Genomic DNA, 56,247 nt, shown 5'->3' with positions numbered 1-56,247 from the left:
GTGACGTCGTCGCCGACGTCGAGGAGGCCGTCGGAGTCGCACATCTCGGCCATGCCCTCCGCCTCGGCGTCCGCCTGCGGCATCTCCACCCAGCGCGGCCTGCCAGGCGGTCGAGGTGGCTCTGGACGAGTGATGCGAGTGCGGGCCCCTGTTCGTAGCCGAGCGGCGCGAGTTCCGGGGGCAGGACGTAGCCGTCGGGCATCCGTGCGTACGTCTGTTCCATGAGCGTGCGGTAGGCGTCGGTGAGCAGGCCCGGCCAGTCGCCGGTCAAGGGCGGCCGCATGCGGGACTCGGCAGCGAGGGCCGCGTGATGGGCCGCCGCTTCCTCGATGGCGTCGGCGGCCGTCCAGTCGATGATCGGCTTCCGGCACGGCTGCCAGGGGGCGAGCCAGGGGCTCGGGGTCTCGTGCAGGATCTCGGTGGCGATTTCCTGGGCGATCAGCGGGGAGGTGTGCAGGCCGTCGCGGTGCGTGCCGGTGGCCACCCACAGGCCGGGGCGCCCGGGGTTCCCCAGGAGCGGGTGTCCATCGAGTCCCACGGGGCGGTTGCCGTGGTGGACGCGGCTGACTCTGGCGCCGGTCAGACCGTGGTGGAGCTGGCCGAGCCCCGCGTCGAGGAGGAAGCGCAGGGCGCCGGCGGTGGGAGCGTCGCCGGGGTGGAGGGCCGGTGCGGCGGAGGCGCCGAGGTACCAGGTGCCGTCGGCCTGCGGGACGGCGTGGAGCCCGCACGCGTACGCGCGGTTCGGTGTGCGTAACACCACCGGAGGAGCAGGCCCGGTCGGGCGGAGGGCGACGGCGGTGCCTTCGGCCGCGACCACCGGCAGGACGGCCAGTTCGGGGTCGATGCGGTCCAGGAGGGCGCTGGACCACGCGCCGGCCGCCACGACGACCCGGCCCGCCCTGAACGTGCCCTCGCGGGTGGCGAGTTCGTACGCGGTGCCGTGGGCGCGCAGCCGGCCGGCCCCGGCGCGGCGCACGTTCGGCAGCGCCCGGAGCGCCGTGTCCAGGGTCCGCAGCCAGCGGCGTGCGTCCAGGAAGCGTTCCTGCGGCAGGAACACGGCCCGCAGCGCCCGGTCGTTGTCCAGCGGCCGGTACGCCGGTACATCGGAGACGGCGCTGTCCTCGACGGCCAATCCGTGGCGGGCACCGGCCGCGCGCATGGCTTCCAGCGCCGCCTCGTCGAGTGGTCCGGAGGCCGCGTTGAGCAGGATGTACGTTCCCGTGCCGTACCCGTCCGGGGGCGCCGCCGTCCCGGCCCGGTCCCGTACGGCCCGGCGCCAGGCCGGCCAGCGCGCGGCGGCCTCCACGGCCATCCCGAGGCGCAGTTCGCCGTGCCGGGTCCGCACGCCGGCCGCCGTCACCTCGCCCAGCACCCCGAGCATCGCCCCGGCCGCCTGCGAGGCTCCGGGGCCGCGCCGCCCCGACAGCACGATCCGCAGCCCGGGCTCGGCGCACGCCAGCGCGTACGCGATCGACCCGCCCAGCACCCCCGCGCCCACGACCACGACGTCGACGTCCGTCACAGAGCCCCTCTCGCGCGCATCGCCTCACAGGCTTCCCCCGGCAGGCGGGTCACACCTGCCGCAAGATCTCGGCCCCGTGGTCCGGCGGGCCCGCGGAGCGAATGGCGCGGCCGCGCGGGAACCTTGAGGAGTAGGCGCCCAGGACCACGTCCCGGGGGCGGACACCGGTGGCGATCGACACGCCCTGGAGTCGGGAGCAGCGCAGCATCGGGTAGTTGGCCTCACCGAACACTCCTCCGGTGTACCCGGTGCCTCCATGGGACGGCAGCCATGGCAGCAGCGAGACGTGGGAGTCGTTGACCTTCAGCAGCCCGCCGTTGAAGGTACGCGCGACGAAGCGCTCGATGACGGCGGGGTCGGTGGCCCACAAGGAGTTCCGCAAGCCGTACGGGTTGCTCGTGACGTAGGCGATCGCCTCGTGCAGGAGGGACGTGTCGTCTGCCGGGCGGGGCACGATGACGGGGAGCAGGGGGAAGAACGTCTCCTCGCGTACCGCCTCGATGTCCCGGGCGCCGGCACACCCGTCGATCCGCAGGACGGTGGGTTCGAGGAACATCCCCGTGTCGGACGGCAGGCCGTCGACTTCCAGGCGGCGCCCGCCGAACTCGACGCGCGCCCCCTTGGCCACCGCGTCGCGCAGGTAGGCGAAGAAGCGTTCACCACGCAGCACCGGCGTGAGGAGGACGTCGGGGCGGTCTGGGGGCCCGGGCCGGATACCCGCGGCCTGCTTGCGCAGGTGGGTGAGGAGTTCGCCCGCGATCGCCGGGTGGGCGATGACCTGGTTGGGGACCATGCAGATCTGGCCCGAACCGAAGAAGCACTCGGACAGCGCTTGGGCGGCCAACTCGACGTCGGCGTCCCGCCACACCACGACGCAGTCGTTGCCCGCCAGCTCCAGAACGGGCTTCTTGCCGTGGGCCACGCACTCGCGTTCCAGTTCCAGCCCGCGTTCCACTCCACCGGTGTAGAAGATGTCCGCGACGTGCGGGCTCTCCAGCCAGGACCGCAGGGTCGGGCCCGGCCGGGCACAGTACGCGTTCAGCGTTCCGGCAGGCGCACCCAGCTCCTCCAGCACCGGCACCACGAACTCGCGCAGCGCGTGCATGACGCCCAGGGGCGCGCTGCGCGGGGCCCGCACGACCACGGTGTTCCCGGCCATCAGCGCGGACACGGCGAACATCGTGCTCGCCGCCGGTGTGTTCTGCGGTGGGTTGACGCACACCACGCCGTCCGGGTTGCGCCTCAGGGTCATGCTCCGTCCCCGGAGCCGGGCCTCCTGGTGCATCTGCGCCGCACACCAGTCCAGTGACTCGGGGGCATAGACGTCCAGCAGGCCGCAGACCTGCCACTCGGCGAGAGCACGGGGCTGGCCTTCGGACACCAGCACATCGATGAACGCGGCGTGGCCGCGGCGGATCCGCTCCCGGATGCCCGCGCCCAGCCGCATGCGCCGCTCCAACGGTACGGCCGACCACGCGGCAAACGCCGTGGCAGCGGCCTCGGTGGCGGCCTGGACGGTGCTCTCGCCCGCCACGGCACACCGTCCCACGACGAAGTCCGCCGCCTGCGCGGGGTCGGCGCGGCCCTGTTCCAGGTGCCGTTTGAGGGTGAGGCTGCGGAAGACGTCCTGCAGGATCGACGTGGTCGTCACCGTGTACACATGCCGGTCGGCGTCGACATCGCGACCACCGACGTACGAGGGGTACGTCGGCACCGGGCAGTGGTGGCGCGGATCGCTGGGTTCGTACGGCACAGGGCCTCCACGGGTCAGCCGGTGCGGCCGGAGGACGGGGACGGGGCCGGGTCCCACCAGACCGGGAAAAGAGCCGGGCCATCGGGCAGACGCAGCTCGGGGCCCCGGCGGGTGAAGCCGAGCCGCCGGTAGAGCCGCAGGCTTTCGCCGCTGGTGGCCTCCAGGTAGACGGGGGTCCCGGCGGTGTCCGCGAGCGCGGACGCGACCAGCGCGCTGCCGATGCCCCGCCCCTGGTGGCCGCTGCGCGCGGCGACCAGGGGAACGTACAGGTGCGCCGGACCGCCAGGGTGATGGGCCGCCAGCAACCGCGCGCAGGTCAGCAGACGGTCGGCGAACTCCTCGCCCAGGCCCGCCAGGCCCCGTGCCGACGCCGCGTCGGTGTCATCGGCGTCGTCGGCTCCGTGCACGTGCACGTCGTCACGGGCGGGAGTGTGGACCGCGAGGAGCGCGCCGAGGCCGTCTCCGGCCAGGTACACGCGCCCGTTGACGGCCGCCTCCCGGGTGAAGGCGCGGAAGACGGAGGGAAGAAGCTCCCGGCGCCGGATGCCGTCGGGGATCATCCACCGGCATACCGGGTCGTCGAAGAAGGCGTCGCAGAGCACGGCCACCACGTCGTCCTCGTCGGCCGCGGTGGCGCGCCGCACCGCCGCACCGCTCCGGGCGTCACCCAACGGACGTCCTGGGCTCGAAGCTCACCATCAGCGACTCGGGCCCGCACACACCGATCGGATTGCGCCACACGACCGGTGCGGTCAGCCGGGGTGCCCGCAGGCGGCTCGGCAGCACGGTCAGGATCTCGGTGATCTCCGTCCGCACCGTGGCCGCGCCCAGGCAGTAGTGCGGGCCGGCACCGAACGACAGCAGGGGAGGGCGCCGCAGGGTGATGTCGAAGACATCGGGATCGTCGAAGGCGCGCGGGTCGCGCTGGGCGGCGTGCACGCACAGCATGACGAAGGACTCGGCCGGCATCCGCAGGCCGTCGAACTCGACGTCCTCCAGGGCGAACCGGAAGATCGCCGGGGCTGCCGGGCACCAGCGCACCACCTCGTCGGTGGCCTGCTCCGTGAGCTCCGGCCGCTCGGCGAGCAGCTCCCACTGGTCGGGGTGCTCGGTGAAGGTGAACAGCATCTGCCCGAGCTGATTGCGGGTGGTGTCGTGGGCGGCGAAGAAGAGCCCCACGATGAGGTCGCGCAGTTCCGTGCGGTCCATGCCCTCGCCGTCGTACCCCCTCATCAGCAAGGAGATCAGGTCCTCACCCGACCGCGCGGCGGCCTGACGGGAGATGAGGTGATCGGCGTAGGCGCGCAGTCCGGCCAGGGACCGCTCGACGCGGCCCAGCGCGTCCTGCCGGTGGCCGACGCTGTAGACCAGCCCGATGTCGGTGCTCCACCGGGGCTCGTAGTCGTCCAGGGGCACGCCGAGGATCGCCGACATCACCGAGACGGCCATCGGGTCGGCGAAGGTCTCCCCGAACTCGACCGGTCCGGCGCCGGCCACGCGGCCGGCCAGCCGCTCGGCGGTCGCCCGCATGGTCACCCGCCACCGTTGCAGCGCCTCGGGACTGAACGCCTGCATCACCAAGGCCCGCTGGCGCCGGTGGTCCTCACCGCGCAGGTGAAGCAGCAGGGTGTCGAACCAGTCGTGGACCGTGCCGTGCGTGACACCGTTGAGTCGCAGAAAACGCCGGCCGCTCTGGGCCAGGCGCCGGTCCCGCAGCAAGCGCTGCACCTGCGCGTGCCGCAGCACCATGACGCCGTAGGGGGTACCGGCGTACCAGTGCGCCTCGCGCGCGGCCGCGACCTCGGGAGCGGTGAACATGAATCCGGGATCGGCGACGTCCAGGAACGCCGCCCGGCCGTCCAGCACTGTGGTCGTAGTCTCGGTCACGTGCATCACCCTGCGCCCCTGTCACGGGCACCGCATCGGGAGGATGACCGATCCGCCACGGCCGCCGAGCCGGCCACCGTGGGCAGCAAAAGCGCCCGCCGACTGAGCCGGCGGGCGATTCCTGGTCCGGTGTCGCGGCGGAGGCTAGATGCGTCCGAGGGCCTTGTTGATCGGCGCGTCGGCGTTGGGGTCGGTGTAGTACTGGTGCCAGGCGCGGACGTACTCCTGGCGGGAGACGCGGCCGTCGCCGTCCGCGTCCAGGACCCGGAGGGCGTTGTCGATCTCCGGTGACGGAACTCCGAACGCTGCCAGCATGCGCCGCAGCTCGTCGACGGAGAGCGCACCGTCACGGTCGCTGTCGGCGGCGTTGAACTCGGCCTCGCTGGCGTGGTCGAGCACCCTGACGAAGTCCGGAGTGGCGAACGCCGCGGTGTACTCCTCCTCCGTCACAGCGCCGTCACCGTTGGAGTCCGCCTCCGCCTGGAGATGCGCCCAGACCTGGGCGTAGGACTCCAGCATATTGCGGAACTGGGGGGAGCTCGGCTGGATGTTCAGTGTCGCGGCCAGACGGTGGGCCATCTGGTCGAAGTCTTCCTTGGTGATGGCGCCATCGTGGTCGATGTCGAAGTTGTTGAAGATCTTCTTGGCCTTGTTGTCGATGACCGTCGCAACCATGATCCTCTTCCTTTCGTTGTGCGGGCACAGAGAGGCGGCAGAGCGCGCCCCGACCCGCGGGGTGTCCCTAGAGAAGGGGAAGCGCAGGGGCGCCCGCAGTCAATCGATCATTGCGCCACTCGTACCAACCGAAGCCCGGCTATCACCCGTTCCGACCAGCGAACGCGCCGTCGCCCTGACGCGGCGTGACGGTCCGGCCGCCCTGGTCGGCGGTCCGGGTTCTCGGTCCGGGCACGGGTTCGAGAAGGGAACGAAGAATGCCGGACGTTTCAGTGCTGGGCAGCGGCACCATGGGCGGTGCCCTCGCGCGCGTTCTGGGCGCGGCGGGGCTCGAGGTCGCGGTGTGGAACCGGACGGCGGACCGGGCACGCGCCCTCGGCGGGGACGGAGTGCGTCCGGTGGAGAGGCTCGCCGACGCTGTGCGCTGTGCGCCCGTCGTCCTCGTGTGCCTCATCGACTACGCCGCCACCCGCCAGGTGCTGGCACCTGTCGCCGGTGACACGCGGGACCGGGTCGTCGTACAGATGTCGACCGGCACCCCGGCCGAGGCCCGCGCGATGGAGGCGTGGCTGCGTCCGCCGGGCTGCCGCTACCTGGACGCGGCGATCATGGCGTACCCGGGCCACCTGGGGACCGATCACGCGCGGGTGCTCTACAGCGGCCCCGGCGAGCACTACGCGGCCATCGGCCACGTGGCGCGTGCGCTGGGCGGCACGGCCGCGTTCCTGGGAGACGACATCGCCCTCGCCAACGCGCACGACGCGGCGCTGCTGACCTTCCTGTACGCCGCGACCTGCGGCTTCCTCGAAGGGGCCGCCATCGCGTCCGCGGCCGGGCTTCCCCTGGACGGGTACGCCGACGGCGTCGTGGAGCTGTTCCCGGCGCTGGAACACACCGTCCGCGGGTCCGTACCGCTGATCGCGGCCGGGCGGTACGACGTCGACGAGGCATCGCTCGCGGTGCACTCGGGGGCGCTGCGGCATCTGGCGGCGGCAGCACAGGAGGCGGGCGTGACCGATCCGGTCGCGGCGGTGCTGGGCGAGCGGGTGGGACGGCGGATGGCGGTGGGCACGGCGCGGGAGCACATCGCCGCCGTCTTCGAGGAGCTGCGCGGGCGCTGACACGCCGTCTTCGAGGAGCTGCGCGGGCGCCGACGGCGGTCCGCGCCCCCGTGGGTGGTGCATCGGTGGAACTCCCGATGTCCGGGCGCGGGCACGCTGCGATGGTGGGCGGTGCCGCACGGAGCCGTACGAAAGGGGCACCGATGACCTCGGTCAGTCTGGCCGGTCCATCGATCGCCGACCGCCACCGCGCTTGTCTGAGCAAGGGGCGTGCCTCGCTGGGGCAGATGTTCGGCGCGGATGTCGAGGTCGCCACCGACGGGGCCTGGATCACCACGGACACAGGGCACCGCATCCTCAACTGCGGGGGCTACGGGGTGTTCCTGCTCGGCGCCCGCCACCCCGTCGTCATCGACGCGGTGGCGCGGCAGCTCGCCTCCCATCCGATGGCCACCCGGCTGCTGCTGGAACCCGAGGTGGTCGAAGCGGCGGAAGCACTGGTGTCGGTGGCCCCCGCCGGTCTGGAGAAGGTGCATTTCGCGGGCTCCGGGGCCGAGGCGGTCGAAGCCGCTATCAAGATGGCCCGCACGTGCGGCAAGCGATGGCTGGTGTCGATGCGCGGCGGCTACCACGGAAAGACGATGGGCGCGCTCAGCGTCACCGGGAACGACGTGTACCGCGAGCCGTTCCAGCCGCTGCTGCCGCAGGTGTCGCAGGTCCCTTACGGCGACATCGACGCGCTGGCCGCGGAGTTGGCCGCGCACCGGGACGAGGCGTGCGTCGTGGTGGAACCCGTCCAGGGCGAGGCGGGAGTGGTCATCCCGCCGCCCGGCTACCTGCGGAACGTGGCGCAGCTGTGCCGGGAACACCGCGCGTTCCTCGTCCTGGACGAGATCCAGACGGGCATGGGCCGCCTGGGCGCCTGGTGGGGCGCGGACCTCGCGGGCGTCACCCCCGACGCGCTGCTCGTCGGCAAGGGCTTGAGCGGGGGAGTCGTGCCGGTCTCGGCCGTCGTGGCGACCCGTGAGGCGTTCCAGGCGTTCGACCGCGACCCCTTCCTGCACACCTCTACCTTCTCCGGAAACCCTCTGGCGATGGCCGCCGTACAGGGCGCCATCCGTGCGACCGAGCAGGACGACATCGTCGAGCGGGCCCGGGTGCTCGGTGCCCGGCTCCGTGACGACCTGGACCGGATCGCACGGCGGGCGCTGGGCGAACAGGTGGTGCAGGTACGCGGCGTCGGCCTGCTCATCGGCATCGAGCTGCACCGCCCCGGCCTGGTCGGTGACCTGTTGGTCGAGCTCATGGGGGCCGGGGTGCTGGCCAACCACTCGATGAACGCGTCGGGAGTCCTGCGGCTGACCCCGCCCGCGGTACTCGACGAACAGGACATCGCGTTCCTGTACGAGGCGTTCGAGCGTGCGGCCCGCGCCGCACTGGTCTGAGGAGCGCCGACGATGCGATCCATTCACTTTCACCTGAAGCTGCCCACCGGTGACGGTCCCGCGGCCTTCGACGCCGTCGTGGACTTCACCCGCTACCCGTCGCTCTCGCCGGACGTGCGTTCGGTGGTGACCCAGGAGGCGGCCACGCCGGGCGAACCGCGCACCAGCGACTGGGTGATGAACTTCCGCCGCGGCCTCATGAGCTGGACCGAGCGGGAACGCCTCGACCGCGACCGGCTGCGAGCAGAATTCGCCCAGCTGGACGGCGACTTCGAGGACTTCCGCGGAGTCTGGCAGCTCATCCCGGGCACCGGTGGTGTCGAGGTGATGCTCGACGTCACCTACGACTTCGGGGTCGAGAGCCTGGTCGGGATCATGGACCCGATCGCGGAGCGCGTGATCAAACGCTCGACCCTGCGCGTGCTCACCGGACTCTTCGGCGAGGTCGAGGTCCTGGCCGGCGGGGAGGCCCTCGTCGACTTTCCCGCCGCGGGCTCTCCCGCCCCCCTCTCCTCCCCATCCATCAGGAGCTGACATGACCGCAGTACCGACCGCGCTGTCCCACATCCTCTCGTCCAGGTTCGGCGTGCCCGAGGAAGAGATCACCGCCGATGCGACCCTGCGGGACCTCGACCTGGACTCCCTGGCCATCGCCGAGCTGACGCTGGTGGTGCGCGACGACCTGGGGGTGCCGTGCACCGATGACGAGATGCGCCCGCAGGACACCCTCGGGCAGCTGGTACAGCTGTTGCGCAGCAGGGGGCTCCCCGCGTGACGCGGCCTCCCGCGGAGCCCTTCCGTGCGGCGGTGACCGGTCTGGGGCTGGTCACTCCTGCCGGGGTGGGGGTGGACGAGAACTGGAAGCGGGTCCTGAGCGGTGTCCCGGCCGCGTCCGCCGATCCGGAGCTGGTGGGGCTGCCGGTGGACTTCAGCTGCCGGGTGCCGGCGGATTTCGATCCCGTCGCGGTCTTGGGGCGGCGTACGGCCTGGCGTCTGGGGCGGCACGTCCAGCTCGGGATGGTCGCGGCCCGTGAGGCGCTGGGTGACAGCGGCCTGGACCCGGGCAGCTGGGACGGCGCCCGCGTCGGCGTGGTCATGGGCAACTCCCTCGGCGGCACGACGACCTTCGAGCAGCAGTGCCTGACCTTGCGTGACAAGGGCGCCGCGGCGGTGTCGCCCGTGTTCATCTCGATGTGGGGCGCGAACATGGTCGCCGGACACATCGCGATCGACTGCGGCGCGGGCGGGCCCAACCTGGTGGTCACCACGGCGTGCGCGTCCGGTGGGACCGCTCTGGGGGTGGCCCGGGACCTCCTGCGCAACGGCACCTGCGACATCGTGCTGGCCGGCGGCACGGAAGCGGCGCTGAGCCGGACCATCGTCGCCGGCCTGACCAGCATGGGCGTCCTCTCCCGCCGCTCCGACGACCCGCCCGCGGCGTTCCGGCCGTTCGACGTCGACCGGGACGGGTTCGTGGCCGCCGAAGGCGCGGGAGTGCTGGTGCTCGAACGCGAGGCGGACGCCCGCGCACGCGGCGCCCGCGTACGTGCCCACATCAGCGGCTACGGCGGTTCCGCCGACGCCGTCCACCAGGCGGCCCCCGACCCCGACGGCGGTGGCTTCGAGCGGGCCCTGCGTACGGCGCTGTCGGACGCCGGGCTGTCCGGTGCCGACGTCGACCACGTCAACACCCACGGCACCGCCACCGAGCTGAACGACATCGGCGAGACGCGCGTGCTGCGCCGCGTACTCGGTCCGCGTCCGGCGGTGACCTCGACCAAGGGCGTCACCGGTCACTGCATCGCCGCCGCCGGCGCGATCGAGGCCGTGTACACCGTCCTCGCCATCGAGCACGGTCTGGTCCCGGCGGTCGCCAATCTGGAGCGGCTCGACCCGCGGATCGACGCGGACATCGTCCAGGGCTCGCCGCGCGCCATGCCCGTCGAGGTCGCCGTCAACGTCGCGTTCGGGCTGGCCGGTCAGAACGCCGTCGTCGTCCTCACCGCCGCATGACGCCCCCTCGCCCCTTCCGTGCGGCGGTGACCGGTCTGGGGCTGGTCACTCCTGCCGGGGTGGGGGTGGACGAGAACTGGAAGCGGGTCCTGAGCGGTGTCCCGACCGCGTCCGCCGATCCGGAGCTGGTGGGGCTGCCGGTGGACTTCAGCTGCCGGGTGCCGGCGGATTTCGACCCCGTCGCGGTCCTGGGGCGGCGTACGGCCTGGCGTCTGGGGCGGCACGTCCTCCTCGGGATGGTCGCGGCCCGGGAGGCGCTGGGTGACAGCGGCCTGGACCCGGACAGCTGGGACGGCGCCCGCGTCGGCGTGGTCATGGGCAACTCCCTCGGCGGCACAGCGGCATTCGAGGAGCAGCACCGGAACCTGCGTGAAAAGGGCGCGTCGAGCGTGTCCCCGCTGCTCCTCCCCTCGTACGGCGTCAACATGGCCGCCGGGTACATCGCGATCGACTGCGGCGCGCGGGGCCCGAATCTCGCTGTGAGCACCGCCTGCGCGTCGGGTTCGACGGCGGTCGGAGTGGCCCGGGACCTGCTGCGCAACGGCACCTGCGACATCGTGCTGGCCGGCGGCACGGAGGCCGCCGTCAGTCCTTCCATGATCGCCGGGCTCGCGGCCGCCGGCGCGCTGTCCCGCCGCTGCCACGATCCGGCCACCGCCTCGCGCCCGTTCGATGCCGGCCGGGACGGGTTCGTGGCCGGTGAGGGAGCGGGCGTGCTGGTGCTCGAACGGGAGGCGGACGCCCGGGCACGTGGCGCCCGGGTGCGCGGCTGCGTCAGCGGTTACGGGGCATCGGCCGACGCGCTGCACGACACCGCGCCCGACCCCGAGGGAGCGGGGGCACGGACCGCGGTGCGGGCGGCCCTGGCCGATGCGGGCCTGTCCGGCTCGGACATCGGCCACGTGAACGCCCACGGCACCGCGACCCGGCTGGGTGACGTCGCCGAGGCCCGCGCGATCCGCGGGGCGATCGGCCCGGCCGCCCTGGTCACCTCGACCAAAGGCGTCACCGGCCACTGCATGGGCGCCGCGGGCGCCATCGAGGCGGTGTTCACCGTCCTCGCGCTGGAGAGCGGTCTGGTACCGCCCACGGCGAACCTCGATCGCGCGGACCCGGAGATCGACTGCGATCTGGTGCGGGGCACCGCCCGGGCCGTCACCAGCGGCGCCGCGCTGAACAACTCCTTCGGTTTCGGCGGACAGAACGCGGTGCTCGTCCTCACCGCGGCGTGAGGTGGGAGGAAAAGTGACCACGGCGTACGTGTGGCACGAGCGCTACGGCTGGTACGACACGGGGAACTTCCATCCCCCCGGAGCGGGCGGCTCGCTGCCACCCCATTCGCACTACGACTCCCCTGAGCCCAGGACCCGCCTCGCCTCCCTGGTGGAGGCCAGCGGCCTCGCGCGGCACCTGGTGCGGATCACCCCCGGCGAGGCGACACGAGAGGACCTGCTGCGCGTGCACACCGCGGCCTACGTCGACCGCATCGCGCGGGCCAGCGCGGCGGGCGGCGGTGACGCCGGAGACGGCTGGACGCCCTTCGGGCCGGGCGCGTACGACATCGCCGCCCTGGCCGCCGGAGGCGCGATCGCCGCCACCGAAGCGGTGCTCACCGGACAGGCGCACAACGCCTATGCGCTGGTACGCCCGGCCGGCCACCACGCACTGCCCGACACCGGCATGGGCTGGTGCGTGTTCGCCAACATCGCCGTCGCCGTCGCCCGCGCCCGGGCGCGGCACGGCCTGGAGCGCGTCGCGGTCGTGGACTACGACGTGCACCACGGCAACGGCACGCAGGACATCTTCGCGAGTGATCCGGGCGTGCTGACGGTCTCGGTCCACCAGGACGGGCTGTTCCCGTTCGACTCCGGTCACCGGCACGAGCGCGGCGGCGGCACGGCCGCGGACACCGTGCTGAACGTGCCGCTCCCGGCCGGCAGCGGCAACGGCGCGTACGCGGCGGCGTTCAGCCGTGTCGTGGTGCCCGCGGTACGGGCGTTCGTACCCGATCTCATCATCGTGGCAAGCGGGTTCGACGCCTCGGCGGCGGATCCGCTGGGCCGCATGGGGGTGAGTGCGCGGGGATACCGCGACCTGGCCACGCAGTTGCTGGAGCTGGCGGAGGAGCTGTGCGGGGGGCGCCTGGTGATGTGCCATGAGGGGGGCTATTCACCCGTGTACGTACCGTATTGCGGGCTGGCCGTGCTGGAAGCGATGTCCGGGCACACGACGGACATCGTCGACCCGTACGCGGACTTCTACGACGCCCGCCCCTACCAGGAGCTGACACCCTGGCAGACGACGGCGATCGAGCAGGCCGCAGCACTGGTGGGGGACCGATGAGCGCCGACCACTACCGCGCGGCGGGATGGTGGCGGCCGGAACGGGTGGACGACCTCGTGCTGAGGCACGCCGACGCCCTGGCCGGCCGATGCGCGGTCGTCTGCGAGGAGCGGCGCCTCACGTACCGCGGGCTCACGGCGGCGGTGGACAGCGCCGCCGCACGCCTGCGCGGGCTGGGCCTCCGCGCCCCCGAGCCCGTGCTCGTACAACTCCCCAACACCATCGAGCTGCTGGTGCTCTCCCTCGCACTGATGCGAGCCGGTTGCCCGCCGGTCCTGGCCATGCCGACGCTGCGCGAACACGAGTTGCGTCCCGTGATCGCCACGCTGCGCCCGGCCGCGCTGGCAGTGCCCCGGCGTTCCCGGGCGTTCGACCACCCGGAGATGGCACGGCGCCTCATCAAGGAACACGACTGTCTCAGGACGCTGCTGGAGGGGGACGACCTGCGCGCACTGTGCGTCCCGGCGGACGGAGACCCGGCGCGCGTACACACCGCTCAGCCGCAGGACATCGCACTGCACCTGCTGTCCAGCGGCACGACCGGCCCGCCCAAAGGCATCCCGCGCACGCACGAGGCGTTCACCTCGGTGATCCGCGCCGCTTCCGAGGTGTCCGGCCTGGACCGCGACTCCGTCTATCTCGCGGCGATCCCCGTCACGCACAGTTTCGCCTTCGGGCACCCCGGCGTCCTCGGCACCCTCGCTCACGGCGGGCGGGTGGTGCTGGCCCGGGCCGCCGACGCCGCCCACTGCCTGGACCTCGTCGCACGCGAGCGGGTCACCCACTGCGCGCTGGTTCCCGGCCTTGCCGCCCAGTGGCTCACGGAACAGCGGGAGCACCCCCGCGACGTGACGAGCCTGCGCGTCCTCCAGATCGGCGGCGCCCAGCTGGACCCGGCCACCGCCCGGCGCCTGGCCACCGAACTGGACTGCGCCGTCCAGCAGGTGTACGGCATGAGCGAGGGCCTGCTGTGCTTCACCCGGCTCGACGACCCGGACGACATCGTGGCCACCACCCAGGGCCGGCCCGCCGCGCCCGGGGACGAGCTACGGGTCGTCGACGAGGCGGGGCGCACGGTCCCGCCGGGCGCGGTCGGTGAGCTGTGGACACGGGGCCCGAGCACGATCACGGCCTACGCGTCGGACGCCAGGCCGCCCGGCGCCTTCGGCCCCGGCGGCTTCTACCGCACCGGAGACCTCGTGCGGCTCGACGACGAGGGAAACGTGATCGTCGTCGACCGGGTCAAGGACGTGATCAACCGCTCCGGCGAGAAGATCCCGGCGGGGGACCTGGAGAGACTGCTGAGGGGACACCCGCGCGTAGGCGCCGCGGCGGTCGTCGCGATGCCGCATCCGCTGCACGGCGAAGCGGTGTGCGCCGTGGTGGTGCCGTCCGGGGACGACGCGCCGAACCTGCGCGAACTGCGGGACTTCCTGCGCGCCCAGGGGGCCGCCCCCTTCAAGCTGCCCGACCGTCTCGAGGTCGTCGAGGCGCTGCCCACCACCGGGGTGGGCAAGGTCGACAAGGCCCGGCTCAGACGCACCATCGCCGCGCTCGTCGCCGCCGAACGACGCAACGCGCCCGGGGCGACGGCGGAGGATCAGGAGAGCCGGCCGAGCAGCTGATCAGCGGCGGCCGGGGTGTCGAGCTGATAGGTCGCCAGCTGTGGAACGGTGCGCTGCGCGAGTTTGCTCAGCGTGCTGCCGCACCCCACCTCGACCAGGGCGTGTGCGCCGGCCGCCACCATGTACTCCTGTGACTCGCACCACCGCACCGGCGAGGTCAGGTGCTCGCAGAGCAACCGCCGCCAGGAGGCATCGGGGGGCGCGGGCCGGGCAGTGGCATTGGACAGGACCGGGGCCACCGGTGCTCCGAACGCCACGGTGTCGAGATGGTCGCCGAAGGCGTCGGCGGCCTCGGCCATCAGCGGTGTGTGGAACGCGCCCGGCACCGCCAGCCGGTAGAACTTCTCCGCCCCCAGCGCCCGGGCCGCCTCCGTGGCCCGCGCCAACCCCGCCTCGGTACCGGCCAGCACCACCTGTCCGGGCGCGTTGTCGTTGGCCACCCAGCAGTCGTCCGGGGGCACGCCGCACGCCTTCGCCGCCGCCTCGGTCGAGATCGGCAGCACCGCCACCATGCCGCCGTCCTGCCCGCGGCACACCGCCTCGGTCACCTCGCCGCGGCGCGCTGTGAGCCGTACCGCGTCGTCGAACGCCAGGACGCCCGCGGCGGTCAGCGCGGAGATCTGCCCCAGGGAGTGCCCGGCGAACAGGGCGGGCGGACCGACTGCCTTCCGGACGGCTTCCCAGGCCAGCATCGAGGCCAGGAACACCGCCAGTTGTGCCTCGGCAGTGGTACGCGGTGCGGCGGCCCGGTCCAGCAGCATGGGCGCGACGGGGCGGCCGAGGGCCTCCTCGGCCCGCTCCACCAGTTCCCAGACGTCATGGTGGCGCCAGGCCAGACCCATCCGCGGGCCCTGCCCGCCCTGTCCGGGAAACGCCACCACGTACCGGGACCAGGCCGATTCGCCGGCACCGTCGCCACCACGCGTCTGGACCTGCATGTCGGATCCGCCTTTCGCTCTGTCGGCACAGGCCGTGGAACTCACCGAAGTGCTCGTCTCGTCTGCCGGACGAGCCTGACCGGGGGGAGGGGCACCGTCGTCGGCTGTGCGGGCTGTGCGGGCTGTACGGGTGGAGCGGCATCGGGCGCCGCGGGCCATCCGGCGCGTTCGGTGACCCAGGCGGCGATCTGCACGCGCGAGGTGAACGACAACCGGGCCAGGATGTGCTCGACGTGGGTCTCCACAGTGCGCTGCGCGACGACGAGCCGACCGGCGATCTCCCGGTTGCTCAGCCCTTCGGCCACCAGCCGCGCCACCGCCCACTGGCGCGGGGTGAGCGGACCACCGGCCTCGTCCGCCGACCCGCGGCCGGGGCGCAGCGGCACCGGGGCGAAGGCGCCGCCCAGCAGCTCGCCCAGGTCCGCGCCCCCGCCCTCGGCGGTGGCCGCCTCGAACGCGCGCGACCCCAGCCTCTGTCGTACGCCCGCGCACAGACCGGCGTGCTGTTTCCTGGTCGCCGCGGTACTCAGCAGCCGAGCCGGGGCCGGGTTACCCGGGCAGTGCCCGGCGGCGGCACCGAGCAGGCGGGCGGCCTGCCGGTCGTCGCCCCGGGCTGCCGTTGTCCGGGCCAGTAGCTCCAGTGCGGCCGCGGTGGCCGGCCGGTCCGCGACGGCCAGGAACGACCGCAGCGCCTCCAGGGCCGATGCGTGGGCGCCGTCGACGTCCCCCTGCCTCAAGGTCTCGGCGGCGAGCACCCACTGCGGGTAACCCTTCCACCGGGGCATCCGGCACCGAGTACGGCACTCCTCGGCGAGCACGCGCGCTCGACGGCCGTCCTCGCCGGTCTGTCCGAGAGCCAAGGAGAGATGGAGGGCGGCCATCATGCCGCCGAACGCGTCCTCGGGCCCGGTGAGGCGCTCCATGGCCTCTCCCAGCACGGTGACCGCCTTGGCCGCGTCGCCCTCGCCCAGGTCCAGGGCGCCGTGGACGAAGGCCGCGTGCGCCAGCGCGGAGTCGTCGGCGATCTCGCGTGCCACCGCGCGTCCGTGCCGCAGCGCGGCGCGGGCTTCGCGGGTCTCGCCCTGTGCGCCCCGCAACCACGCCAGCACCCACAGGGCACGGGCGTACGCCGCGGTTTCGGTGGCCTGGAGGTCACCGGCGGCGTGTACGAAGCGTTCGAGCCAGTCGCACGCCTCGGCGGTCGCGCCCTCGGCCAGCCAGTACGGCCACCGCGCCACGGCCAGGCGCAGCCCCGCGTCGCCCCCCTCGCGATCGGTGAGGCATGCCTCCAGGGCGGCACGCAGGTCGGCATCGTCCGCGCGCGACGGTGGCAGGGCCGCATCCGGCGTGTTCCTCATCATCCGGGCGGCCTCCGCCTCGGCGATCCGCCGCTGGTGGTCCCGATGCCGGCGCCGGGCGTGGAGAGTGCGGCCACTCTCCTGCAACATGCGGTGACCGTGGTGGCGCAGTGGCGCGTACAACCGGTAACGGACCGCGTCCCGGGTGTCCTCGGGGACCAGGACCGACTTGTCCACCAGGCCCGCGATCAGGTGGAGGACGGTTTCCGGATCGGTGCCGGCGGGCCGCATCGTCGTCGCGGCGTCCAGCGTGACGGGGCCCGAGAACACGGACAGGCCGGCCCACAGCTCCCGCTCCTCGGGTGAACACAGCTCGGCGGAGCGCCGCACGCAGTCGAGCAGTCCGGGGGCGGCGGGACCGATTCCGCGCGCGAACACGTCGTAGGACGACACCACCCGGTCCAGCACCTGACGGGGCGCCAGCACCCGCATCTGCGCGGCGGCGGCCTCCAGGGCCAGCGGCAGCCCATCCAGCCGACGGCACAGTTCGACCAGGCAGGGAGCGTTCTCCTCGGTCAGAGCGAACCCGCTCACCACGGCGCGGACGCGCGCGAGGAGCAGCGCGATCGCGTCGCACGCGCCGATCCGCACCGTGGACCGCTCCTCGGCCGTCGGCAGGTCCAGCGGTGGCAACCGGTACACGTGCTCGCCGGGCACACCCAGGACCTGCCGGCTCGTCGCCATGACGTGCCAGGGGGCGGACGAACGCAGTGCCTGCCCGACGAGACGCCCCACCGGCACACGTGCCGCCTCGCAATTGTCCGCGACGAGCAATGCCCGGGCATCCGGCGCCGCTTTCAGGGCACGGGCGAGCATCTCCTCGCCGTCGGCGCAATCGGCATAGTGAACACCTCCGGGGAAAGCCCGCGCGAGTCTGCCTGCGGTGTGCCAGGCGAGGCGGCTCTTCCCTATACCACCGGCACCGATGACGGTGACCAGACGCGAGGTCTCCAGGACTTTGCGGAGTTCACCGGTTTCTCGCCGTCGGCCGACGAAACCGGTCGTCGCTTCGGGCAGTGGTGCCAGGGCGGGGGCCGGCACGGGATGGGGCATAGGGGCACCTTGGCGGGAGAGAACGCGGACAACGAAAAGGGCCGACGGACGACGTGAGCGTCGCTCCGCTTCCTCCCCAGGCCAGCAGCAACCAATCGATCACAAGCGCCGTTCGCCAGCGGTTCACGCAAAAGAGCAGCAGGCGAGGAAAATATGGTCAATCGCCAATAGGTCTGCCTTCCGGATATCGGAGAACTTCGGGGACCCTCCCGAAAGGCTACGGAACCTGCTGTAAACCGAAGCCGGCGGACTGGAATACCCACTGTCGTTCCGTAGCGTGGTACGCCTACCGCACCAGCCCCTCGGCAGGGGCGCTTTCGGCCCACATCAGGAGCTCGTGATGACGCTCGACACCGCCGCCACGACTTCCGTGCCACCGCGCCCCGCGGCCTTCACGGTCTGCGTGTACTGCGCCGCCTCGCCCGCCGCCCAAGCCGTCGACATCGCCCTCGCCGAACAGGTCGGCGCGGCCATCGCAGCCCGGGGATGGCACCTGGTGTGGGGCGGTCAGACGTGCTCGATGATGGGCGCGGTGGCCGCCGCCGTCCGGCGCGGCGGCGGCCACACCACCGGCATCGTGCCCCGGCCCCTGATCCACAAGGCCGACCACGCCGCCGACCAGCTTCTCGTCGTCGACGGGCTGTCCACCCGCAAGCACATGATGTTCCACAGGGCGGACGCCTTCCTGGCCCTCACTGGCGGGCTGGGAACCTGCGAGGAGCTCATCGACACCTGGAGCGCCTTGTCGCTGGCCGGCGACCGCGGCCGACCGCTCGTCGTGCTCGACCCGTACGGGCACTACGCCGGGTTGCGTGCCTGGCTGACGCAACTGCACGCCAAGGGCTTCATCGGCGACGAGGCGGCCCGCATGCCGGTGTGGGCGACGTCCGTCCAGGCGGCCCTGGACGCCTGCGGCCCTGCCGGGCGGGATCCCTCACCCACCGCACGGGCGGTACCGGCGTTGTAACCACTGGAACGGTGCCCACCGGCCTGCGGGGCGCGGGCACGCGCGCGGCCAGGGCAGGGCGGGACCGTGTGTGCGGTCCCGCCCCTTCCGGCACGCCCGTGGGAGCGCTCCCGCAAGGCGGTGGCGTGCTCTCCGCTTCGATGGGGCGGTGGGTCAGCGGCCGACGGCGCAGGCGTCGCCGTTCAGCATGAACCGCGGCGGTGCCGAGACGTCACCGGTGTGGTTGGCCAGGTACCCGAGAGCGACACTCGCGCCGGGCGCGATGGTCGCGTTGTACGGGGCGTTGGTTGCCGTGATGGTGTTGCTTCCCTGGGTGAGCTCCGTGTTCCAGTCGGAGACGACGGACTGCCCCAGGGCCAGCGGGAATTCGAGCGTCCAGCCGTTCACCGCGGTGCCGCCGGTGTTGGTGACGGTGAGGTCGACCGTCGTACCGGTGCCCCAGGACCGCACGGTCCGGTCGACGCGGCAGGTGGGCTCCTCGTGTGCGAACGACACCCGGTGCAGCCCGCCGGGCAGATCGTTCACCACGTAGAACTCTCCTTCCGCCGTGGTGCCGATCGACGTCACCTGGGTGGGCATCTCCCCGATCTCGGCCTGTTCGTAGCCACCCCTGCCGTCGGGGCGGATCGCCCACACCGTGGACGAGCAGTAGTCGGTGGCGATGTAGGTGCCGCCCACCAGGTCGGCGTACTTCGGGCCCCGGTAGACGTGACCGCCGATGACCGAACAGCCGCCGGTGTAGGGGGAGTAGGTGAAGACCGGCTTCGTGTACTCCTCGCCGGGCGGGCAGGTGCCGCCCTCGAACTTCTCCAGCCCTTCGTAGCAGGACCAGCCCAGGTTCACACCGCCCTGACCGGGCGCGAGATGGTCGACCTCCTCCCAGCGGCCCTGGCCGACGTCACCGATCCACATCGAGCCGTCGGCGCTGTCGAAGGAGAACCGCCACGGGTTGCGCAGCCCGTACAGCCAGATCTCCGGGCGGGCGCCCGCGGTGCCGACGAAGGGGTTGTCCGCGGGGACGCAGTACGCGAGTGTGCCGCAGGTGCGGCTGACGTCGATGCGGAGGATCTTGCCCAGCAGGGTGTCCAGTCGCTGCCCGGCACGCAGCGGGTCCGCGGACCCGCCGCCGTCGCCGATGCTCCAGTACAGCTTGCCGTCGGGGCCGAAGGCGAGCTGGCCGCCGTTGTGGTTGCTGTACTCGGCGTGCGGCTGCGACACCAGCGGCTCTAGCCGGGACTCGTCGAGCCGGTACCGGGCGAGGGTGACCGCGCCGTCGGGCAGCGCGGTGTACGCCAGGTAGACGTCCTGGCTCTCGGTGAAGTCGGGCGGCACGGCGATGCCGAGCAGGCCGCGTTCATTGCCCGATTCGTCGATGGCCGAGCTGATGTCGATCAATGGGGTCCGGGCGAGACCGGTGTCCGGGTGGTAGACGCGGACGGTGCCGGGCTTCTCGGTGATGAACAGGCGGCCGGTGCCGTCGTGGGGGGCGACGAGTGCGGTGGGCCGTCGCAGCCCGTGGGCGACCTGGGTGGTGGTGGCGCTGAGCGAGGGCAGAGGCACCGTCGACGTCGTGTCCGCCGCCTCCGCGAAGGGCCGCGCGGTGGCGGCAGGCAGTGGGGCGAGCAGGGTGAGCAGGAAGACGAGCACGAGGGGGCAGGTCCAGTGGCGTCGTAACATGTCGGCTCCAGGAGCGAGGGCGCTTGCACGGCGGTTGCGCTTCCTTGGATCACAGATCACAGATCACAGATCACAGATCACGGATCACAGATCACAGATCACAGATCACGGATCACAGACACAGATCACAGCGCGATCGGGCCGCGACTCCGCCGGTCTCGCAGGGCGGGACCGGCCGGCCGCGGGGGCAGGAACATGGTGCGAAGACCCGCCGAGTCAAACCGGCCGAGTGGAACGGGCCGGTTTGGGGCACCGAGTCCTGCCCCGCGATGCGCTGCCCGCGACGGTATCGGCTCTCCCCTCCGTCACACCAGGCCCCAACCGTCACTTCCGACGGGAACCGCCGAAGCACTCATCCCCCTCTCTGAGAGAGTCGGCCTTGTCGAACGCGTACGTGTGGGGGTTGTGGTGAGCCAGGTGCTCTATGGCGAGCGGTCGTGGAACCCGCTGGCGAGAACCGTCGAGCTGACTGAGGAGGGGTTGCGCAGGGGCGGTAGGAACACGCCGCTGCACGAGCTGAACCTCGCCGCCATGGCCGAGGCGTTCCAGCGTGGCCACTGGCTAGGAGGCGGTGGGACGGAACGTCCGCTGGAGCGTCTGGCGGTTGGCCCCGGGCTCGTCCCGGTGACCCGCCTCACCGGCACGACCAGGCCGGTGAAAGTGCGACGGGCCGCGGAGTTCGCCCGCGCCCTGGGGCAGTTGGCGGTACGGCACTGCGGCGGGCCCGAGCAGGTGGCCGCCCTGGCGGCCCGGGCCCGGGCCGAGGGCGTACCCCTGTGGATCGCACGCCGGTTCGCGCCGGGGCCCGCAGGGCCGATCGCCGTCGCCGTCGACCGGAATCTGGTGCGGGTGGACGTGTGGGGCCCGGACGCTCCCGTCGTACGGATACGGGCGCCGTACGGTTTCCACCGCGGTGACGACGATCCGGCCCACGGGTTGCGTCTGAGGGTCGGCGACGAAGTGGCCGAGCTGCGCCTCATGATGAAGCGTCGCAAGTCCAAGCGGCGTGTGGAGGTCCGGCTGCCGGATCGGCCCTGGGAATTGCGGCGCGAGAGCGCGACGAGTTCGTGGCTGCTGCGCGACGAACGGCGTGTCGCGCTGCTGACGCGGCCCCGGGGGCGCCCGCGGCCCGAGGCCGGCGGTGTCCTGCTGCCGCTGACCCCGGTGCGCTACGAGAGCGCCGATCCGCTGGACGCCGTCATGGCGCAGGCGTTCGCGGTCGCCTTCGGGATCGGGGACACGACCGGAGCAGCGCGGTTCCGGGCCGAGCGGCGCGGGTCGGTCGCGCGGGAGCCGATCGCCGCCGACGAATGGTGGGACCGCCCGTGGTTCACCAACCTCGGAAAGGGGCGCGACGACAACGAGCCTGGCGGCGCCGACGGCTGGGGCCCGGATGGCGGCGACGGAGGGGACTCCGGTGGGGGAGGCGGCGGAGGGGGCGACGGTGGCGGCGGTGACGGCGGTGACGGCGGTGGCGGTGGTGGCGGTGGCGACTGAGGGGCGTCGCGGGAGGCCGTGAAGAGGAAGGGAGCCGGGCGTCCTTGCAGCCCGGCACGGCTCCCGAGCGAGCATGCGTCGGCGGCGCTGTGACGCTCGATCGTTCGGCCTCTGTCGCGTGAGTTGACAGGACGTCACACCATCCCCATCATGGGAGCGCTCCCAACGACGGTCCGGTCCCGGACCCGCACGCGCACGAGCCGTATCGCATCCAAGGACCAGGACCCAGCACGCACGCTGCATTCACGCACCGTCATGAGCGCACGACATCCCGCACCTCGTCCCACACGGCCGCCCGAGCGCACCGCATCCCGCACTGCCCCGAACGCACGCACCGCACCGCTTCCGTGCCACCGGCGTGGAACGTCCCGCTGCCGCGTCGGCATTCCGCCCGCACGGCGGCACGGTCCGGCACCCGCTGCCGCCGTGGCGCCGGAAGCCCCAGGGAGGACCCCGCATGCCACCCCTGCACAGACCAGGTCGGCCGGCCGGTACCGGCCTTCGCCCCCTGGCGCACACCGCGGCCGTCCTGGCCGCTGCGCTCGCCCTGCTGTCCCCGCTGGGCGCCACCGGTCCCGCCTCCGCCGCGTCGCAGGCGACCCCCGGTGCGGACGCCGCCGTCCGGATCAACACGCAGGCGGGGCTGGGCCGGCTCTCCGACGTCGCCCGCGGCGTCAATGCCGCCATCTGGGACTCGCACATGAACGATCCGGAGGTCGCCACGCTGATGAAGGCGGCCGATGTCGGGGCGATGCGCTATCCCGGCGGTTCGTACGCGGACATCTACCACTGGGAGAAGCACACGGCACCCGGCGGCTACGTCGCCCCGGGCACCGGCTTCGACGCCTTCATGGGCACCGTCCGCGCCACCGGAGCGCAGCCGATCCTGATCGCCAACTACGGGTCGGGCACGCCCGCGGAGGCGGCCGGCTGGGTCCGCTACGCCAACGTCACCAGGAACTACGGCGCGAAGTACTGGGAGATAGGCAACGAGATCTACGGCAACGGCCATTACGGCAGCGGCTGGGAGCACGACGAGCACGAGGACAAGAGCCCGAGGGAGTACGCCCGCCAGGTCCGCGCCTACGCATCGGCCATGAAGGCCGTCGACCCGACCATCAAGGTCGGCGCGGTCCTCACCACCCCGGGTCACTGGCCGGACGGCGTCGTCGGCGCCGGCGATGCCGGCGACTGGAACCACACCGTGCTCTCCCAGGTCACCGATGTGATCGACTTCGTGAGCGTCCACTGGTACGCGGGCGGGTCCGACACCACCGCCCAGGACGCCATGAACCGCCTGGCCAGGCTGCCCGGAGAACTGCGGGAGGTGCGCAACCAGATCGACCGGTACGCCGGAGCCGGCTCACCGCGCATCGGCATCGCCCTCACCGAAATCAACACCAACACCGGCGGCGCCCGCCTGACCGCCCGCCCCAACGGCCTGTTCGCCGCCGACGCCTTCATGACGGCCCTGGAGAACGGCGTGTTCAACGTCGACTGGTGGAACACCCACAACGGCGCGGGCCGGATCACCACCGTCGACGGCGAGACCGACTACGGCGACATGGGAATGCTCTCCAGCGGCGCCTGCACCGGCGATGTCTGCGAACCGGCGCCGAACACGCCGTTCCATCCCTACTACGGCATGAAGATGACCAGCGAACTGGGCACCGCGGGCGACACCATGGTCGCCGCCGCGTCCTCCGCGCAGGACGTGTCGGCGCACGCCGTGCACCGCCGCGACGGGCGCCTGAGCGTCCTGCTCATCAACAAGAACCCGGACGCCGCGCGCACCGTGGACCTCGAGTACGCGGGCTTCACCCCAAGCGCCGCCGCACCCGAGGTGAGCCGCTACGCGCGCGGCGACAGCGACATCACCGAGGTCACCGGTGGGGAGGCGTCCGCGTCCCGGGTAACCGTGCCGCCGTACGCGATGCTCACCGTCACCCTCACCCCGCAGCCCGGCACCGGGCCCGGGGCCTCGGCCGCCGGAACCCCGGGCACCCCGAAGCTGGAGGCGGTGACCGACACCACCGCACGCCTGTCCTGGGAAGGCGCACAGGGCGCCGCCCGCTACCTGGTCCAGGAACGCGACGGCGCCCACACCCGTCTGGTCGGCGAGAGCACCGGCACGTCCGTGACCCTGCGGAACCTGCCCCCGGGCAGCACCCACCCGGTGAACGTCCTGGCGGCCGACGCCTCGGGACGGCTCTCCGCCCCGTCCACTCCGCTGGCCTTCACCACCGGCACCCCGTCGGACGCCGCCTGCGCGGTGACGTACCACCGGGACACGAGCTGGGGCAACGGCTTCGTAGCCACGATCACCGTTCGCAACCTCTCCGACACCCCGATCACCGGCTGGACCGTGGGCTGGGACTGGCCGACCGACCGCCAGTCGGTGTCCTCCGGTTGGAACGCCACCTTCCACCAGACCGGCCGGCACGTACGGGTGACCGCCCCTGAGAGTGCGGGCCCGCTGGCCCCGGACGGCGCGTCGACGGCCTCCTTCGGGTTCGTCGGCACGAACGACGGCCCCAACCCGGACCCGACGGCCTTCCGCCTCAACGGCACCGTCTGCTCGACCGGCTGACAACCGGCCCGCCCAGGACAGGGACGCAGGGCGACCTGCTCCCGGGCGGGCCGCAAGCACCCTCGGCGGCCTGGAGCCGACCGCGGCGACCGAGCAGGGTCCTCGTGTAGTGGTGATGGGCCTCGCGGCGTTCCGCGCTGCATCCGACGAGAGCCCCTGCCGGCGAAAGCCTGCGTCGACACCGCCCGTCAGTCCGGGCTGCGCGGTGGGCACCGGCAGGCGTGTCGCGCAAATTGATCGAACGCCCTGGGCGGGTTGTTGTACAGCGCGTATGGCAGATCAGAAGCAGTGCACGGTGGTGCGGACCGGGCAGTACGAGGGTGTCCAGGGTGGCACGTTCGTGCGGGTATCAGCGCGCGGTCGGCGGGGGCGGAGCGGTTGTGTCTCCACCATCTGGTGATGCCCACCGGCACTCGCGGCCGCCTCACCTGCACAAGGGGCACGAGTCGGCCATCTTCATCCAGTCCGGCCAGGTTGAAGTCCGGCACGGGGAGGGCCTGACGGAGCATGTGGTGCTGGGGGCGGGTGACTACATCCACATCCCCGCCAACACTCCGCACCTGCCGGTGAACACCGGCGATCAGGACATGGTGTGCCTGGTCGCGCGGACCGATCCCAACGAGCAGGAAGGGGTTCGGCTCCTGGATCTGCCGGCATGGCTGGAGTCGCGGGTGGGGCCGCTTGTTGCCGGGGCCGGCTGAACGAGCAGAGCGTGATCCACGGGGAGGGGGACGTCGACGGGTACGGCGGAGTCCTCGCCGGGGGCGTGGATGGTCCAGTTGTATCGGGTGTGGAGGGCGGCGAGGTCGCGGTCCCTTCATGAACTGGAGACGCAGACGCTGACGAGGATGAATCACCTGGTCGGGCTCAGCGATCTGCCGGGGCGCTGCGGTGGATGGCTGCGGTGATCTGGCCGATGCGGTCGAAGATCCGCCGCTGTTCTGAAATGGAAGGGCCTGGGCCGGCTACCCGCAGCGGCGCGTGGCCCGCTCCCGGTCGACTGCCCAGCTCCTGACCGCCGCCCAGACCGCCAACGTGACGGTGGTCACGGACACCCGCCGGAGGGTGCTGCGTAGGCTGGTGCAGTCATCGCGGTGCGGTGCAGGAGGGCGGCGAAGCTCTCCCGCCATCGCCCGATGATGCGTCAGGAAGTCGGCAAGTGGTCAGCATGACTCCTGGAAAACCTGGGGAATGCTGCCCGGACGCGACTCGTTGTAGGGTAAGGAAACCGCCCTTGACCTGCAAAAACGCAGGCAGGGAGCCTATGTCCAGGAGTGCCTCGATGCTGCGCACCATGTTCAAGTCCAAGATCCACCGCGCCACCGTGACGCAAGCCGACCTGCACTACGTGGGATCGGTCACCGTCGACGCCGACCTGATGGAGGCCGCCGACCTCCTCCCCGGCGAGCTCGTGCACATCGTCGACATCGACAACGGCGCGCGCCTGGAGACGTACGTCATCGAGGGGGAGCGCGGCTCCGGGGTCATCGGGATCAACGGGGCGGCCGCTCACCTCGTGCACCCCGGTGACCTGGTCATTCTGATCAGCTACGCCCAGGTCGACGACGCCGAGGCCCGCTCGCTCGTGCCGCGGGTGGTGCACGTCGACGCCGCCAACCGGATCGTGGAGCTCGGCTCCGACGCCTCCGCGCCCGTGCCCGGGACCGACACCGCGCGCAGCCCGCACGCCGTTCCCGCCGTGCGCGGCTGACCCGGCGGGACCGGGCCGTGGCCGTGCTCGCGCTGCTGCACACCTCTTCCGTCCACGTGCCGGTCTTCGACGCGCTGCGCGACGCCGACCACCCCGGGCTCGCCCTGCGGCACCTCGTCGACGCGTCGCTGCTGGAACGCGCCCGCGAAGCGGGGCCCGAGGCCGTGGCCGGGGAGGTCGCGGCGGCGATCGCCGGGGCGGTGGACGGCGGGGCCGACGCCGTCCTGTGTACGTGTTCGACGATCGGCGCCGTCGCCGAGGGTGTGGCCGCCGGGGTGCCCGTGCTCCGGGTGGACCGGCCGATGGCCGCCGCGGCCGCCGCCGAGCGCCGGGTCGTCGTGGTCGCCTCGGTGGCGAGCACCCTGGAGCCCACGGTGGCGCTCATCCGCGAGGAGGCGGCCGAAGGGGCGGCAGGGGAGCCGTCGATGCGTACGGTCCTCGTGGCCGACGCGTGGGCGCGGTTCCAGGCCGGGGATCGGGACGGCTACCTGGCGGCGGTCGCCGCCGCCCTCGACGGCGTACGGGACGCCGACGTGATCGTGCTGGCCCAGGCCTCCATGGCGGACGCCGCCGACCTGGCCCGCACCGCGATCCCGGTGCTGTCCAGCCCCCGCACCGGACTCGCGGCGGCCGTCGCCACCCTGATGAGTGATCCCGCCGCGCCGGGGAACGCGCAGCGCGAGAGGCTGAACAAGCCCGCGTGAACGGGCCCGCACGATCACCGAGGGGATGGACGCCATGACGAATCCGCCGACCCCCGACCCCGTACCCCCGTCGCCGACCCCGCCGAGCCCGGTGCCGCCGGACCCGGTCCCGCCGACGCCCGTGCCCCAGCCCGGGCCGACGGGGCCCGAGCCCGGCCCCGCCCCCGGACCCGTACCGACACCGCCGCCGCATCCGGGACCGCCGCCGCCCGGGCCGCCGCCCGGACCGGCGCCGGACCCCGTCCCGAAGCCGCCCGGCCCCGACCCCGTACCCGGACCGGAACCGGAGCCCGGCCCGATGAGCTGATCGGCGGCCGTGCGAGGATGCGGCGGTGCGTGAGCTGCCCGAATTGATCGACGTCGACGACCCCGCCTGGCCCGAGCTCCGGAAGGAACTGGATTCCAGCCGGGCGCCGGTCGAGGTGCTGCCCGCCGACGGCGAGGCAGGGCGCGCCGCGCTCCTCCACCTGCAGATCACGGCCAGGTCCTACCTGGGCGCCTTCGCGCTGCACTGCGGCGGCCTGGTCCTCGACCACGGCTGGCTGCGCGTCTTCGGCAGCCCCGCAGCCGGACCCGGCAACCCGCGGGACCTGCCGGCCCTGGCCCGGGTCAACGACTTCCCCGCCACGTTCGACGCCGGCTGGCGGGCGGAGGCGGGCCTGATCATCGCGCACGACGTCCTCGGAGGCGTCTTCGCCGTCAACGGCGCCGCACCCGAGCAGGCCGGACGACCCGGCGCGCCCGGCGAGGTGGTGTACTTCGCGCCCGACTCCCTCCGCTGGGAGGCACTCGGCGCCGGACACGGCGCGTGGCTGTCGTGGATCCTGTCCGGTGCGCTCGACGAGTTCTACGAGACACTGCGCTGGCCGGGCTGGCGCGACGAGGTCCGCGGCCTGACCGCCGGGCAGGGCCTGGCGTTCTTCCCGCCGCTGTGGTCGGCCGAGGCCGGGCGTGACCTGGCGGCCGCCGCCCGGCGCCCGGTGGCTATGTCCGAGATCCTCGGGGTGAGCCGCGCCACCTGCGCGCAGCTCGACGGGACCGACCCCGGCTTCCTCGGTGCCGTGTAGCGGCCAGGAACCGCGCGCCGTCGTCGAACGCGGGCGGTGACACAATGGCGGCGGGCGTGAGCAGGTCCGGGAGCGCGGGGGACGCTGGGGTGGAACGTAAGCCTGGAGCGGGCCGCGAGGCCGGGCGACTGGCGGCGTGGGCGGTGGCGGCGGTGGCCGCCGCCGTCGTCGGAACACTCGGATACGCGCGTACTGGAGCCGAACCGTCGGCGGTGGTCGTCGATGTGCTGACGGGCCTCGCCTACGCGACCGCGGGGCTCATCGCGCTCTGGCGCCGGCCCGCCAACGGCACCGGGCGGCTGATGCTCGCCGAGGGGCTCACCTGGTTCATCGGGAACCTCCAGGGCTTCGACCAGCCGTTGCTGATCGGCATGGGGGCCTGGTGGGAGGCGCTCAACCTCGCCGTGCTGGCCCATCTCCTGCTGGCCTTCCCCGAGGGCCGGGTGGGGCGGCGCCGGGCCCGGATGACGGTGGGCGCCGCGTACGCGCTGGTGGCGGTGGGCGGACTGGTACGGGCCCTGTGCTACGACCCGGCGGCCGACCCGGGCAGTTCGTACCTCCTGTGCGAGGACTGCCGCGGCAACGCGCTGCTCCTCGTGCGCGACCCCGCCGTGTTCGCCGGGGTGGACCTGGTCTACCGCTGGGTGGGAGCCGGGCTGACGCTGTGGGTGGCGGTGCTGATGGTGAGCCGGTGGCTGGCGGGCAGCCCCGCGTACCGCCGCGTCCTCGTGCCGGTCGCCGTCCCCCTGGCGATCGCGGTCGCCTTCGTCGGCTGGGAGGTGCTGTACGTGCTCCACCCCGGGCTGCTGCGCGGCGGCGAGCTGCTGCCCCTGGTGCTGTCGGACCTGACGCAGGTCGCGCTTCCCGTGGCCTTCCTGGTGGGACTGTTCCGCATCCGCCTGCGCCGCGCCGACGTCGGCAACCTGGTCATCGCCGCCGGGCCCGACCCGACACCGGCCCAACTGCAGACCGCGCTGCGCGAGGTGCTGGGAGACCCGACGCTGAGGCTCGGGATCCCGCACGCCTCCGTGTCCGGCCTGTACACCGACCCCGAAGGGCGTGCGATCGGCGGGCCGGCGCGGGGCCGCCCGGCCGCCGGTGCCGCGGTGACGCCCCTCGGACCCGGGTGCACACCGCCGGCCGTACTGGTGCACGACCGGGCGCTCACGCAGGAGCCGGAGCTGCTGGAGGCGGTCTCCGCGTCCGTGGGGCTGTGCCTGCGCACCATGCAGCTCGCCGAGCGGGCCGCCCGGAACGCGGAACGGGCGCGCGAGTTGCAGATGCGGCTGCTGTCCGCCGAGGAGCAGGAGCGGCGGCGCCTGGAGCGGAACCTGCACGACGGGGCGCAGGGCCGGCTGGTGTTCGCGCTCATGGGGCTCCGGCGGATCGGCACCCGGTGGGGCCGCGACCCGCAGTTGCTCGCCGCGGTCGACGAGACCGAGCAGACGCTGCGCACGGCACTGACGGAGCTGCGTGAGCTGGCCCGGGGGCTGCACCCCGCCGTCCTCGCGCGCGAGGGGCTGCGCGCGGCACTGACCGCGCTGGCCGACGAGTCCCCGATTCCGGTGGTGGTCATGGCCGACCAGGTCCGGCTGCCGGAGCTGGTGGAGACCACGGCGTACTACGTGGTCAGCGAGGCCCTGTCGAACGCCGGCAAGCACTCGGGGGCGCGGGCGGTGACCGTCACCGTGCGCCGGGAAGCCCCGTGGCTGGTGGTCGAGGTGGTGGACGACGGCGTCGGCGGGGCCGATCCGGCGGGCAGCGGCCTGCGCGGCCTGGCCGACCGGGTGGCCGCCGTCGGCGGCAGGCTGCGGGTGAGCTCCCCGGCCGGGGACGGCACCCGGATCGAGGTGGAGCTGCCGTGCGGGTGATTCTCGTCGAGGACTCCGCCCTGCTGCGGCAGGGCCTGGCCCGGCTGATGGAGGACCACGGCATCACCGTGGTCGCGCAGCGCGGGGACGCCGAGGGGCTGGTGGAGCTCGTGGCCACGAGCGCTCCCGACGTGGTGGTCCTCGACATCCGGATGCCGCCGACGCACACCGACGAGGGCCTGCGCGCCGCGCGGGCCATCCGCCTGAGCAGGCCCGGCACAGGGGTCTTGCTGCTGTCCCAGTACGTCGAGACGGGCAGCGTGCTGGAGGAGCTGACGAACGACGGCCAGGGCGTGGGTTATCTGCTGAAGGAGCGCGTCACGGACGCGCAGGAGCTCTTCGACGCGCTGCGGAGGGTGGCCTGCGGCGAGTGCGTCATCGACCCGGAGGTCGTGGCGCGTCTGATGCGCCGGCCCCGGCCGGACCGCGTGCTGGACACGCTGACTCCTCGCGAGCGTGAAGTCCTGGCCCTGATGGCGGAGGGCCGCTCCAACGAAGGCATCAGCGCCTGCCTGCACATCGCCGCCAAGACCCTGGAGACCCACGTCCGCAGCATCTTCACCAAGCTCCACCTCGAGCCCGACCCGACCGAGCACCGGCGGGTCCGTGCCGTCCTGGCGTACCTCCAGGCCTGACGCGGCGGCGTGTGCGCCGGCGCGTGCCGGCGGCCGAGGGGCGTCAGGGACGCGGCCGTACGGTTCCCCCCTGACCGTACGGCCCCCCGCGCGCCGAGGCACGTGTGGAGCTTCCCCCTGTCGTGGTCACCAGCGCGGCCGTCGGCGGGCACACGGCGCAACACCCCGCCCCCGTACGGGGGTCACGACCTCGTGGGCCCGCCGACCGACAACCCCGAATCTACGGATCCGCGCCCCGCGGCACATCAGGGTTAGCCCTGAGCCGGGCCGAACGACGGGGCACGAACGCGTTTTTGAGCGCCCCGCCATGCCACGCGTGCCCCCTTGTCACCGCCCGTCGCTCCCTCTAGCTTGGGCGCCTGCTGCTCTGTGCAAGCAAGGGGGGATCGCGACCATGGCCGTACGCGGACGACACCGCCGGTATCAGCCGAGCCGTATCAACCGGGCATCGCTCACTGTCACGGCGGGCGGCGCCGGAATGGCGCTCCCGCTCCTCGGGGCGGGCGCGGCGCACGCGGCGTCCGTGGACGTCTGGGAGAAGGTCGCGGCCTGCGAGTCCACCAACAACTGGAAGATCAACACCGGCAACGGCTATTACGGCGGGCTGCAGTTCACCCAGTCCACCTGGGAGGCGTACGGCGGTACGCGCTACGCCCCGCGCGCCGACCTCGCCACCAAGGACCAGCAGATCGCCATCGCCGAGAAGGTGCTCAAGGGACAGGGCCCGCGCGCCTGGCCCGCCTGCTCCGTGAAGGCGGGGCTCACCCGGGGCGGCGAGGCCCCGGACATCGCCCCTCAGGGGAAGGCCGCACCGGCCGCCGCGCCCCGCGCCACCCCGCGCTCCGCCCCCGCGACGCCCACCACCGTGCCCGGGCAGCGCGAGAGTTACACGGTGGCGCGCGGCGACTCGCTCTCCGGCATCGCGGAGGAGCAGAAGGTCGGAGGCGGCTGGCAGCGCCTGTACGCCGCCAACCGCACGGTCATCGGCAGCGATCCGGACCTCATCATGCCGGGCCAGAAGCTGACGCTGCGCACGACGGCGGCGAACCCGTCGACCAAGGCGCCGAGCAAGCCGTCGACCAAGCCGCCGGCCGCGCCGAAGCCGGCGGCGAAGAAGCCCGCCGCCGAGCCGAAGCCCCAGCCGAAGCCTCCGGTCGCGAAGAAGCCCGCCGCCAAACCCGCCTCCGCCCCGAAGCCCAGGAGCGCGGGCTTCAGCGCCCCCGTCGAGGCCGGCCCCGGCACCGCGTACCGCAAGGCGGGCTCCTCCTGGTCCAGCGGCTACCACACCGGCGTGGACTTCCCGGTCCCCACCGGCACCGCCGTCAAGGCCGTGGCGACCGGGCGGGTGGTGTCCGCCGGCTGGGGCGGCGCGTACGGCTACGAGGTCGTCATCCGCCACGACGACGGCAGGTACAGCCAGTACGCCCACCTCTCCGCGCTCACCGTCCGCGAAGGGCAGCGGGTCACCAGCGGCCAGCGCATCGCCCGTTCAGGATCGACCGGCAACAGCACCGGACCGCACCTCCACTTCGAGGTGCGGACGGGGCCGGGGTACGGCTCCGACATCGACCCCCTCGCGTACCTGAGGTCGGGCGGCGTACGGCTCTGAGTCCTCGCCGGGGACCGCGCTCAGCAGGATGAGGCCGCCCGCCGCCACCACCCCGCAGCCCAGCGCCAGCACCGTGCCCGGCACGCCGTACCGGAATTGCTCGCCGAACAGCGTGAGCCCCACGGCGGCGGCCACCACCGGATTGACCACGGTGACCGTCGCCAGGGGCGCCGTCAGCCCCGCGTCCCGGTAGGAGGCCTGCGACAGCGCCAGTCCGGCCGCCGCGAAGGCGGCGATGGTCAGCAGGCTCGGCCACTGGCCCAGCGGGTCGCGCGCGACGAAACCGACCGCGACGGTCTTCGTGAACACCGACGCGATCCCGAACGCCACGCCCGCCCCGGCGGCCAGCAGCACCCCGCGTGCCCCCGGCCGCCGCGCCAGACCCCGCGCCGCCACGCACAGCACCGCCACCGTCCCGGCGCCGGCCCCCGCCAGCAGCAGCCGGGCCCCGCCGTCCACCGAGCGCGCCCCGGCCTGCCCCGTCAGCGCGAGCAGCCCGGCCAGCCCCGCCGTCGCCATCACCACGTCACGCCATCCGGCCGCCCCCGCCCGCCGCCCGGTGAAGAGCGCGGCCAGCGGCAGCGCGAACACGATCGTCAGCGCGCCCAGCGGCTGGACCAGGCTCAGCGGCCCGTACGCCAGCGCCACCACGTGCAGCAGCGCGCCGAGCCCGTTCAGCACCACCGCCGCCCACCAGGCGGCGCTGCGCGCCGGTGCACCCGGGCGCGTGGCGACGCGCTCCTGCGTGATCGCCCCGGCCGCGTAGGCGACCGCAGAGACCAGCGACAACAGCACCGACAGGGCGAGGAGGCTCATGCCCCCCACCCTGGCGCCCGAGATCGTTCACGTCGTCGTCCCTGAGCACGCAATCGGTCCTACTCCCGATGGAGTACGGGAGTACGAGAGGGCCGTTTGGCGGCAAGGCGCCGTACTGACGTAAAGTTCGGCTTTTGAAACCTGGCAAACGAGTGATCGAGGAACCGAAGAGGCCATGACGGTGACTGAAGAGAACCAGGCGTACGGGCCGGGCATCGACCCCGAGCGTCTGGCCGTCTGCCTGAGCGTCCTCGAGGAGCTCGACAAGCTGGAGATCGACCACCCGGACGCGATCACCGTGCGCCGCGCCACGGCCGGTCTCTACCGCACCGTGAAGCAGCGCCGCCGCCAGGAGCGCCGGGCCGCCAAGACCGCCCACGACAAGGCGGTCACCGAGGCCACCGCCACCGGCTCCGCCGAGCGCATCGACGACGAGACGCAGGGCCTGCTGCCCTCCTCCTCGGCTGAAGGCGAGATCGCGGGCATCCTCCAGCGCCCCCGCTCCTGCTACATCTGCAAGAGCCGGTACGTCGAGGTCGACGCCTTCTACCACCAGCTGTGCCGCGACTGCGCCACCGAGAACCGGGCCAAGCGCGACGCCCGCACCGACCTGACCGGCCGTCGCGCGCTGCTCACCGGCGGCCGCGCCAAGATCGGCATGTACATCGCGCTGCGGCTGCTGCGTGACGGTGCCCACACCACCATCACCACCCGCTTCCCCAAGGACGCCATCCGTCGCTTCAAGGCGATGCCGGACAGCGACGAGTGGATCGGCCGGCTGAAGATCGTCGGCATCGACCTGCGCGACCCGGCGCAGGTCGTCGCGCTCGCCGACTCGGTCGCCGCCGAGGGCCCGCTCGACATCCTGATCAACAACGCCGCGCAGACCGTGCGCCGCTCGCCCCAGGCCTACCGGGAGCTCGTCGCCGCCGAGTCCGCCCCGCTGCCGGCCGGTGAGCTGCCGCCCGCCGAGATCATCGGCACCTTCGGCAGCGGCGCCGTGGAGACGATGGCCGCGCTGCCCTCGTCCCGCAACGGCAGCGGGCTGACCGCCCAGCAGGTCACCGACCTGGCGCTGGTGAGCGGCTCCGCGTCGCTGGAGCGGATCGCCGCGGGCACCGCGATCGACGCCGGCGGTCTGGTCCCCGACCTGGCGGACACCAACAGCTGGATCCAGACGGTTTCCGAGGTCGACCCGGTCGAGCTCCTGGAAGTGCAGCTGTGCAACTCCACCGCGCCGTTCATCCTGATCAGCCGGCTGCGCTCGGCGATGGCGGCCTCCCCGGCCCGGCGTACGTACGTGGTGAACGTCTCCGCGATGGAGGGCGTCTTCAGCCGCGGGTACAAGGGCGCCGGGCACCCGCACACCAACATGGCCAAGGCCGCGCTGAACATGCTCACGCGCACCAGCGCCCAGGAGATGTTCGAGTCGGACCGCATCCTGATGACCGCCGTCGACACCGGCTGGATCACCGACGAGCGGCCGCACCCGGACAAGGTCCGGCTCGCCGAGGCGGGCTTCCACGCCCCGCTCGACCTGATCGACGGCGCGGCGCGGGTCTACGACCCCATCGTGCGCGGCGAGGCGGGCGAGGACCTGTACGGCTGCTTCCTCAAGGACTACGCGCCCGCCAACTGGTGATCATCACCTGGTGACCGGATGCTTGCGGAGTGTCCGGAACCTGCCTATGTGACGCGTTCCATCGAGCGCGGGGGCGCTCATTTGGTTAGTCTGGAGCGACGGTCGGCCGACAGGGATCCACGAAACCCCCTTCAGGCCGCCCCGGGAACACGGCCTGCCACCAAGGCTGCGGTCCCGCCCCAGTACCGGCGCCACCGCGACCGATCGGCAGCTATGTCCTCATAGGTTCGCGACACGAAGGAGTGCGCGGTGACACCAGAACTGACGAAGCAGGAACACCATTCGGCGAAGGACGGCGACGGGTCCGGTCCATCGGACACGCTCGGCAGCCTCGAAGTGTGGGCCCGTTCGGCCCCCATCCGCCTGGCCGGGTACGAGGAAGACCTCGCCGAGCCGCACATCCTGCCCGGCATCGACTGAGCCGGATCTTCGCAGGCTTCGCCCCCGTGCCCTCCGCCACTCGTCGGAGGGCACGCGCGTGCCACCCCGTCACTCCCGCTCCGCCGCTGCGTCGAGCCGCGTCGGCGGCATGAACTCGCGCACGTACGTCCGGTGCCACCACGCGCCCGTGGCGCGCAGTTCGCGCCAGGTCGTGAACCGGTACCGGTAGAGCCGGGCGCGGACGATCACGGGCGGGGCGTCCGGGAAGGGGTTGTGCCGCAGCAGCCGGAGCGTGTCCCGGTCCCCGTCGAGCAGCCGCTCCACCAGCCCGCCGAACCAGGAATAGGCGTACGCGGGGGACAGTGCCGCGAACCACATCATCCAGTCCAGCCGCAGGTGGTACGGCGCGAACTGGCGCGGCAGCCGGCGGACGTCGCCGGGCTTGCCCTTGAACTCGTACGCACGCCACACCGTGCCCTCGTGGAGGACGGGCTCGTCCGTCCCCTCGAGGACGATCTCGTGGCGCACGCGGCCGACCGTTCCGAAGGCGCCATAGGTGTTGACCAGGTGCAGCGGGTCGAAGGACATGTTCATCGCCTGGCGGCGGGAGAGCAGATTGCGCACGGGGCGACGGCTGAGGAAGAGCACCAGGGCGGTGACGGCGAGGACGAGGATCCCGTACCAGACCGGGGGAGCGGGCAGCGCGGGCGGCTCGGCGACGAGCGAGCCGTCCACCGCCGACACGGCGAGCACGATGGTGATCCAGTTCAGCCAGGAGAAGTTGCCGGAGAGCACCAGCCACAGCTGGGTCACGATGATGACGCCCGCCGCCGCGCTCGCCACCGGCTGCGGCGTGAAGAGCAGCACGGGGACGACCAGTTGGGTGACGTGGTTGGCCGCCGCCTCCACCCGGTGCAGGGGCCTCGGGAGATGGTGGAAGAACCAGCTCAGCGGCCCGGGCATCGGCTGCGTCTCGTGGTGGTAGTACAGGCAGGTCAGCTTGCGCCAGCAGGCGTCGCCGCGCAGTTTGATCAGGCCCGCCCCGAACTCCACCCGGAACAGCAGCCAGCGCAGCAGGAACAGGATGAGGACGGGCGGCGCGGTGCGCTCGTTGCCGAGGAAGATCGCGAGGAAGCCGGTCTCCAGGAGGAGCGATTCCCAGCCGAAGCCGTACCAGGTCTGCCCGACGTTGACGATGGACAGGTACAGCGCCCACAGCACCGCCCACATCAGCATCGCCACCGCGAGCGGCACCGCGTCGCCCGCCCCCGCGATCAGCGCGGCGGCGAGTACGGCACCGGTCCAGGCGCAGAGGGCGAAGAACCGGTCCGAGTAGTGCCAGTGGAAGACGCTGGGCGCGCGGCGCGGTGATACGCGCCGCAGATAGGCCGGCACCGGCAGCATGCCGCGCTCGCCGATCAGCGCGCGGAACTGGAGCGCGGCGCAGAGGAAGGCGACCAGGTACAGCCCGGCGAGCGCCCGCTGGAAGACCAGTCTGCTCAGCCAGTAGTCGGACGAGGTGAACCAGAACCACTCCATCGGTTCCAGTATCGGCCGCGGATCATCCCGCCGCGATCTTTCGCAGCGTGCGGCCGAGGCGCCGCGCGTACCACCGCTGGAGCACGGGGACGAGGCGCCCGGCCGCCCGTGTGTACCAGCGGGCGGGCCGGCTGAAGGCCGTGACCGTGAACCACACCGTCCCGTCCGCGCGCAGGTCCACGACGAACGACTCCTCGCCGCTTTCCGGGTGCCCCTGGCGGGTGCCGTACGCGAAGCCCGTGCGGTCGTCCTCGTACACGGTCCACACCACCTCGCAAGGCGCCGTGAGGCGCAGCGGGCCCAGGCCCAGGGAGACCTCGACGCCGGTGCCGGGCTCGGCCCGCGGCGACTCGGCGTGGATCCGGGCGCCCGAGAGGCGGTGCATGCGCCAGGTGGTGACGGCCGTGCCCGTTTCGTGGAAGACGTCCCGGCCGCGGCCGACGAGGACCTCCACGCGCAGATGCTGGTAGCCGGCGGGGAGTGGGCGGGTGCGGGTGGCGCCGACCTCCGGGTAGCTGAGCGGGGGCGTGTCGCCGGTGGCGAGGCTGCGGATCAGGCGGGTCATGCGACGGGCTCCTTGAAGGCCTTGAGGTCCTTGAGGTCTTTCACGGCGAGGTCTTGCACGGCTTTGAGGCTCTTGAGGTGTTCGAGGCCCTTGACGCGTTCGAGGTCGGCGAGGCGCCGCCAGGCCAGCACCGAGCAGAGCGCGAAGCCGAGGGCGTTGCCGAGGCCGTGCGTGGCGGCCATCCAGGTCAGGCTGGGGTGGGGGAGCCCGGTGGCCTCGCCGAGCGCCCAGCAGAGGGCGAGCAGCATGGTCGCCACGAGGATGGCGGAGGAGACGCAGAGCATCGCTCTTGTGAGCCGGTCGGGCCCGTCGCCGCGGACGTCCCGCCAGGTCAGCTGCGCGACCGCCCACATCCCGGCGGTGAGCACGAGTGCCCCGGCCAGTTCGGCCCAGTCGTTCAGGAAGTAGCCGAGCAGCACCAGCAGGGTGCCGAGCGGCACACTCAGCGCGGCGAAGCGCCCGGCCGGCCGGTCCGTGGCCCGGCAGACGAGACCGGCCACCAGGGCGGCGGCGAAACCGGCGAAGTGGAAGTGCGGCACGGTCAGTGCCAGGATCTCCAGGTCGAAGCCGAACAGCGGGTGCCCGAGGCGCTCCGCGACCAGCGCGACCGCGGCGATCGACGGGCTCACCAGCGCGGTGGCCACGGCGATCCGGGCGGGCAGCGCCGACGCGGGCGTACGGACCAGGCGGCCCGGCGCGTGCAGCGCCAGGAGCACGGTGCCGACCGCGTAGCAGCAGGCGAGCGCGGTGGCGGCGATGCCGCGAGGCAGCCACAGGGACGCCGCGCCCGGTAGCGCGAACAGCGGCCACACCGTCCGGACGGCCGCTGTTCCCCCGCCGTCCTCCGGGTCGATCAGGCGCAGCCCCATCGGGACGATCACCAGCATGCCGAGGGCCACGATCAGCCCGACGAGCACGGACAACGCACCCACCCCTCCCTCTCGGTTGAACATGTTCAACTCGTAGCCAGAGCCTAGAGGCTCTGTTGAACGCGTTCAAGTCCACGGAAGGGTGGGTGCTTCCGGTTGCGGGGTCGGAGCGGATCCGGCAGACATAAAGGGCAAACAAGGCTGAAACGAGTGTTGAAAGGCGGGAGGGCCTCCGTGCGTACCACCCCACGTCGTCGCCGGTACGGCGCGCTCGCCACGCTCGCCGCCTCCACCGTCACCGCCGGACTGCTGGCCACCGGCTGCGGCGGCGACGGTGACGGCGGGAAACCCCGCGGGGCCGGGGCGGTCGAGGGTCTACCCGGGCCCGGCGAGGTGCTGCTCCAGCCCGTCTCCGCCCATGGCCCCGCTCCCTTCACCCCCTCCACGGTCCGGCCGTCGCCCGACGCGCCCGGCTCGCCGCCGTCGGCCGAGCCCGGTACGGCACCGGCGACCGGCGTCGTCTCCGGCGCCACTCCCGGGCTGTACGGCGGCGCCCGCTCGGTCGCCAGTTGCGACGTGGCGCGGCAGACCCGCCTCCTCACCTCCGACGACGCCAAGGCGGCTGCCTTCGCCCAGGCCGCCGGCGTTGCCCAGGCCCGCCTCGCCGCATGGCTGGACGGCCTCACACCCGTGGTGCTGCGGACCGACACCCGCGTCACCGGACACGGCTACGGCGACGGCTCGGCCGCCGCCTTCCAGGCCGTCCTGCAGGCCGGGACCGCCGTCCTGGTGGACGAGTACGGCGCACCGCGCGTGCGCTGCGCCTCCGGGAGCCCGCTGCGCGCGCCGGCCTCCGAGGAAGGCGGGGTCGAGCACAAGGGGCAGCCGTGGCCCGGCTTCGACCCCGGACGGGTGGTCACCGTCAACGCCACCCACCACGCCGTCGAGAGCCTGTTCATCGTCAGTGTCGTCAGCAGCACCCTGATCGAGCGCCGGACCGGCACCGAGGGCGAACAAGACCGCATCGTGACCGACGAAAGCGTCCTCGCGGCCGCGCGCCCCCCGGAAGCGGCCGCCCCGCAGCCCGCCGCGCCGCAGCCTCCTGCGCCGCCGTCCTCTGCCCCCGAGCCCGCCGCCCCGGAACCCGCGGCGCCCGAGCCCGTGGAGCCCGACCCCCTCGACCCGGGGCCGGAGCCGGATGCGGAAGCGGAGTTCCAGGCCGGCGAGGACGTACAGGACCAGGAAGAAAGCCAGGAAGAGGACCAGGATCAGGGTCAGGACGAGGGTCAAGGACACCTGATGGGGCCGGACAACGCGGCCGTCGAGCCGGAGCTTGACGAGGGCTGACGGCCCTCGTGAACCCTCCTCACGCTCCCGCGCGCGGTCGAAAAACCCGACAAATGATGGCAGAGTGGCCCCATGGTTGATCCGGCAGCGGATGCCCTGTCGCTTCCCGAGGACTGGCCCGCCCGCCCGGATCTGAGCCTGTCCCTCAACCGCATGGGCAGCTTCGACTGGGACCTGGACGCGGGGCTGATGCATCTCGACCAGGCAGCCCTCGGCGTGTTCCAGGTGGACGCCGACGAGTACGACGGGCGGCCCGAGAGCCTCGCCCCGCGCGTCCCGCCGAGCGAGGCGATCCGCCTCGACGGCATGGTGACGCAGGCGCTGAAGAGCGGCAGCACCCACTACGGCGCGTACTTCCGCATCCGCGACCGCGAGGGGAACCTGCGCTGGACCCACACCCAGGGGTTCATCCGGCGCGACGAGACCGGCCGGCCGCGCCGCATCATCGGCATCGTCCGGGACGCCACCCAGGAACTCACCGAGTCCACCGCGCGCATCGAGGTGGACGCCGAGCGGCGCCGCCAGACCAGCGTCGTGGAGTCCACCACCGCGGCCCTCGCGCACGCCAGGACCGTCCAGGACGTCATCGACGTCCTGCGCGACTCGCACGGTCTCGAACACCTCGGAGCGACGAGCGTCGTCATGGGCCTGCTGGAGTCGGGCCGCATCCATCTGGTCGCCGACGGCCCCGACGGCTCCTTCGTGCCGGGCACCCGCTACACCCGGGTGGACGAGCAGTACCCGATGAGCGAGGTGATCCGCATCCTGGCGCCGCGGTTCATCGAGTCGCCCGAGGACTTCGCCGACTCGTACCCCATCCTCTGGCCGCACATCAGCGGCCTCGGCATCACCTCCGCCGCCTATCTGCCGCTCATCGCCCAGGCCCGGCCCATCGGCGCCCTCGGGCTGCTCTACAGCGACAAGTACGGCTTCTCCCCCGAGGACCGCAACGTCCTGGTGGCGCTCGGCAGCAGCATCGCCCAGAGCCTCCAGCGCGCCATGCTCTTCGAGCAGGAGCACGACCTCGCCGAGGGCCTCCAGCAGGCGATGCTGCCGCGCCGGATCCCGCAGGTCGCCGGGGCGCACATCGCCGTCCGCTACCGCTCGGCCCGGCTCGGCCGGGACATCGGCGGCGACTGGTACGACGTCATCCCCCTGCCTGGGGGCACCACCCGTGACGGTGTCTACGGGGGAGGCCGCGTGGGCGCCGTCATCGGCGACGTACAGGGCCACGACACGCACGCGGCGGCCGTCATGGGGCAGCTGCGCATCGTGCTGCGCGCGTACGCCGCCGAGGGGCACACCCCCGCCACCGTGATGGCGCGGGCCTCGGTCTTCCTGCACGAGCTGGACACCGACCGCTTCGCCACCTGCACCTACCTGGAGGCGGACCTGGCGACGGGCGTCGTGCAGATCGTGCGGGCGGGCCACGTCGACCCGCTGCTGAGGGACACCGACGGCAGCTGCCGCCGGGTGCCCGTCCCGGGCGGCATGCCACTGGGTCTCTCGGCGGAGTTCGGGCGGCTGGACTACCCCGTCTCCATCCTGGAGCTGGACCCGGGCCAGGCCCTGCTGCTGTACACGGACGGGCTCGTGGAGCAGCCCGGTTCCGATCTCGACGAGGGCATGCAGTGGCTGACGGCGGTCGTACGGCACGGTCCGGAGGACCTCCAGCTGCTCGCCGACCACCTGTGCGACGTGGTCGACGAGCGCGGCGGCGACGACGACGTGGCGGTCCTGCTGCTGCGCCGCAGGGGCGGCTACACCCCGCAGGCCGGCGGGCGGCTCCAGCAGCACGTCGCGCAGAGCGACCCCGAGGCGCTGCGCTCGGCCCGCCACATGATCCGGGCGGCGGTCCAGGCCTGGGGCGCGGGGGAGCGGGCCGACGAGATCGAGCTGGTCGCCGACGAGCTGACCACCAACGCGCTGCTCCACACCGACGGCGGCGCCATCGTCACCCTGCGGATGCTGGCCGGCCACGAGCGGCGGCTGCGCGTCGAGGTGGAGGACCGCTCCAGCGTGCTGCCGCGCCGCCGGGAGGCCGGCGACTCCGGGGTATCGGGGCGGGGACTGCTGCTCGTGGACCGGCTCGCCGACGTCTGGGGAGTCGAGTCGCGCGGCGGCGGCAAGTGCGTGTGGTGCGAGTTCGGCGTGCCGGAACGGCCGGAGATCCACAGGTCGTCCGTCATAGCGGAAACCCGCCCGACATGATCTGTTAACTGTCCGTAGAGCGATCGTGCTTGACCGTAACCGACCGAAGGCGATTGACTGCAGTTCCGCGGCCCCGCCTTCGACGACCTGGGGATCCCTTGAGCAGTGAGCTGCTGGCACCTCTCGATCTGGCCTTCTGGCACCTCGAATCGGACGGCCACCCCATGCATCTCGGCGCGCTGGCCCGCTTCGACCCCGCACCCGGGGACCCTGCGGGCCTGCTGCCGCTCCTCGCCGAGCGCGCCGCCGCCATCCCGCGCCTGCGGATGCGGGTACGGGACGTCCTGCTGCCCGTCGGCGGCGCCCGCTGGAGCGTGGACAAGAGCTTCGACGTCCACCGGCACGTCCACCACCTCCGGCTCCCGGAGGACGGGGACTTCGCCGCCGAAGCCACGCGGCTCGCCGGGGAGCTGATGGAGCGGCCGCTCGAACGCGGGCTGCCGCCCTGGGAGATGTACCTGCTGACCGGGGCGCCCGGCGGCCCCTTCGCCGTCCTTGTCAAGCTCCACCACGCCCTCGCCGACGGCATGCGCGCCGTCGCCATCGGCGCCGGGATCTTCGACGAGATCGCCGACGCCAGGACCGGTACGGGTACCGCCCACCGGGCCGCCCCCCGCCGTCCGCGCCCGGTGCCGCCCCGCTCCTGGCTCCCCGGCCCCTGGCAGGTGTCCGGCGTCGCGGACGCCGTCCGGGGCCGCGCCGAGGACCTCGGCCGCGCCCTCGGCGTCGGCGCCTCCGTCCTGGGCGCCTCCGTCGTCCGCGCCGGCCGCCACGACCCGCACGGAACCCCGGCACTCGCCGCGGACTCCAGCGGGACACGGCGCCTGGCCACCGCCGAGCTGGACCTGGAGGAGGTGCGCCGGGTCCGCCGGGTCAGCGGCGGCACCGCCAACGACGTGCTGCTCGCCGTGGTCGCCGGAGCGCTGCGCCACTGGCTGCTGGAGCGCGGCGACCCGCTCCCCGCCGCCGACCCGTGCGCCCTGGTGCCCGTCTCCCGGCGCAGGCCCGGCTCGCCGCCCGACTGCGGCAACAAGTTCTCCGCGTACCTCCTCGACCTGCCCCTCGGCGACCCCGACCCGCTGAGCCGCCTCGCCGCCGTACGCCGCGGCATGGACCGCAACAAAGCGGCCGGCCCCTCACGCGGGCCCGGCGCCGTCGCCGTACTCGCCGATCAACTGCCGCCGCTCGCCCACCGCTTCGGCACACCGCTGGCCGGCGGCGCGGCCCGCATGCTCTTCGACCTCCTGGTCACCAACGTGCCCCTGCCCCGCTCCACGCTCTCCCTCGCCGGCAGCCCGCTGCGCGCCCTGTACCCGATGGCGCCGCTCGCCCGCGGCCAGGCCCTCGCCCTCGCCATGTCGCCGTACGGCGGACGCGTCCACACCGGGCTCGTCGCCGACGGCCGGGCCCTGCCCGACCTGGACCGCCTCGCGCACGCCCTGCACACCGAACTCGCCGAGCTGGTCAAGGCCACCGACCGTTCCCCCGGGTCCTGAGGCAAGCTGGAACCATGCCCGAACTGCCCGAGGTCGAAGCGCTGCGCGAGTTCCTCGACGAGCACCTCGTCGGCAAGGAGATCGCCCGCGCCCTGCCGGTCGCCATCAGCGTGCTGAAGACGTACGACCCGCCGCTCGGCGCCCTCGACGGCCGTGAGGTCACCGGCGTGGCGCGGCACGGCAAGTTCCTCGACATCGCGACGGCAGGGCCTGCCGGGCAGGCGGGGGAGCTGCACCTGGTGATCCATCTGGCCCGCGCCGGCTGGCTCCAGTGGCGCGACGTCCTGCCCTCCGGGCCGCCCCGCCCCGGCAAGGGCCCGCTGGCGCTGCGTGTCGCGCTCACCGGCGGCGACGGCTTCGACCTCACCGAGGCCGGCACCACCAAGCGCCTCGCCGTCCACCTCGTACGCGATCCGGCCGAGGTGCCGGGTGTCGCCCGCCTCGGCCCCGACCCGCTCGCCGGCGACTTCGACCGGGACGCCTTCGCGGCGCTCCTCGCCGGGGAACGGCGCCAGATCAAGGGCGCGCTGCGCGACCAGAGCCTCATCGCCGGGATCGGCAACGCCTACAGCGACGAGATCCTCCACGCCGCCCGCATGTCCCCGTTCAAACCGGTCCGGAACCTCACCGAGGACGAGACGACCACGCTGTACGAGGCGTTGCGCGCGACCCTGCGGGAGGCGGTGGAGCGCTCGCACGGGCTGGCCGCCGGGCGGCTCAAGGCGGAGAAGAAGAGCGGCCTGCGCGTCCACGGCCGCACCGGCGAGCCGTGCCCCGTCTGCGGCGACACCATCCGCGAGGTCTCCTTCAGCGACTCCTCGCTGCAGTACTGCCCCACCTGCCAGACCGGCGGCAAGCCGCTCGCCGACCGCCGCCTGTCCCGCCTGCTGAAGTGACCCCTCAAGGGGCGAGTGACCGCTCAAGAGGCGAGTGACCCCTCAAGGGGCGACGGACACCAGCCGCCGCCCGTCGCGGTCGCGCACCTCCAGGCGGGCGATCTCGTCGCGCCGCAGCGCCGTACCGCCCTCGACGACGGGGTCGTCACCCCCGACCGGCGTCGCCCAGCTCATCACCGGCCACTCCCGCCCGTCCCTCCCGACCGCCACCAGATCGCAGACGTGAGGCCCCCGCACCCCCGCCACCCGGACGGCCACCTCCGTACCCCACGCCCGGTCCCGCAGCGCCAGCGCCGCCGTCACGCCGGTGGCCGGGTCGGTCGCCGCGACCGCGCTCCGCTCCGGTGACGCCGGCTCGTCGTCGGACCCGAGGAGGGCGGCGCCCGGCACGCCGACCGCGAGCGCCGCGGCCGCCGCGACCAGGCGCCCGCGCCACCGGCGTACCCGGGGAAGCGGCGCGGCGGCGCGCCGGTGCCTCCGCGCGGGCCCCCTCCTCCGCCCGGGCCCGGACCTCGGCCCCGGTTTCGGCCCCGCCGCCCGTCCCGGCCTCGGCGGCTCCCGGCCGGCCAGCTGCGCCAGCGCCGCCACCGTCCCGGCGAGGTCCGCCAGCCGCATGGCGCAGGGCACGCAGGCCGCGAGGTGCTCCTCGCAGCGCAGCGCGTCCGCCGGTTCCAGCACGCCCAGCGCATAGGCGGCGACATCGGCGGCATCGGCGGCATCGTGGTGCCGCTCCCGCAGACCCATGGGTGTGCCCCATTCCCCGTATCGTCATCGTCCGTCAGCGTCCCGTCATCGCCGGGATGGTCCCGCTGTGCTGTCGTGAACGAGTACGCAGACGAGCGGCTTCTCGCTCAATCACCCCGCGCCTACACTCCGCACCATGCTGCGCGTACTGGCCGTCGACGACGAGAAGCCCGCCCTCGAGGAGCTGCTCTACCTGCTCCGCCGCGACCCGCGCGTGCGCAGCGCGGAGGGCGCCACCGACGCGACCGAGGCCCTGCGCCGCATCGGCCGGGCCCTGGAGGCGGGCCCCGGCGGCGAGGACGCCATCGACGTCGTCTTCCTCGACATCCACATGGCCGGGCTCACCGGACTCGACGTCGCCCGGCTGCTGGCCGGCTTCGCCCGGCCGCCGCTGATCGTGTTCGTCACCGCCCACGAGGGCTTCGCCGTCCAGGCGTTCGACCTCAAGGCGGTGGACTACGTCCTCAAACCGGTCCGCACGGAGCGCCTCGCCGAAGCCGTACGCCGCGTCGCCGACCTGACCGCCCCCGCCGACCGGCCCGGGGCCGGCGTCCCGGAGCAGATACCGGTCGAACTCGGCGGCGTCACCCGCTTCGTACCGGTCGACGACATCGCCTACGTCGAGGCGCAGGGCGACTACGCGCGCCTGCACACCGACGAGGGCAGCCACCTCGTGCGCATCCCGCTGTCCACGCTGGAGGAGCGGTGGGCGGCGCGCGGCTTCGTGCGGATCCACCGCAGCCACCTCGTCGCGCTCGGCCGCATCGACGAACTGCGCCTCGACGCCGGGGCGACCACCGTGCGCGTCGGCAGCACCGAGCTCGCGGTCAGCCGCCGCCACGCCCGCCAGCTGCGCGAGCTGCTGATGCGGCACGTCCGCGGCTGACCCCCTACCCCGGTCCCGGCCCGCTGCGTAGACTCCACAGCCCAGCCCAGCCCAGCCCAGCCCAGCCCAGCCCAGCCCAGCCGGCCCGAGCCGGCCGACCCCGGACGACGATGCCCGCAGAGCAGCCCACCGCGCGCCGCCCGCGCCGCGAGACCGTGACCGGCGTGCCGCGCTCCGCCCGCAGGCCCGCCCGCCCGCCCGGCCACGCCCCGGCCCGCTCCGAGATCAGCGAGCAGACCTCCCTCGGCCACACCTACGTGCGCTCCCTGATGCGCAGCCAGCTGCGCGCCGCGCTCTCCGCGCTCGCCACCCTCGCCCTGGTCGTCGGCACCCTGCCCCTGCTGTTCGCGCTGCCCCAGGCCCTCGACGCCACCGCGCCGTCGCCCGCGCCGTTCGTCTGGGCCGCCCTCGGCGTCGGCGTCCACCCCGTCATGTGGCTCGTGGCCCGCTGGTACGTGCGCCGCGCGGAGCGCAACGAACGCGACTTCACCGGCCTCGTGGAAGGCCGCTGAACAGCAGTGGACGTGAACCGGACCGTGGACCCGACGTGAACCAGACCTACGCGGTCGCCGCCGTCACCGCCGTCGTCCTCGCCACCGTGCTCATCGGCTCCCTCGGCCTGCGCATCTCCCGCACGACCTCCGACTTCTACGTCGCCTCGCGCACCGTGCGCCCGGGCCTCAACGCCGCCGCCATCAGCGGTGAGTACCTCTCCGCCGCCTCCTTCCTCGGCGTCGCCGGACTCGTCCTGCTCCAGGGCCCCGACATGCTCTGGTACCCGGTCGGCTACACCGCCGGATACCTCGTGCTCCTGGTCCTCGTCGCCGCCCCGCTGCGCCGCTCGGGCGCGTACACCCTCTCCGACTTCGCCGAGGCCCGGCTGGAGTCGCCGCGCGCCCGGCGGCTCGCGAGCCTCCTCGTCGTCGGCATCGGCTGGCTGTACCTGCTGCCGCAACTGCAGGGCGCGGGGCTGACGCTGGAGATCCTCACCGGCGCGCCCGAGTGGGTCGGCGGGCTCGTCGTGGCCGTCGTCGTCACCGGCGCCGTGGCGGCGGGCGGCATGCGCAGCATCACCTTCGTCCAGGCGTTCCAGTACTGGCTCAAGCTCACCGCCCTGCTGGTGCCCGCGCTCTTCCTCGTCACGGCCTGGCTCGGCGACGACGCCCCGCGCGCCCGCTTCGACGCGCCCGCCGTCTTCCGGGAGCACACGCAGGTGCGCGTCGACGACACCGTACGCATCGACGTCGACGCCCCGCTGACCCTCGGCGTCTCCGGCCGTGTCGACGAGGTCCCGTACGACGGCGCCCGCGTCACCCTCGCCGAGGGCACCCACCGCGTCGAGGCCGGGACCACGCTCGCCTTCCCCGAGGGCGCCCGGGTCCCCGAGCGCGCCGCCACCGGGACCGACCCCCTCGGCTGGTCGCAGCCGCTGGCCGGCGGCCGCGACGGCACCCAGCCGGACGGCCGGCAGCTGTACGCCACCTACGGGCTGATCCTCGCCACCTTCCTCGGCACCATGGGCCTGCCCCACGTCGCCGTCCGCTTCTACACCAGCCCCCACGGCGGGGCCGCGCGCCGCACCACCCTCGTCGTCCTCGGCCTGATCGGCGTCTTCTACCTGCTGCCGCCGGTCTACGGCGCGCTCGGCCGGATCTACGCGCCCGAGCTCGCGCTGACCGGCGCGGCGGACGCCGCCGTGCTCGTGCTGCCCGACCGGGTCGTGGGCGGGCTCGCCGGGGACCTGCTCGGCGCGCTGCTCGCGGGTGGCGCGTTCGCGGCCTTCCTGTCGACGGCCTCCGGGCTGACCATGTCGGTCGCCGGGGTCCTCGGGCAAGACGTGCTGCCCTCGCGCGGCGTACGGCACTTCCGGCTGGCGGCACCGCTCGCCATGGCCGTACCGCTGGGGCTGAGCCTGGTGGCGACGAAGGTCCCGGTGGCGGACGCGGTCGGGCTGGCGTTCGCGGTGTCGGCGTCGTCGCTCTGCCCGCTGCTGGTGCTCGGCATCTGGTGGCGGCGGCTGACCCCGCCCGGCGCGATGGCCGGGCTCGTCACCGGCGGCGGGGCCGCGCTCACCGCCGTCATGGCCACCCGCGCGGGCCTCGCCCCCCAGGGCTGGCCGCACACCCTGATGGCCTGGCCCGCCGTCTGGTCGGTGCCGCTCGGCTTCCTCACCATGGTGGGCGTCTCCCTGGCGACGCCCCGCCACGTGCCCGCCGGGACCCCGGCGATCCTGGCGCGGCTCCACCTGCCCGAGGGGCTCGTCGGCCGGCCCGACCGCGCGGTGGCCGAGCGGTGAGCGGGACCTCCGGCACCCTGCTGGCCGCGCTGGCCGCCGCCGGGGCCGTGCTCCTCGCCGCCGGGTTCGCGCTCGGCCGGCTCACCGCCCGGCGCGCCGGGCGGGACGTCCTCGACCTCGGCACGCCCGTCGAACGCGCCACCTTCCACACCCTGCACACCGCCTCCCTCGCCGCGCCGCCGCTGCGCGCCGGGCTCACCGAGGACACCGCCCGCAAGGCCGCCCGGCGGCTGCGGCCGCTGCTCGGCACCGAGGCGCTGTGCCTCACCGACCGCACCGCCGTCCTCGCCTGGGACGGGCCCGGCGCCGCCCACCACCGCGACCAGGTGATGGAACGGGTCGCCGAGCTGCTCGACTCGGGCCGCAGCCAGAGCGTGCGCACCGAGTGCGGCGACCTGGACTGCCCGCTGCGCTGGGCCGTCCTCGCCCCGCTCACCGGCGAGGAGGGCGTGCTCGGCGCCCTCGTCGCGTACGGCTCGCGCGAGTCGGCGGTGCTGGTGCGGGCGGCGACGGAGGTGGCCCGCTGGGTCTCCGTGCAGCTGGAACTGGCGGAGCTCGACCTGTCCCGGACCCGGCTCATCGAGGCCGAGATCCGCGCGCTGCGGGCCCAGATCTCCCCGCACTTCATCTACAACTCGCTCGCCGCCATCGCCTCGTTCGTCCGCACCGACCCGGAGCACGCCCGCGAACTGCTCCTGGAGTTCGCCGACTTCACCCGCTACTCCTTCCGGCGGCACGGCGACTTCACCCAGCTCGCCGACGAGCTGCGCTCCATCGAGCAGTACCTGGCGCTCGCCGGGGCGCGCTTCGGCGACCGGCTCCAGGTCACGCTGCAGGTGGCGCCGGAGGTGCTGCCGGTGACGCTGCCGTTCCTCTGCCTCCAGCCGCTCGTCGAGAACGCCGTCAAGCACGGCCTGGAGGACTCGCGCACCACCTGCCGGGTCACCATCGCGGCGCGTGACGCGGGCGCCGAGGCGGTCGTCACCATCGAGGACGACGGCGTCGGCATGGACCCCGCCGTCCTGCGGGCCATCCTCGCGGGCGAGCGCCCCCAGTCCTCCGGCATCGGGCTGTCCAACGTCGACGAACGGCTGCGCCAGGTGTACGGGGACGACTACGGGCTGGTGGTGGAGACGGGCGTGGGCGCGGGCATGAAGGTGACGGTGCGTGTCCCGAAGTATCACGCGGGTGTGCACCGCGATCCACCCGTGCCCGGTCAGGTATGAAAAGTCCTGTTTTGGGGACGCGGGTGCATGGTGGCGACCGCTCCAGGCGATCGCTCGACCGGGAGGTATCCACCGGGAGGCAGCCATGCCCATCCATGACCACTACGAGCTGGACTTCGGGCAGGACACAGTGGTGGAGGTGCACCGCACGGACCGCACCGGTGCCGGCGGGCACCCGGTGTACGCCGACGACACGGGAATCGTCCTGGCGGAGATCAGCGACCGGGGCGAAGTGCGGATGATGGCGAGCGGCGGCCACCAGGACCCCGCCGCGAGGGTCCGAGCGCGTCCCGTCCAGCCGCACTGACACCCGGCGCCGCGTACGCGCACGCCTCGCGGGCGCTCAGTACAGGCGCAGCGCGAGGTGCCCGAGCGGGAGGCCCACCTCCCAGGCGGGCAGCCACACGCGCGCCGACTCGTCCACCGTGAGCCCGGCCACCGGAGCGGCCGACAGCGCGCCGAGGTCGGTGGCGAGCAGCTGGGTGGACTCCAGCAGCCGCCAGGTCTCGTGGGCGAGCACCAGCCCCGCGTCCGGCGCGAGCCCCTCGTCCGCCGCGCGCCGCGCGGCGAGCCGGTCGCGGACCCAGTCGTCCCAGGGGTGCCCGTACGCGGTGAGGGCGAGCCACTCGTCCAGCCGGGCCTCCGTCCCGGCCTCCGTGGACACCTCGGCGACCCCGTCGCAGAGGTAGAACGTGAGCGCGAGCGTCCGGCGGCCCGCCCGGTACTCGAGCGAACCGGGCGAGACCAGTCCGCCCGAGCGCAGCAGCTCATCGGCTAAGTACTCGGCACACAGCCAGGCCATCGGGACCGCCAGCCCGCCTCCGTCGGTGCCGTTCGTGCTCTCGGGCCGCAACGTTCCCACCTTCTTCCGGACGTTCTCCGATGCGCGGTGCGCCTTTCCAGACGACGAGCCTCCACCGTGCGGCACGGCCGGGGGCGCGCTTTTGCCCAACTCGGTGCTGTGGTTTCGAATACGTTCAGGCCGTGCCCGTGACCCACGGGGGCCGGGTGGAACCAGGGCCGTCAGGGGCGCACGGGATAGCCCGGCAGGTACCGGCCGAGCGCCCGCAGCGCGTAGTGCGAGCGCGACTTGACCGTCCCGGCCGGTATGCCGAGCTCCGCCGCCGCCTCCTTCACCGACAGGCCGTCGAAGTAGAGGCGCACGAGCACCGCGCGGTGCTCCGGGCTCAGCTCCCGTACCGCCGCGCGGACGTCCAGGGCCGCCACCGCCGACTCGGTGGCGTCGGCCGGGTCCGGCGTGGTGGCGAGCACGCCGTCGCCGATCTCGGCGGGGCGGGCCAGCCGGGACCGGCGGGCGTCGATCGCGAGGCGCCGGCCCACCGTGAAGAGCCACGGCCGCATCGACTCGTACGGCGCCGCGAACGCCTCGGGGTGCTGCCAGGCGCGGACCAGCGTCTCCTGCATCAGGTCCTCGGCGCGCTGCCGGTCCCCGTACGTCAGCCCGAGCAGGAAGCTCAGCAGCGCGGGCCCGTGCTCGCGCTGGAGCTCCGCCAGGGTCCGCTCGTCGGTGGTCGGCGTCGCCGTCGCCGTCGTCATCGTTCCCATCCCTTCGCGCCGTGCCGCGTCACTGGGTCCGTATACGAACGCATCCGGGCGCCGAGGGACAGGCGGCGCACCGCGATCTGCGGCGAGCGGTCGCACCGAGCGGCGAATGGTGCGGCGAACGGTCGACGGAGGTCGCTTGGCCCCCCTTCGGGTAATTTGTGTGATTTTCCTACTTAAAGGATTGAATGATTCGGAGATCCCGTAGGGATTCCAGGGAGCCAGCAGCTGGTGCACACCCCCCGAAGCCCCTACGGAGCCCGGCCATGACCCCCTCCATGACCAACCCACGCACCCGCCCCCGCCCACGCATCCGACGGAAGACGGTGGCCGCGACCGCCCTCCTGATCTCCGTGACGGCAGGCTGCGCGGGCGCCCAGCCCTCCGGCGCGCCCGCCGCGGCACGGCACGACAAGACGGCCGCGCCCGTACCCTCCTCGGCCGGCGGCGCCGCCGCCCACTCCGAGCGGCGCGGTTTCACGCTCGTCGCCAGCGGCGACGTCCTGCCGCACGCCTCGATCATCCGGCAGTCCCAGATGGACGCGAACACCACCGGCAAGGGCGGGGGGTACGACTTCGGCCCCATGCTCGCCGGGGCGAAGCCCGTCGTCTCGGCGGCCGACCTCGCGATCTGCCACATGGAGACGGTGTACGGCCCCGACGGCGGCCCCTACACCGGCTACCCCAGCTTCAAGTCGCCGCCCCAGATCGCCGGCGCACTGCGCGAGACCGGCTACGACTCCTGCTCCACGGCCTCCAACCACACCCTGGACGACGGCATGGACGGGCTGCGCCGCACGCTGGACGCCCTCGACAAGGCGGGCGTCAAACACGCGGGATCGGCCCGCACCGCCGAGGAGGCCGCCCGCCCCACCCTCCTCAAGGCCGGTGGCGCCACGGTCGCGCACCTGGCCTACACCTACGGCACCAACGCCGATCCGCTGCCCTCGGGGCAGTCGTGGGCGGTCAACCTCATCGACGAGGAGAAGATCGTCACGGATGCCCGGGCGGCCCGCGAGGCCGGCGCCGACGTGGTCGTGGTGAGCATGCACTGGGGCACCGAGTGGCAGACCGAACTGGACCAGCAGCAACTGGACCTCGCCCGCAGCATGACCGCGTCGGCCCGGGACGGCCGCCCCGACATCGACCTCGTGATCGGTACGCACGTGCACGCCCCGCAGGCGTACGAGAAGGTGAACGGCACCTGGGTCGTCTACGGCATGGGCGACCAGATCGCCGGTGACATGATCAACAACAAAGGGGTCTTCGACCCGCGCGGCAACCAGGGCACCATCGGCCGCTTCACCTTCGTGCCGCCGGCGAAGCCCGGCGGCCGGTGGGAGGTCGAGAAGGCCGAGTACCTCCCGCACTGGTTCAACACCGCCACGGGCAGGGTGGTGAACGTGAATGCCGCGATCGAGCGGGGCGAGAACCTCACCGCCGTACGCGACGAGATCCGGCAGGCCGTCCTCGGCCGCGGCGCGGACAAGGACGGCCTGGTGATGGGGAAGTGAAGGGGGAGTAGCGCTTACGCCTCCGGCCCGGGCGGCGGCGCCTGCCCCGTCCGGGCCTCACTCCTCGCCAGGTGGGACCGGCGGTAGGAGTAGCCGAAGTACACCACCAGTCCCAGCAGGAACCAGACGGCGAACCGGGCCCAGGTCTGCCACTGCAGGAACGTGATCAGCCAGAGCGAGAAGACCACACCGATCGCCGGCACGAACGGCATCCCGGGCGTACGGAAGGTGCGCGGCAGCTCCGGCCGCTTGTAGCGCAGCACGATGACGGCGATGCACACGACCACGAAGGCCAGCAGGATGCCGATGTTGGTCAGCTCGGCCGCCTCGCTGATCGGCAGGAACCCGGCGATCAGCGCGGACGCGACACCGGCGATCCAGGTCACGCGGGTGGGCACGTGACGGGTCGGGTGCGTCTTGGCGAACCAGGCCGGCAGCAGCCCGTCCCGCGACATGGAGAACCACACACGGGTGCAGCCCAGCATGAAGGTGAACATCACGGTGAGGATGCCGATGATCGCGCCCACCGCGATGACGTCCGCGAGCGCGTCGAGGCCCACCGACTTGAACGCGGTGGAGAAGCCGCTCTCCTTGTCGATCTCCGTGTACTTCTGCATGCCGGTCAGCACCAGGCAGGCCAGCACGTACAGCACCATCGAGACGGCGAGCGAGTACACGATCGCCTTCGGCATGTGGCGCTGCGCGTCCTTGGACTCCTCCGCCGCCGTCGACATCGCGTCGTAGCCGAAGACGGCGAAGAAGACGGTCGCCGCTCCGGTGAACGCCCCGCTCGCCCCGAACGGGAAGAACGGGCTGTAGTTGGTGGTGGTGACGTGGAAGAAGCCGACCACGATCACCAGCAGCACCACGAGCACCTTCAGCACCACGACGACCGTCTCGACGCGGGCCGCGTTCCTGATGCCGAGCGTGAGCAGATACGCGATCAGCAGGCAGAGCAGGGCGGCGAAGAGATCCACCTTGTGGCCCTCGCCCGTGCCCGGAGCGCCCAGCATCCACGCGGGCAGCTCCGCGCCCACCTCGCCGAGCAGGAAGGTGAAGTAGCCCGAGATGCCGATCGCGACGACCGACACGATCGCGGTGTACTCCAGCAGCAGGTCCCAGCCGATGAACCAGCCGGCGATCTCGCCGAGGACCGCGTAGCCGTACGTGTACGCCGACCCGGCCTTCGGGATGAGCCCGGCGAACTCGGCGTAGCTGAACGCGGCGGCCGCGCTCGCCACCCCCGCGATGAGGAAGGAGATCAGTACCGCCGGACCGGCCGTGCCGTTCGCGACGGTGCCGGCGAGGGTGAAGATGCCCGCACCGATGATGCCGCCCACGCCGATGGCGGTGAGCTGCCACAGGCCCAGGGTCCGGGTGAGACGTTCCTCCGCCTCGCCCTCTTCGATGTGCTCGATCGGTTTGCGGCGCAGAATGCCCTGCCCCGCGCGGAATCCGGCCATGGGCGTCACCTCTTTGCATACGGCATCGGCTGACGGCCGATCATGATGGCCCAGCCGCAGGCTCGGCGGAAGGCACCACGCACCAGGGGGCTCGATTGCGCCACTCGTCCCAACGAGTGCAATCGGGCGCCCCCGCCGGTGTGGGTCAGGGGGAGAGGGCATCCGCCATGCGAGTTATTAATCATGAAAAACGATCAGATGCCCACGGGGCGGCGGATGGTGCTGCGCATCGCCGCCGCGCTCGGGGCCACCACCACCGTCGGGCTCTTCGCCTCCGACCGGTTCGCCTCGCCCGGGCGCACCGCCGCCCCGCCCGCCCCCTCCACCTCACCCGGCACGTCCGCGTCCCGCGCCCCCGGTGCCGCCGGCGTCCCCGGGCGGGCCGCCGTCGCGCCGCCCGCGGCCGCCGGGCCCCAGGCGCAGGCCCGCGCGCGCCTCGCGCCCTCCGCGTACCGCCTCCAGCCCATGACCGGGGACGGCCCGGCCCGCTTCCGGCGCGCCGTGCCGCCGGTGCGGCAGCGGCCCTTCCTGCGCATGTCCGGCACCGGCCGCACGATGGTCCTCTCCTTCGACGACGGGCCCGACCCCCGCTACACCCCCGCCATCCTCAGCACCCTGCGGGCCTACGGCGTGCGCGCGATGTTCTTCGTCTGCGGGGGGCTCGCCGCCGCCCGCCCGGACCTGCTGCGCGAGATGACGGCCGACGGCCATGTCGTCGGCAACCACTCCTGGTCGCACCCGAACGTCACCAAGCTGGCCCCCTCGGCCATCCGCGACGAACTCGGCTCCACCAGCGACCTGATCGAGCGCGTCACCGGCACCCCGCCGCTCTGGTACCGAGCCCCGTACGGCGCCTGGAACCGGCACTCGTTCGAGATCGGCGCCGAGCTCGGCATGGAGCCGCTCGCCTGGACCGTCGACACTCTGGACTGGACCGAGCCAGGGACCGCGAGCATCGTCAGCCGGGTCCTCGACGGGGCGGGGCCCGGCGTCGTGGTGCTCTCCCACGACGCGGGCGGCGACCGCTCGCAGAGCGTGGCGGCGCTGAAGACCTATCTGCCCCGGCTGCTGTCGGCCGGCTACCACGTGACCGTGCCGCGCAGATGAGGCGTACGGCAGCACGGGCCGCCGGGACACGCGTCCCGGCGGCCCGTTCGTGTGCGGCGCCCTTCGGCAAGCCTCAGCGGGCCTGCACCATCCGCGCGAAGACCACCACGTTGCCGTCGTACCCGCCCGCCTTCGAGTAGCCGCCGCCGCAGGTGATCACGCGCAGCTCCGCGTGCCCGGTGTCCCCGTAGACGCGTACGCCGGGGAAGTCCTGCTTGGAGAAGACCTCGATGCCGTACACCTCGAAGACCGCCACCCGGCCGTCGTAGCGGGTGACCTCCACCAGCTGGCCGCGCTTGACCGAGCCGAGCCGGTAGAAGACGGCGGGCCCGGACTCGTTGTCGACGTGGCCGACGACGATCGCCGTACCGCGCTGGCCCGGCGAGATGCCGTTCTGGTACCAGCCCGCCAGGTTGGGGTCCTGCGCCGGCGGGGCGTCGATCCAGCCCTCCTTGTCCAGACCCACGTCCATGATCGGGGCGTCGACGTTGACCGCCTCGATCCGGATGCGCGACGCGGGCGCGTATGCCAGTGTCTGCAGCGAGGCCGGCGGGGTGGGGGCCGCGGCGACACCGCGCTCCGAGGGCGTCGCGAGGGCCGCGGGCTGCGGCGGACCGAGCTGGTCGTCAACGCCGTTCCGCACCATCGCGAGACCGGTGAGCATGACGAGGGCCAGTGCGCCCCACGGCGAGCGTCTCCGCCAGTCGAAGCCGCTGTGGTCCAGACCCATGGTTCTCCCTTCGAGGCGTCTGTACGCACGCTAAGGGCGGCGCGAGGGACGGGCGATCAGTGAGGCGCGAACGGGTGGCACGGGCGCCGGACGGGTGATGACCCATACGAGTAGTCGTGCACCACCGGCCTGACGGTCTGTGACCTGCGGCTCCGTCAGCTCCACCGGTGCCGCACCGGCGTGTCGCCTCACCGGGGTGGACCAATGCCCAAAATGCGGTGATCGCACCGGCTTGTGATGGTTCGACGTGGAGAGACGTACTCGTCGAATTTCCCGGAGCGCCGCTTCGGGGCGTCTTCCACAGGAGGTTCAACCATGCGTGCTTCACGCGCTCTCGCGGTGGCCGCCACCGCGTTCGCGGCCGTCGGAGTCTGCGCTCCGGCGGCCGTCGCCACCGGTGGTACCGGTGGCGGTACCGGAGGCAACGGTCCCACCAACGTCACCGTCCGTCCCACGCAGGTGCACCAGGGCGGCCAGCTCGCGGTGAGCGCCTCGGGGTGCAACCGAGGCGGCAGCGTCACGTCCAACGCCTTCCCTCCCACCGCACTCACCCTGAACCGCTCCGGCAACTCCGCCGCCACCCCCCGTATCTACGACCACGCCACGCCCGGCCAGTACAACCTGGCCGTCAAGTGCAACGACAGCCCCCTGGTCGTCACCCGCACCTTCACGGTCATCGCCGGCCGCGGCGCGCAGGGCGGCCTCGGCGGCTCCATGGCCCCGAGCTCCACCGAGATGACCATCGGCGCCGCGCTCGTCGGCACGGCGGCCCTCGGCGGCGGGCTGTTCATCAGCCGGCGCCGTCGCCTGAGCGGCGGAAAGGTCTGACCGGCCGAACCTCCCGGTCGGCCGAATACGCCCGTCGCTTTCTCCGCGATAGCCGGAGGAAGAGGCTTGTTGTTCTGACGGGTCGGCGCGGCCTGCTCGCTCTCTCGTTGCTTCTCTCGTCCCTCCT

49 protein-coding genes are annotated in these 56,247 nt (G+C 73.1%); 32 read left to right on the top strand and 17 right to left on the bottom strand.

Annotated elements, in window-relative coordinates; all coding sequences use genetic code 11:
* From ABZX67_RS28370 to ABZX67_RS28350, 5 genes are all read right to left on the bottom strand, one after another.
* Positions 1–1,522 (bottom strand): FAD-dependent oxidoreductase (locus ABZX67_RS28370; RefSeq protein ID WP_355365797.1); only part of this gene is annotated, 1,522 nt, incomplete at its 3' end.
* A 49-nt stretch (positions 1,523–1,571) separates the two neighbouring features.
* Positions 1,572–3,275 (bottom strand): aldehyde dehydrogenase family protein, encoded by a 1,704-nt coding sequence (locus ABZX67_RS28365; protein ID WP_355365794.1) that lies wholly within the window; start codon positions 3,273–3,275, stop codon positions 1,572–1,574.
* A 14-nt stretch (positions 3,276–3,289) separates the two neighbouring features.
* Positions 3,290–3,946: a GNAT family N-acetyltransferase gene (locus tag ABZX67_RS28360; protein WP_355365791.1), complete on the bottom strand. Its 657-nt coding sequence runs from the start codon at positions 3,944–3,946 to the stop codon at positions 3,290–3,292.
* Positions 3,939–5,162 carry a cytochrome P450 gene (locus ABZX67_RS28355; RefSeq protein WP_355365788.1) on the bottom strand — a complete coding sequence of 408 codons (1,224 nt, stop codon included), beginning with the start codon at positions 5,160–5,162 and terminating at the stop codon, positions 3,939–3,941. Before ABZX67_RS28355 ends, ABZX67_RS28360 begins: the two co-directional genes overlap by 8 nt.
* 144 nt (positions 5,163–5,306) lie before the next feature.
* A complete protein-coding gene (locus ABZX67_RS28350; protein WP_355365785.1) occupies positions 5,307–5,837 on the bottom strand; it encodes an EF-hand domain-containing protein in 531 nt (176 codons plus the stop codon).
* Positions 5,838–6,094: 257 nt separating this feature from the next.
* Between ABZX67_RS28350 and ABZX67_RS28345 the strand changes: the two genes are divergently transcribed.
* The 8 genes from ABZX67_RS28345 (at position 6,095) to ABZX67_RS28310 (ending at position 14,324) form a co-directional block, all read left to right on the top strand.
* Complete coding sequence (locus ABZX67_RS28345) at positions 6,095–6,958, top strand: NAD(P)-binding domain-containing protein (RefSeq protein ID WP_355365782.1); 864 nt, start codon at positions 6,095–6,097, stop codon at positions 6,956–6,958.
* Positions 6,959–7,101: 143 nt separating this feature from the next.
* Complete coding sequence (locus ABZX67_RS28340; RefSeq protein WP_355365779.1) at positions 7,102–8,343, top strand: aminotransferase class III-fold pyridoxal phosphate-dependent enzyme; 1,242 nt, start codon at positions 7,102–7,104, stop codon at positions 8,341–8,343.
* 12 nt (positions 8,344–8,355) lie between these two features.
* Positions 8,356–8,877 carry an SRPBCC family protein gene (locus ABZX67_RS28335; protein WP_355365776.1) on the top strand — a complete coding sequence of 174 codons (522 nt, stop codon included), beginning with the start codon at positions 8,356–8,358 and terminating at the stop codon, positions 8,875–8,877.
* 1 nt (position 8,878) lies between these two features.
* Positions 8,879–9,118, top strand: coding sequence for an acyl carrier protein (locus ABZX67_RS28330; protein ID WP_355365773.1), 240 nt, complete (start codon positions 8,879–8,881; stop codon positions 9,116–9,118).
* Between the two features lie 32 nt (positions 9,119–9,150).
* Positions 9,151–10,356, top strand: coding sequence for a beta-ketoacyl-[acyl-carrier-protein] synthase family protein (locus ABZX67_RS28325; protein ID WP_355365770.1), 1,206 nt, complete (start codon positions 9,151–9,153; stop codon positions 10,354–10,356).
* Complete coding sequence (locus tag ABZX67_RS28320; RefSeq protein WP_355365767.1) at positions 10,353–11,588, top strand: beta-ketoacyl-[acyl-carrier-protein] synthase family protein; 1,236 nt, start codon at positions 10,353–10,355, stop codon at positions 11,586–11,588. The genes ABZX67_RS28325 and ABZX67_RS28320 overlap by 4 nt, the downstream gene beginning before the upstream one ends.
* A gap of 13 nt (positions 11,589–11,601) precedes the next feature.
* A complete protein-coding gene (locus tag ABZX67_RS28315; protein WP_355365764.1) occupies positions 11,602–12,699 on the top strand; it encodes a class II histone deacetylase in 1,098 nt (365 codons plus the stop codon).
* Positions 12,696–14,324 carry an AMP-binding protein gene (locus tag ABZX67_RS28310; RefSeq protein WP_355365761.1) on the top strand — a complete coding sequence of 543 codons (1,629 nt, stop codon included), beginning with the start codon at positions 12,696–12,698 and terminating at the stop codon, positions 14,322–14,324. The genes ABZX67_RS28315 and ABZX67_RS28310 overlap by 4 nt, the downstream gene beginning before the upstream one ends.
* On the opposite strand, the gene ABZX67_RS28305 is transcribed toward ABZX67_RS28310, so the two are convergent.
* Together ABZX67_RS28305 and ABZX67_RS28300 are read right to left on the bottom strand one after the other, a co-directional pair.
* Positions 14,300–15,262: an ACP S-malonyltransferase gene (locus ABZX67_RS28305; protein ID WP_355365758.1), complete on the bottom strand. Its 963-nt coding sequence runs from the start codon at positions 15,260–15,262 to the stop codon at positions 14,300–14,302. The two genes, ABZX67_RS28310 and ABZX67_RS28305, sit on opposite strands and share 25 nt — an antisense overlap.
* A 41-nt stretch (positions 15,263–15,303) precedes the next feature.
* The gene (locus tag ABZX67_RS28300; protein ID WP_355365755.1) at positions 15,304–17,304 is read right to left on the bottom strand and encodes a LuxR C-terminal-related transcriptional regulator; all 2,001 of its coding nucleotides are present in this window, start codon (positions 17,302–17,304) and stop codon (positions 15,304–15,306) included.
* 709 nt (positions 17,305–18,013) lie between these two features.
* Here ABZX67_RS28300 and ABZX67_RS28295 point away from each other — a divergent pair.
* A complete protein-coding gene (locus tag ABZX67_RS28295) occupies positions 18,014–18,640 on the top strand; it encodes a TIGR00730 family Rossman fold protein (protein WP_355365752.1) in 627 nt (208 codons plus the stop codon).
* A 153-nt stretch (positions 18,641–18,793) separates the two neighbouring features.
* Here the strand turns inward: ABZX67_RS28295 and ABZX67_RS28290 are convergent, their stop codons facing one another.
* Positions 18,794–20,317, bottom strand: a complete 1,524-nt coding sequence (locus tag ABZX67_RS28290) for a PQQ-dependent sugar dehydrogenase (protein WP_355365749.1) — start codon at positions 20,315–20,317, stop codon at positions 18,794–18,796.
* Positions 20,318–20,725: 408 nt separating this feature from the next.
* Between ABZX67_RS28290 and ABZX67_RS28285 the strand changes: the two genes are divergently transcribed.
* From ABZX67_RS28285 to ABZX67_RS28245, 9 genes are all read left to right on the top strand, one after another.
* Positions 20,726–21,814 carry a hypothetical protein gene (locus ABZX67_RS28285; RefSeq protein ID WP_355365746.1) on the top strand — a complete coding sequence of 363 codons (1,089 nt, stop codon included), beginning with the start codon at positions 20,726–20,728 and terminating at the stop codon, positions 21,812–21,814.
* Between the two features lie 457 nt (positions 21,815–22,271).
* On the top strand, positions 22,272–24,404 hold the full coding sequence (locus ABZX67_RS28280; RefSeq protein ID WP_355365743.1) for a cellulose binding domain-containing protein: 2,133 nt from the start codon (positions 22,272–22,274) through the stop codon (positions 24,402–24,404).
* A 380-nt stretch (positions 24,405–24,784) separates the two neighbouring features.
* A complete protein-coding gene (locus ABZX67_RS28275) occupies positions 24,785–25,105 on the top strand; it encodes a cupin domain-containing protein (protein ID WP_355365740.1) in 321 nt (106 codons plus the stop codon).
* Positions 25,106–25,686: 581 nt separating this feature from the next.
* Entirely contained in the window at positions 25,687–26,115 is a 429-nt protein-coding gene (gene panD, locus ABZX67_RS28270) for an aspartate 1-decarboxylase (protein ID WP_355365806.1), read from the top strand.
* A 23-nt stretch (positions 26,116–26,138) separates the two neighbouring features.
* A complete protein-coding gene (locus ABZX67_RS28265) occupies positions 26,139–26,819 on the top strand; it encodes an aspartate/glutamate racemase family protein (RefSeq protein WP_355365803.1) in 681 nt (226 codons plus the stop codon).
* A gap of 332 nt (positions 26,820–27,151) precedes the next feature.
* Positions 27,152–27,886 carry a DUF2625 domain-containing protein gene (locus ABZX67_RS28260; protein ID WP_355365737.1) on the top strand — a complete coding sequence of 245 codons (735 nt, stop codon included), beginning with the start codon at positions 27,152–27,154 and terminating at the stop codon, positions 27,884–27,886.
* 89 nt (positions 27,887–27,975) lie between these two features.
* On the top strand, positions 27,976–29,757 hold the full coding sequence (locus tag ABZX67_RS28255; protein WP_355365734.1) for a histidine kinase: 1,782 nt from the start codon (positions 27,976–27,978) through the stop codon (positions 29,755–29,757).
* Positions 29,754–30,392, top strand: coding sequence for a response regulator transcription factor (locus ABZX67_RS28250; RefSeq protein WP_355365800.1), 639 nt, complete (start codon positions 29,754–29,756; stop codon positions 30,390–30,392). Before ABZX67_RS28255 ends, ABZX67_RS28250 begins: the two co-directional genes overlap by 4 nt.
* 394 nt (positions 30,393–30,786) lie before the next feature.
* Positions 30,787–32,001, top strand: coding sequence for a transglycosylase family protein (locus tag ABZX67_RS28245; protein WP_355365731.1), 1,215 nt, complete (start codon positions 30,787–30,789; stop codon positions 31,999–32,001).
* Here ABZX67_RS28245 and ABZX67_RS28240 read toward each other — a convergent pair.
* Positions 31,882–32,817, bottom strand: a complete 936-nt coding sequence (locus ABZX67_RS28240; RefSeq protein ID WP_355365728.1) for a DMT family transporter — start codon at positions 32,815–32,817, stop codon at positions 31,882–31,884. The two genes, ABZX67_RS28245 and ABZX67_RS28240, sit on opposite strands and share 120 nt — an antisense overlap.
* A gap of 175 nt (positions 32,818–32,992) precedes the next feature.
* Here ABZX67_RS28240 and ABZX67_RS28235 point away from each other — a divergent pair, with 175 nt between their 5' ends.
* Together ABZX67_RS28235 and ABZX67_RS28230 are read left to right on the top strand one after the other, a co-directional pair.
* Positions 32,993–34,459, top strand: coding sequence for an SDR family NAD(P)-dependent oxidoreductase (locus tag ABZX67_RS28235; RefSeq protein ID WP_355365725.1), 1,467 nt, complete (start codon positions 32,993–32,995; stop codon positions 34,457–34,459).
* Between the two features lie 249 nt (positions 34,460–34,708).
* Positions 34,709–34,879: a hypothetical protein gene (locus ABZX67_RS28230; RefSeq protein ID WP_355365722.1), complete on the top strand. Its 171-nt coding sequence runs from the start codon at positions 34,709–34,711 to the stop codon at positions 34,877–34,879.
* 69 nt (positions 34,880–34,948) lie between these two features.
* On the opposite strand, the gene ABZX67_RS28225 is transcribed toward ABZX67_RS28230, so the two are convergent.
* Genes ABZX67_RS28225 through ABZX67_RS28215 form a run of 3 tightly spaced genes read right to left on the bottom strand, consistent with a single transcriptional unit; the run spans position 34,949 to position 37,867 of the window.
* The gene (locus tag ABZX67_RS28225; protein ID WP_355365719.1) at positions 34,949–36,379 is read right to left on the bottom strand and encodes a lipase maturation factor family protein; all 1,431 of its coding nucleotides are present in this window, start codon (positions 36,377–36,379) and stop codon (positions 34,949–34,951) included.
* Positions 36,380–36,401: 22 nt separating this feature from the next.
* Entirely contained in the window at positions 36,402–36,944 is a 543-nt protein-coding gene (locus ABZX67_RS28220) for a DUF1990 domain-containing protein (protein ID WP_355365716.1), read from the bottom strand.
* The gene (locus tag ABZX67_RS28215) at positions 36,941–37,867 is read right to left on the bottom strand and encodes a YndJ family protein (RefSeq protein ID WP_355365713.1); all 927 of its coding nucleotides are present in this window, start codon (positions 37,865–37,867) and stop codon (positions 36,941–36,943) included. Before ABZX67_RS28215 ends, ABZX67_RS28220 begins: the two co-directional genes overlap by 4 nt.
* Positions 37,868–38,047: 180 nt before the next feature.
* Between ABZX67_RS28215 and ABZX67_RS28210 the strand changes: the two genes are divergently transcribed.
* From ABZX67_RS28210 to ABZX67_RS28195, 4 genes are all read left to right on the top strand, one after another.
* Complete coding sequence (locus ABZX67_RS28210) at positions 38,048–39,160, top strand: DUF6777 domain-containing protein (RefSeq protein WP_355365710.1); 1,113 nt, start codon at positions 38,048–38,050, stop codon at positions 39,158–39,160.
* Between the two features lie 72 nt (positions 39,161–39,232).
* Complete coding sequence (locus ABZX67_RS28205) at positions 39,233–41,371, top strand: SpoIIE family protein phosphatase (RefSeq protein WP_355365707.1); 2,139 nt, start codon at positions 39,233–39,235, stop codon at positions 41,369–41,371.
* A 98-nt stretch (positions 41,372–41,469) separates the two neighbouring features.
* Entirely contained in the window at positions 41,470–42,867 is a 1,398-nt protein-coding gene (locus tag ABZX67_RS28200) for a wax ester/triacylglycerol synthase family O-acyltransferase (RefSeq protein WP_355365704.1), read from the top strand.
* A 14-nt stretch (positions 42,868–42,881) separates the two neighbouring features.
* Positions 42,882–43,763 (top strand): DNA-formamidopyrimidine glycosylase family protein, encoded by an 882-nt coding sequence (locus tag ABZX67_RS28195; protein WP_355365701.1) that lies wholly within the window; start codon positions 42,882–42,884, stop codon positions 43,761–43,763.
* A gap of 42 nt (positions 43,764–43,805) precedes the next feature.
* On the opposite strand, the gene ABZX67_RS28190 is transcribed toward ABZX67_RS28195, so the two are convergent.
* Positions 43,806–44,507, bottom strand: a complete 702-nt coding sequence (locus ABZX67_RS28190; protein WP_355365698.1) for a zf-HC2 domain-containing protein — start codon at positions 44,505–44,507, stop codon at positions 43,806–43,808.
* Between the two features lie 136 nt (positions 44,508–44,643).
* Here ABZX67_RS28190 and ABZX67_RS28185 point away from each other — a divergent pair, with 136 nt between their 5' ends.
* From ABZX67_RS28185 to ABZX67_RS28165, 5 genes are all read left to right on the top strand, one after another.
* Positions 44,644–45,393 (top strand): LytTR family DNA-binding domain-containing protein, encoded by a 750-nt coding sequence (locus tag ABZX67_RS28185; protein WP_355365695.1) that lies wholly within the window; start codon positions 44,644–44,646, stop codon positions 45,391–45,393.
* A 110-nt stretch (positions 45,394–45,503) separates the two neighbouring features.
* Positions 45,504–45,905 (top strand): hypothetical protein, encoded by a 402-nt coding sequence (locus tag ABZX67_RS28180; RefSeq protein WP_355365692.1) that lies wholly within the window; start codon positions 45,504–45,506, stop codon positions 45,903–45,905.
* Between the two features lie 35 nt (positions 45,906–45,940).
* Positions 45,941–47,689 (top strand): cation acetate symporter, encoded by a 1,749-nt coding sequence (locus ABZX67_RS28175; RefSeq protein ID WP_355365689.1) that lies wholly within the window; start codon positions 45,941–45,943, stop codon positions 47,687–47,689.
* Complete coding sequence (locus tag ABZX67_RS28170; RefSeq protein ID WP_355365686.1) at positions 47,686–48,915, top strand: histidine kinase; 1,230 nt, start codon at positions 47,686–47,688, stop codon at positions 48,913–48,915. Before ABZX67_RS28175 ends, ABZX67_RS28170 begins: the two co-directional genes overlap by 4 nt.
* 85 nt (positions 48,916–49,000) lie before the next feature.
* Entirely contained in the window at positions 49,001–49,222 is a 222-nt protein-coding gene (locus ABZX67_RS28165) for a DUF6296 family protein (RefSeq protein WP_355365683.1), read from the top strand.
* 36 nt (positions 49,223–49,258) lie between these two features.
* On the opposite strand, the gene ABZX67_RS28160 is transcribed toward ABZX67_RS28165, so the two are convergent.
* Together ABZX67_RS28160 and ABZX67_RS28155 are read right to left on the bottom strand one after the other, a co-directional pair.
* On the bottom strand, positions 49,259–49,768 hold the full coding sequence (locus tag ABZX67_RS28160) for a hypothetical protein (protein WP_355365680.1): 510 nt from the start codon (positions 49,766–49,768) through the stop codon (positions 49,259–49,261).
* A 170-nt stretch (positions 49,769–49,938) separates the two neighbouring features.
* A complete protein-coding gene (locus tag ABZX67_RS28155) occupies positions 49,939–50,472 on the bottom strand; it encodes a sigma-70 family RNA polymerase sigma factor (RefSeq protein ID WP_355365677.1) in 534 nt (177 codons plus the stop codon).
* Positions 50,473–50,744: 272 nt separating this feature from the next.
* Between ABZX67_RS28155 and ABZX67_RS28150 the strand changes: the two genes are divergently transcribed.
* Entirely contained in the window at positions 50,745–51,992 is a 1,248-nt protein-coding gene (locus tag ABZX67_RS28150; RefSeq protein WP_355365674.1) for a CapA family protein, read from the top strand.
* Positions 51,993–52,006: 14 nt separating this feature from the next.
* Here the strand turns inward: ABZX67_RS28150 and ABZX67_RS28145 are convergent, their stop codons facing one another.
* Positions 52,007–53,455 carry an amino acid permease gene (locus ABZX67_RS28145; RefSeq protein ID WP_355365671.1) on the bottom strand — a complete coding sequence of 483 codons (1,449 nt, stop codon included), beginning with the start codon at positions 53,453–53,455 and terminating at the stop codon, positions 52,007–52,009.
* 183 nt (positions 53,456–53,638) lie between these two features.
* Between ABZX67_RS28145 and ABZX67_RS28140 the strand changes: the two genes are divergently transcribed.
* Complete coding sequence (locus tag ABZX67_RS28140; protein ID WP_355365668.1) at positions 53,639–54,562, top strand: polysaccharide deacetylase family protein; 924 nt, start codon at positions 53,639–53,641, stop codon at positions 54,560–54,562.
* 73 nt (positions 54,563–54,635) lie between these two features.
* On the opposite strand, the gene ABZX67_RS28135 is transcribed toward ABZX67_RS28140, so the two are convergent.
* Positions 54,636–55,292 carry a class F sortase gene (locus ABZX67_RS28135; RefSeq protein ID WP_355365665.1) on the bottom strand — a complete coding sequence of 219 codons (657 nt, stop codon included), beginning with the start codon at positions 55,290–55,292 and terminating at the stop codon, positions 54,636–54,638.
* Positions 55,293–55,607: 315 nt separating this feature from the next.
* Here ABZX67_RS28135 and ABZX67_RS28130 point away from each other — a divergent pair, with 315 nt between their 5' ends.
* Positions 55,608–56,120, top strand: a complete 513-nt coding sequence (locus ABZX67_RS28130) for a hypothetical protein (RefSeq protein WP_355365663.1) — start codon at positions 55,608–55,610, stop codon at positions 56,118–56,120.
* Positions 56,121–56,247: the final 127 nt, after the last annotated feature.

Origin of the sequence: Streptomyces sp. NPDC003036, assembly GCF_040611175.1 — a bacterium.
GTDB lineage: Bacteria > Actinomycetota > Actinomycetes > Streptomycetales > Streptomycetaceae > Streptomyces.
This window is presented reverse-complemented; position numbering and strand designations above follow the sequence as displayed.

Bases quoted from the DNA above. Each gene is read 5' to 3' on its own strand.
- ABZX67_RS28350 (WP_355365785.1), bottom strand. From the start codon at position 5,837: ATGGTTGCGACGGTCATCGACAACAAGGCCAAGAAGATCTTCAACAAC.
- ABZX67_RS28345 (WP_355365782.1), top strand. From the start codon at position 6,095: ATGCCGGACGTTTCAGTGCTGGGCAGCGGCACCATGGGCGGTGCCCTC.
- ABZX67_RS28340 (WP_355365779.1), top strand. From the start codon at position 7,102: ATGACCTCGGTCAGTCTGGCCGGTCCATCGATCGCCGACCGCCACCGC.
- ABZX67_RS28335 (WP_355365776.1), top strand. From the start codon at position 8,356: ATGCGATCCATTCACTTTCACCTGAAGCTGCCCACCGGTGACGGTCCC.
- ABZX67_RS28330 (WP_355365773.1), top strand. From the start codon at position 8,879: ATGACCGCAGTACCGACCGCGCTGTCCCACATCCTCTCGTCCAGGTTC.
- ABZX67_RS28320 (WP_355365767.1), top strand. From the start codon at position 10,353: ATGACGCCCCCTCGCCCCTTCCGTGCGGCGGTGACCGGTCTGGGGCTG.
- ABZX67_RS28310 (WP_355365761.1), top strand. From the start codon at position 12,696: ATGAGCGCCGACCACTACCGCGCGGCGGGATGGTGGCGGCCGGAACGG.
- ABZX67_RS28305 (WP_355365758.1), bottom strand. From the start codon at position 15,262: ATGCAGGTCCAGACGCGTGGTGGCGACGGTGCCGGCGAATCGGCCTGG.
- ABZX67_RS28300 (WP_355365755.1), bottom strand. From the start codon at position 17,304: ATGGCGACGAGCCGGCAGGTCCTGGGTGTGCCCGGCGAGCACGTGTAC.
- ABZX67_RS28295 (WP_355365752.1), top strand. From the start codon at position 18,014: ATGACGCTCGACACCGCCGCCACGACTTCCGTGCCACCGCGCCCCGCG.
- ABZX67_RS28290 (WP_355365749.1), bottom strand. From the start codon at position 20,317: ATGTTACGACGCCACTGGACCTGCCCCCTCGTGCTCGTCTTCCTGCTC.
- ABZX67_RS28280 (WP_355365743.1), top strand. From the start codon at position 22,272: ATGCCACCCCTGCACAGACCAGGTCGGCCGGCCGGTACCGGCCTTCGC.
- panD (WP_355365806.1), top strand. From the start codon at position 25,687: ATGCTGCGCACCATGTTCAAGTCCAAGATCCACCGCGCCACCGTGACG.
- ABZX67_RS28245 (WP_355365731.1), top strand. From the start codon at position 30,787: ATGGCCGTACGCGGACGACACCGCCGGTATCAGCCGAGCCGTATCAAC.
- ABZX67_RS28240 (WP_355365728.1), bottom strand. From the start codon at position 32,817: ATGAGCCTCCTCGCCCTGTCGGTGCTGTTGTCGCTGGTCTCTGCGGTC.
- ABZX67_RS28235 (WP_355365725.1), top strand. From the start codon at position 32,993: ATGACGGTGACTGAAGAGAACCAGGCGTACGGGCCGGGCATCGACCCC.
- ABZX67_RS28225 (WP_355365719.1), bottom strand. From the start codon at position 36,379: ATGGAGTGGTTCTGGTTCACCTCGTCCGACTACTGGCTGAGCAGACTG.
- ABZX67_RS28220 (WP_355365716.1), bottom strand. From the start codon at position 36,944: ATGACCCGCCTGATCCGCAGCCTCGCCACCGGCGACACGCCCCCGCTC.
- ABZX67_RS28205 (WP_355365707.1), top strand. From the start codon at position 39,233: ATGGTTGATCCGGCAGCGGATGCCCTGTCGCTTCCCGAGGACTGGCCC.
- ABZX67_RS28195 (WP_355365701.1), top strand. From the start codon at position 42,882: ATGCCCGAACTGCCCGAGGTCGAAGCGCTGCGCGAGTTCCTCGACGAG.
- ABZX67_RS28190 (WP_355365698.1), bottom strand. From the start codon at position 44,507: ATGGGTCTGCGGGAGCGGCACCACGATGCCGCCGATGCCGCCGATGTC.
- ABZX67_RS28185 (WP_355365695.1), top strand. From the start codon at position 44,644: ATGCTGCGCGTACTGGCCGTCGACGACGAGAAGCCCGCCCTCGAGGAG.
- ABZX67_RS28180 (WP_355365692.1), top strand. From the start codon at position 45,504: ATGCCCGCAGAGCAGCCCACCGCGCGCCGCCCGCGCCGCGAGACCGTG.
- ABZX67_RS28165 (WP_355365683.1), top strand. From the start codon at position 49,001: ATGCCCATCCATGACCACTACGAGCTGGACTTCGGGCAGGACACAGTG.
- ABZX67_RS28155 (WP_355365677.1), bottom strand. From the start codon at position 50,472: ATGACGACGGCGACGGCGACGCCGACCACCGACGAGCGGACCCTGGCG.
- ABZX67_RS28150 (WP_355365674.1), top strand. From the start codon at position 50,745: ATGACCCCCTCCATGACCAACCCACGCACCCGCCCCCGCCCACGCATC.
- ABZX67_RS28145 (WP_355365671.1), bottom strand. From the start codon at position 53,455: ATGGCCGGATTCCGCGCGGGGCAGGGCATTCTGCGCCGCAAACCGATC.
- ABZX67_RS28140 (WP_355365668.1), top strand. From the start codon at position 53,639: ATGAAAAACGATCAGATGCCCACGGGGCGGCGGATGGTGCTGCGCATC.
- ABZX67_RS28135 (WP_355365665.1), bottom strand. From the start codon at position 55,292: ATGGGTCTGGACCACAGCGGCTTCGACTGGCGGAGACGCTCGCCGTGG.
- ABZX67_RS28130 (WP_355365663.1), top strand. From the start codon at position 55,608: ATGCGTGCTTCACGCGCTCTCGCGGTGGCCGCCACCGCGTTCGCGGCC.